The organism is Streptomyces sp. BV286 (assembly GCF_019090165.1).
GTDB lineage: Bacteria > Actinomycetota > Actinomycetes > Streptomycetales > Streptomycetaceae > Streptomyces.
In genome coordinates, this window is the sequence record NZ_JAHRIB010000177.1 from 173,015 (window position 1) to 230,685 (window position 57,671).

47 protein-coding genes and 1 pseudogene (1 of these 48 cut by a window edge) are annotated in these 57,671 nt (G+C 71.5%); 31 read left to right on the forward strand and 17 right to left on the reverse strand.

Annotated elements, in window-relative coordinates:
* Positions 1 to 576, reverse strand: partial view of a mechanosensitive ion channel family protein gene (locus KUF83_RS33620; RefSeq protein WP_217458794.1) — the 5' portion only. Its footprint begins 498 nt before the window's first position; 576 of the gene's 1,074 nt are visible here — the first part of the coding sequence; it begins with the start codon at positions 574 to 576; its stop codon lies off the left edge, out of view.
* Between the two features lie 578 nt (positions 577 to 1,154).
* Positions 1,155 to 2,117, reverse strand: coding sequence for a lysylphosphatidylglycerol synthase transmembrane domain-containing protein (locus KUF83_RS33625; RefSeq protein ID WP_308403249.1), 963 nt, complete (start codon positions 2,115 to 2,117; stop codon positions 1,155 to 1,157).
* 189 nt (positions 2,118 to 2,306) lie between these two features.
* Between KUF83_RS33625 and KUF83_RS33630 the strand changes: the two genes are divergently transcribed.
* The 3 genes from KUF83_RS33630 (at position 2,307) to KUF83_RS33640 (ending at position 5,114) form a co-directional block, all read left to right on the forward strand.
* Positions 2,307 to 4,241: an ABC transporter ATP-binding protein gene (locus KUF83_RS33630; RefSeq protein WP_254644732.1), complete on the forward strand. Its 1,935-nt coding sequence runs from the start codon at positions 2,307 to 2,309 to the stop codon at positions 4,239 to 4,241.
* Positions 4,242 to 4,328: 87 nt separating this feature from the next.
* Positions 4,329 to 4,748, forward strand: a complete 420-nt coding sequence (panD, locus tag KUF83_RS33635) for an aspartate 1-decarboxylase (protein ID WP_217458795.1) — start codon at positions 4,329 to 4,331, stop codon at positions 4,746 to 4,748.
* A 21-nt stretch (positions 4,749 to 4,769) separates the two neighbouring features.
* On the forward strand, positions 4,770 to 5,114 hold the full coding sequence (locus KUF83_RS33640; protein WP_217458796.1) for a GNAT family N-acetyltransferase: 345 nt from the start codon (positions 4,770 to 4,772) through the stop codon (positions 5,112 to 5,114).
* Between the two features lie 525 nt (positions 5,115 to 5,639).
* Here the strand turns inward: KUF83_RS33640 and gndA are convergent.
* A complete protein-coding gene (gene gndA / locus KUF83_RS33645; protein ID WP_217458797.1) occupies positions 5,640 to 7,079 on the reverse strand; it encodes an NADP-dependent phosphogluconate dehydrogenase in 1,440 nt (479 codons plus the stop codon).
* 319 nt (positions 7,080 to 7,398) lie between these two features.
* On the opposite strand from gndA, the gene KUF83_RS33650 reads away from it, so the two are divergent.
* Entirely contained in the window at positions 7,399 to 8,589 is a 1,191-nt protein-coding gene (locus KUF83_RS33650; protein WP_217458798.1) for a transglycosylase family protein, read from the forward strand.
* Here KUF83_RS33650 and KUF83_RS33655 read toward each other — a convergent pair.
* Positions 8,579 to 9,943: a DMT family transporter gene (locus KUF83_RS33655; protein ID WP_217458799.1), complete on the reverse strand. Its 1,365-nt coding sequence runs from the start codon at positions 9,941 to 9,943 to the stop codon at positions 8,579 to 8,581. The genes KUF83_RS33650 and KUF83_RS33655 overlap by 11 nt on opposite strands.
* A gap of 240 nt (positions 9,944 to 10,183) precedes the next feature.
* Between KUF83_RS33655 and KUF83_RS33660 the strand changes: the two genes are divergently transcribed.
* The 6 genes from KUF83_RS33660 to KUF83_RS33685 all read left to right on the forward strand — a co-directional run bounded on the left by KUF83_RS33660 (position 10,184) and on the right by KUF83_RS33685 (position 19,140).
* Complete coding sequence (locus KUF83_RS33660; RefSeq protein WP_308403250.1) at positions 10,184 to 10,924, forward strand: (2Fe-2S)-binding protein; 741 nt, start codon at positions 10,184 to 10,186, stop codon at positions 10,922 to 10,924.
* 37 nt (positions 10,925 to 10,961) lie between these two features.
* Positions 10,962 to 12,113, forward strand: a complete 1,152-nt coding sequence (gene glgA, locus KUF83_RS33665) for a glycogen synthase (RefSeq protein ID WP_217458801.1) — start codon at positions 10,962 to 10,964, stop codon at positions 12,111 to 12,113.
* An 81-nt stretch (positions 12,114 to 12,194) separates the two neighbouring features.
* Complete coding sequence (glgC, locus tag KUF83_RS33670; RefSeq protein ID WP_217458802.1) at positions 12,195 to 13,415, forward strand: glucose-1-phosphate adenylyltransferase; 1,221 nt, start codon at positions 12,195 to 12,197, stop codon at positions 13,413 to 13,415.
* A 136-nt stretch (positions 13,416 to 13,551) separates the two neighbouring features.
* The gene (locus KUF83_RS33675) at positions 13,552 to 15,921 is read left to right on the forward strand and encodes a GH92 family glycosyl hydrolase (protein ID WP_217458859.1); all 2,370 of its coding nucleotides are present in this window, start codon (positions 13,552 to 13,554) and stop codon (positions 15,919 to 15,921) included.
* Positions 15,922 to 16,123: 202 nt separating this feature from the next.
* A complete protein-coding gene (locus KUF83_RS33680; RefSeq protein ID WP_217458803.1) occupies positions 16,124 to 17,485 on the forward strand; it encodes a wax ester/triacylglycerol synthase family O-acyltransferase in 1,362 nt (453 codons plus the stop codon).
* A 158-nt stretch (positions 17,486 to 17,643) separates the two neighbouring features.
* On the forward strand, positions 17,644 to 19,140 hold the full coding sequence (locus KUF83_RS33685; protein ID WP_217458804.1) for an SDR family NAD(P)-dependent oxidoreductase: 1,497 nt from the start codon (positions 17,644 to 17,646) through the stop codon (positions 19,138 to 19,140).
* 117 nt (positions 19,141 to 19,257) lie between these two features.
* Here the strand turns inward: KUF83_RS33685 and KUF83_RS33690 are convergent, their stop codons facing one another.
* From KUF83_RS33690 to KUF83_RS33705, 4 genes are all read right to left on the reverse strand, one after another.
* Positions 19,258 to 20,013, reverse strand: coding sequence for an SDR family oxidoreductase (locus KUF83_RS33690; RefSeq protein WP_217458805.1), 756 nt, complete (start codon positions 20,011 to 20,013; stop codon positions 19,258 to 19,260).
* Positions 20,014 to 20,122: 109 nt separating this feature from the next.
* On the reverse strand, positions 20,123 to 20,593 hold the full coding sequence (locus KUF83_RS33695; protein WP_217458806.1) for a hypothetical protein: 471 nt from the start codon (positions 20,591 to 20,593) through the stop codon (positions 20,123 to 20,125).
* A 146-nt stretch (positions 20,594 to 20,739) separates the two neighbouring features.
* Positions 20,740 to 21,369: an MBL fold metallo-hydrolase gene (locus KUF83_RS33700; protein WP_217458807.1), complete on the reverse strand. Its 630-nt coding sequence runs from the start codon at positions 21,367 to 21,369 to the stop codon at positions 20,740 to 20,742.
* Positions 21,369 to 22,457 carry an S-(hydroxymethyl)mycothiol dehydrogenase gene (locus tag KUF83_RS33705; protein WP_217458808.1) on the reverse strand — a complete coding sequence of 363 codons (1,089 nt, stop codon included), beginning with the start codon at positions 22,455 to 22,457 and terminating at the stop codon, positions 21,369 to 21,371. Before KUF83_RS33705 ends, KUF83_RS33700 begins: the two co-directional genes overlap by 1 nt.
* A gap of 393 nt (positions 22,458 to 22,850) precedes the next feature.
* Between KUF83_RS33705 and KUF83_RS33710 the strand changes: the two genes are divergently transcribed.
* Positions 22,851 to 23,018, forward strand: a complete 168-nt coding sequence (locus KUF83_RS33710) for a hypothetical protein (protein WP_217458809.1) — start codon at positions 22,851 to 22,853, stop codon at positions 23,016 to 23,018.
* A gap of 63 nt (positions 23,019 to 23,081) precedes the next feature.
* Complete coding sequence (locus KUF83_RS33715) at positions 23,082 to 23,564, forward strand: GNAT family N-acetyltransferase (protein WP_217458810.1); 483 nt, start codon at positions 23,082 to 23,084, stop codon at positions 23,562 to 23,564.
* Positions 23,565 to 23,654: 90 nt separating this feature from the next.
* Here the strand turns inward: KUF83_RS33715 and KUF83_RS33720 are convergent, their stop codons facing one another.
* On the reverse strand, positions 23,655 to 25,007 hold the full coding sequence (locus KUF83_RS33720) for an amidase (protein ID WP_217458811.1): 1,353 nt from the start codon (positions 25,005 to 25,007) through the stop codon (positions 23,655 to 23,657).
* 238 nt (positions 25,008 to 25,245) lie between these two features.
* On the opposite strand from KUF83_RS33720, the gene KUF83_RS33725 reads away from it, so the two are divergent.
* Together KUF83_RS33725 and KUF83_RS33730 are read left to right on the forward strand one after the other, a co-directional pair.
* Positions 25,246 to 27,132, forward strand: a complete 1,887-nt coding sequence (locus tag KUF83_RS33725) for a family 20 glycosylhydrolase (RefSeq protein ID WP_217458812.1) — start codon at positions 25,246 to 25,248, stop codon at positions 27,130 to 27,132.
* A 39-nt stretch (positions 27,133 to 27,171) separates the two neighbouring features.
* On the forward strand, positions 27,172 to 28,740 hold the full coding sequence (locus KUF83_RS33730) for an alpha-L-fucosidase (RefSeq protein WP_217458813.1): 1,569 nt from the start codon (positions 27,172 to 27,174) through the stop codon (positions 28,738 to 28,740).
* 130 nt (positions 28,741 to 28,870) lie between these two features.
* Here KUF83_RS33730 and KUF83_RS33735 read toward each other — a convergent pair whose 3' ends face one another.
* Entirely contained in the window at positions 28,871 to 29,914 is a 1,044-nt protein-coding gene (locus tag KUF83_RS33735; protein WP_217458814.1) for a LacI family DNA-binding transcriptional regulator, read from the reverse strand.
* Between the two features lie 245 nt (positions 29,915 to 30,159).
* Between KUF83_RS33735 and KUF83_RS33740 the strand changes: the two genes are divergently transcribed.
* The 6 genes from KUF83_RS33740 (at position 30,160) to KUF83_RS33765 (ending at position 39,739) form a co-directional block, all read left to right on the forward strand.
* Positions 30,160 to 31,443, forward strand: coding sequence for an ABC transporter substrate-binding protein (locus KUF83_RS33740; RefSeq protein ID WP_217458860.1), 1,284 nt, complete (start codon positions 30,160 to 30,162; stop codon positions 31,441 to 31,443).
* A gap of 5 nt (positions 31,444 to 31,448) precedes the next feature.
* A complete protein-coding gene (locus KUF83_RS33745) occupies positions 31,449 to 32,375 on the forward strand; it encodes a carbohydrate ABC transporter permease (RefSeq protein ID WP_217458815.1) in 927 nt (308 codons plus the stop codon).
* Entirely contained in the window at positions 32,372 to 33,280 is a 909-nt protein-coding gene (locus KUF83_RS33750) for a carbohydrate ABC transporter permease (RefSeq protein WP_217458816.1), read from the forward strand. The genes KUF83_RS33745 and KUF83_RS33750 overlap by 4 nt, the downstream gene beginning before the upstream one ends.
* A gap of 76 nt (positions 33,281 to 33,356) precedes the next feature.
* A complete protein-coding gene (locus tag KUF83_RS33755; protein WP_217458817.1) occupies positions 33,357 to 34,586 on the forward strand; it encodes a glycosyl hydrolase in 1,230 nt (409 codons plus the stop codon).
* 35 nt (positions 34,587 to 34,621) lie between these two features.
* Entirely contained in the window at positions 34,622 to 36,640 is a 2,019-nt protein-coding gene (locus KUF83_RS33760; protein WP_217458818.1) for an endo-beta-N-acetylglucosaminidase, read from the forward strand.
* Between the two features lie 81 nt (positions 36,641 to 36,721).
* The gene (locus tag KUF83_RS33765; protein ID WP_217458819.1) at positions 36,722 to 39,739 is read left to right on the forward strand and encodes a glycoside hydrolase family 38 C-terminal domain-containing protein; all 3,018 of its coding nucleotides are present in this window, start codon (positions 36,722 to 36,724) and stop codon (positions 39,737 to 39,739) included.
* Positions 39,740 to 39,874: 135 nt separating this feature from the next.
* Here the strand turns inward: KUF83_RS33765 and KUF83_RS33770 are convergent, their stop codons facing one another.
* On the reverse strand, positions 39,875 to 40,597 hold the full coding sequence (locus KUF83_RS33770; RefSeq protein WP_217458820.1) for a FadR/GntR family transcriptional regulator: 723 nt from the start codon (positions 40,595 to 40,597) through the stop codon (positions 39,875 to 39,877).
* A gap of 166 nt (positions 40,598 to 40,763) precedes the next feature.
* On the opposite strand from KUF83_RS33770, the gene KUF83_RS33775 reads away from it, so the two are divergent.
* The 8 genes from KUF83_RS33775 (at position 40,764) to KUF83_RS33810 (ending at position 48,729) form a co-directional block, all read left to right on the forward strand.
* The gene (locus KUF83_RS33775) at positions 40,764 to 41,849 is read left to right on the forward strand and encodes a sugar ABC transporter substrate-binding protein (RefSeq protein WP_217458821.1); all 1,086 of its coding nucleotides are present in this window, start codon (positions 40,764 to 40,766) and stop codon (positions 41,847 to 41,849) included.
* Complete coding sequence (locus KUF83_RS33780; protein WP_217458822.1) at positions 41,846 to 43,348, forward strand: sugar ABC transporter ATP-binding protein; 1,503 nt, start codon at positions 41,846 to 41,848, stop codon at positions 43,346 to 43,348. The genes KUF83_RS33775 and KUF83_RS33780 overlap by 4 nt, the downstream gene beginning before the upstream one ends.
* The gene (locus tag KUF83_RS33785; RefSeq protein ID WP_217458823.1) at positions 43,341 to 44,378 is read left to right on the forward strand and encodes an ABC transporter permease; all 1,038 of its coding nucleotides are present in this window, start codon (positions 43,341 to 43,343) and stop codon (positions 44,376 to 44,378) included. Before KUF83_RS33780 ends, KUF83_RS33785 begins: the two co-directional genes overlap by 8 nt.
* A gap of 83 nt (positions 44,379 to 44,461) precedes the next feature.
* Positions 44,462 to 45,802: an L-fuconate dehydratase gene (locus KUF83_RS33790; RefSeq protein WP_217458824.1), complete on the forward strand. Its 1,341-nt coding sequence runs from the start codon at positions 44,462 to 44,464 to the stop codon at positions 45,800 to 45,802.
* Positions 45,799 to 46,554 (forward strand): SDR family NAD(P)-dependent oxidoreductase, encoded by a 756-nt coding sequence (locus KUF83_RS33795; protein WP_217458825.1) that lies wholly within the window; start codon positions 45,799 to 45,801, stop codon positions 46,552 to 46,554. Before KUF83_RS33790 ends, KUF83_RS33795 begins: the two co-directional genes overlap by 4 nt.
* An 8-nt stretch (positions 46,555 to 46,562) precedes the next feature.
* Complete coding sequence (locus tag KUF83_RS33800) at positions 46,563 to 47,567, forward strand: aldo/keto reductase (protein ID WP_217458861.1); 1,005 nt, start codon at positions 46,563 to 46,565, stop codon at positions 47,565 to 47,567.
* Positions 47,564 to 47,878, forward strand: coding sequence for an L-rhamnose mutarotase (locus KUF83_RS33805; RefSeq protein ID WP_217458826.1), 315 nt, complete (start codon positions 47,564 to 47,566; stop codon positions 47,876 to 47,878). Before KUF83_RS33800 ends, KUF83_RS33805 begins: the two co-directional genes overlap by 4 nt.
* Positions 47,875 to 48,729 carry an amidohydrolase family protein gene (locus KUF83_RS33810; RefSeq protein ID WP_308403252.1) on the forward strand — a complete coding sequence of 285 codons (855 nt, stop codon included), beginning with the start codon at positions 47,875 to 47,877 and terminating at the stop codon, positions 48,727 to 48,729. The genes KUF83_RS33805 and KUF83_RS33810 overlap by 4 nt, the downstream gene beginning before the upstream one ends.
* On the opposite strand, the gene KUF83_RS33815 is transcribed toward KUF83_RS33810, so the two are convergent.
* Positions 48,717 to 50,138 carry a lipase maturation factor family protein gene (locus tag KUF83_RS33815; protein WP_217458827.1) on the reverse strand — a complete coding sequence of 474 codons (1,422 nt, stop codon included), beginning with the start codon at positions 50,136 to 50,138 and terminating at the stop codon, positions 48,717 to 48,719. The genes KUF83_RS33810 and KUF83_RS33815 overlap by 13 nt on opposite strands.
* Positions 50,139 to 50,457: 319 nt before the next feature.
* Between KUF83_RS33815 and KUF83_RS33820 the strand changes: the two genes are divergently transcribed.
* A complete protein-coding gene (locus KUF83_RS33820; RefSeq protein ID WP_217458828.1) occupies positions 50,458 to 52,536 on the forward strand; it encodes a SpoIIE family protein phosphatase in 2,079 nt (692 codons plus the stop codon).
* Positions 52,537 to 52,642: 106 nt separating this feature from the next.
* Positions 52,643 to 53,506 (forward strand): Fpg/Nei family DNA glycosylase, encoded by an 864-nt coding sequence (locus KUF83_RS33825; RefSeq protein WP_217458829.1) that lies wholly within the window; start codon positions 52,643 to 52,645, stop codon positions 53,504 to 53,506.
* Positions 53,507 to 53,566: 60 nt separating this feature from the next.
* On the opposite strand, the gene KUF83_RS33830 is transcribed toward KUF83_RS33825, so the two are convergent.
* From KUF83_RS33830 to KUF83_RS33840, 4 genes and pseudogenes are all read right to left on the reverse strand, one after another.
* A complete protein-coding gene (locus tag KUF83_RS33830) occupies positions 53,567 to 54,031 on the reverse strand; it encodes a hypothetical protein (RefSeq protein ID WP_308403254.1) in 465 nt (154 codons plus the stop codon).
* Between the two features lie 90 nt (positions 54,032 to 54,121).
* Positions 54,122 to 54,220 (reverse strand): annotated as a pseudogene (locus KUF83_RS42885) (zf-HC2 domain-containing protein); the annotation flags it as partial.
* Between the two features lie 199 nt (positions 54,221 to 54,419).
* A complete protein-coding gene (locus KUF83_RS33835) occupies positions 54,420 to 54,935 on the reverse strand; it encodes a hypothetical protein (RefSeq protein WP_217458831.1) in 516 nt (171 codons plus the stop codon).
* 135 nt (positions 54,936 to 55,070) lie between these two features.
* Entirely contained in the window at positions 55,071 to 55,616 is a 546-nt protein-coding gene (locus tag KUF83_RS33840; protein WP_217458832.1) for a sigma-70 family RNA polymerase sigma factor, read from the reverse strand.
* A 315-nt stretch (positions 55,617 to 55,931) separates the two neighbouring features.
* Here KUF83_RS33840 and KUF83_RS33845 point away from each other — a divergent pair, with 315 nt between their 5' ends.
* The gene (locus KUF83_RS33845; protein WP_254644733.1) at positions 55,932 to 57,083 is read left to right on the forward strand and encodes a CapA family protein; all 1,152 of its coding nucleotides are present in this window, start codon (positions 55,932 to 55,934) and stop codon (positions 57,081 to 57,083) included.
* 59 nt (positions 57,084 to 57,142) lie between these two features.
* On the opposite strand, the gene KUF83_RS33850 is transcribed toward KUF83_RS33845, so the two are convergent.
* A complete protein-coding gene (locus tag KUF83_RS33850) occupies positions 57,143 to 57,604 on the reverse strand; it encodes a universal stress protein (RefSeq protein ID WP_217458834.1) in 462 nt (153 codons plus the stop codon).
* Positions 57,605 to 57,671: the final 67 nt, after the last annotated feature.

The window sequence follows — 57,671 nt, forward strand, 5'->3', positions numbered from 1 at the left end:
GCGGATGTAGTCGCCGGGCTGGATCGTCTTGGAGGCGAGGATGTGGATGCCCGCGAAGAGGTTCGCGAGGGTGTCCTGGAGGGCCAGCGCGACCGCGAGACCGCCGACACCCAGCGCGGTCAGCAGCGGGGCGATGGAGATACCCAGGGTCTGCAGGACGACCAGGCACCCGATGGCCAGGACGAGGACCCGGGTGATGTTGACGAAGATCGTGGCCGATCCGGCGACCCCCGAGCGCGACTGGGTCACGGCCCGCACGAGGCCGGTGATCACGCGCGCGGCGGTGATGGTGGCGGCGAGCATGATCAGGACCGTCAGGATCTGGTTGACGGTGTGGTTGACCTTGCCGGTCAGCGGCAGCGCCGCCGCGGCGGCGGCCACCCCGCCCGTGATCGCCGCGACCGGGACGAGCGCGCGGAGCGCGTCGACGAGGACGTCGTCGCCGGTCCACCGGGTCCGGGTCGCGTGCTTGCCCAGCCAGCGCAGGAGGAGGCGGAGCAGGACGGTCGCCGCGAGCCCGACGGCCAGCCAGACACCCGCCACGATCCAGTCGTGCACAGTGAGGTCTCGGTTCACCGACTGACTCCCGTCGTGCCGGGAAGGGGGCGTGCGCCCGGTATGTGATGTGTCGTCACCTTGTGGCCACCTGCTGCTCGATTTCCGGGATGTGCGACCCCGCCGGAGCCGACGACTGTCGACCGGCGGGATCCGCTCATCTTGCTACATACGTACGGGTGCTCTGTCGCGGAGCCGCTCGGGTCAGGCCATCTCCCACGCACACCGCCGCCAACTCGGCGTGTCTCCCGGCCTGTTGGCGCCTCCGTCGGCCGGTGTGGGCGCCGACCCCGCCTCGCGTCCGGCCCGGCTCGGCGCCGGAACGGACCTTCCGGACCGTGCGTCAAGTTGGCCGGGATACATCGGCACACGCTCCTCAGGAGTCACAGGACCCTCAACGGCCCCAGGTGCCCCGACGAGAACATGCGCCGCCCCTGCGGACGCCTGGGTCAGCCCCCGCGGACACGTGGGGCAGTACGCCCCGCCCGTGCCGCGGTTCATCCCGCACGGCGGCACGCCGGTCGGGACCTGCCGTGCGCGACCCCGAACCGGCGTGCCGCCGTGCTGACGAAAGGAGCGGCCGGGTCGGCCCGAAGGGCTCAGATGATCTTCATCCGGACGAGGGCGCCCAGCGTCAGCGCCCCCGGAAGCAGCGGCAGCCAGACCGTGATGACGCGGAAGGCGAGGACCACCGCCGTCGCCACCGCGGCCGGACCGCCCGCCGCGACCAGCGCCACGATCAGCGCGGCCTCCACCGAGCCGATCCCGCCCGGCGTCGGCACCAGCGCGACGGCCACCGTGGCCGCCAGATAGGCGAGCGCCATGTGCAGCGGCGGCACCGGGAGCCCCAACGCCTGGCCCACCGCGACGAATCCGGCCGCCTGGCACACGGGGAAGGAGAACGAACCGCCCCACAGGGCGAGCGCGCGCACGGGGCGCCTGTGCACCGACCGGGCCTCGCCCAGCGCGGTCCGCAGGAAGGTGACCACGACGGCGCGCACCCGCCCGACGAGCAGCAGGACCGTCACGGCGACGCACACCACCGCACCCAGGACGAGCAGGAGCGGGCCCACCGCGCCGTCCGGGAGGAGCTCGCCGATCCGCAACGCGTCGGGGAAGGCGACCAGCAGGCCCAGCAGCAACCCGACACGCGCGATGGACTCCGCCAGCATGTAGAGCGCCAGCGCGGCCGACGAACGGGCCAGTGGAACCCCGCACACCGCCATGAACCGCAGATTGACCGCGCTCGCGCCCAGCCCCGTCGGCAGGAGGTGATTGGCCGCGCCCGCCGCGAACTGGGTCGCCACCAGCCGCCGCTTGGGCAGCCGCTGGACGAGCGCGCCCTGCCTGGTGACGGCGGCCGCCACCCACGTCAGGCATGTCGCGGCGACCGCGGCCAGCAGCCAGGGCCACTTCGCCGAGGCGAGATGACCGAAGCCCTCCGCCAGCACGGCCCGGTGCTGCACCGCGACCACGGCCACGAGAGCGAGCGGAAGCAGACACAGGATCTGCCGGACCGGGAGGCGTCTGGGGAGGCTCTGGGGGAGCCGTTCGACCGTCACACCGCCAGAGGCTTTCCACGCCGCACCAACATGAGGTTGCGGACACGGGGACGGTGGCTGACCGGCTGCGCACGGCATCGGGTCGTCCGGCTCGGCGGGAGCCGGAGCGCCGCTGAGGGGGGTCGGTTCGGTGAGTGTCATCGGATTCCCCTTGACCTCAAGGTTGATCGAGGTTCTACGGTCGGTCCCATGAGTATGGAGACGACAGCCTGGACGCAGTTGTACAGCGTCATGAACGCCCAGCGGGAGCGCCGGCCCTTCGCCCGCGAAACCCTCCGCCGTATCGCCGGATTCGCCCGCCCGCACCGGCGCCGGATCGTGCAGTTCGTGGTGCTCGGTGTGGCGACCGCGCTGCTCGCCGTGGCGACGCCGGTCCTGGCCGGACGCGTGGTGGACGCGATCGTGGCCGGCGGCGACGAGGGGACGGTCGTCCGGCTCGCCCTGCTCATCGCGGTGATCGCCGTCGCCGAGGCGGCGCTCGGCCTGGTGAGCCGCTGGTTCTCCGCGACGCTGGGCGAGGGACTGATCGTCGATCTGCGCACCGCCGTGTTCGACCACGTGCAGCGCATGCCGGTCGCGTTCTTCACACGCACTCGTACGGGCGCGCTCGTCAGCCGACTCAACAACGACGTGATCGGCGCCCAGCGCGCGTTCAGCAACACCCTGTCCGGAGTGGTGGGCAACGTCGTGACCCTGCTGCTCACGCTCGCCGTGATGCTCACCCTGTCCTGGCAGATCACCCTGCTCGCGCTCGTCCTGCTCCCCGTCTTCGTGGTGCCCGCCCGCCGGGTGGGCAGCCGGATGGCGAAGCTCCAGCGCGAGGCCGCCGATCTCAACGCCGCGATGGGCACGCGGATGACCGAACGCTTCTCCGCGCCCGGCGCCACCCTGATCAAACTGTTCGGGCGGCCCGGTGAGGAGTCCGACGAGTTCGCGGCCAGGGCCCGCCGCGTACGGGACATCGGGGTGCGTACGGCGATGGCGCAGACCGCGTTCATCACGGCCCTGACCCTGGTGTCCGCCCTCGCGCTCGCCCTGGTCTACGGCCTCGGCGGCTGGTACGCGCTGCGCGGCAGCCTGGAGCCGGGCGCCATCGTCTCGCTGGCCCTGCTCCTGACCCGTCTGTACGCGCCCCTCACCTCCCTGGCGGGCGCCCGCGTCGAGGTCATGAGCGCCCTGGTCAGCTTCGAGCGGGTCTTCGAGGTCCTCGACCTCAAGCCGCTCATCGAGGAGAAACCGAACGCCCGCACGGTCCCCGAGGGCCCCGCCTCCGTCGAGTTCACCGACGTCCGCTTCGCCTACCCGTCCGCCGACAAGGTCTCCCTGGCCTCCCTGGAGGAGGTCGCCGCCCTCGACACCCGCGGCGGCACCGAGGTCCTGCACGGCATCTCCTTCCGCGCCGAACCGGGCCAGACCGTCGCCCTCGTCGGCTCGTCCGGCGCCGGCAAGTCGACCGTCGCCTCCCTGCTGCCACGCCTGTACGACACCGACGAGGGTTCCGTACGCATCGGCGGCGTCGACGTCCGAGACCTGAGCGCCGAGTCGCTGCGGGCGACCCTCGGCATGGTCACCCAGGACGGCCACCTCTTCCACGACTCCGTCCGCGACAACCTGCTGCTCGCCCGCCCCGACGCCGACGAGGACGAACTGTGGGACGTGCTGCGCCGGGCCCGCCTCGAAAGCCTCGTGCGCTCCCTGCCCGACGGTCTCGACACGGTGGTCGGCGAGCGCGGCTACCGGCTCTCCGGCGGCGAACGCCAGCGCATGACCATCGCGCGGCTGCTGCTGGCCCGCCAGCGCGTGGTCGTCCTCGACGAGGCCACCGCCCACCTGGACAACACCTCGGAGGCCGCCGTCCAGGAGGCGCTCGTCGAGGCCCTGGAAGGACGCACCGCGATCGTCATCGCACACCGGCTGTCGACGGTACGGGCCGCCGACCTGATCCTCGTGGTCGAGGCGGGCCTGATCGTGGAACGCGGCACGCACGACGAACTGCTGGCGGCGGACGGCCGGTACGCGCAGCTGTACCGGACGCAGTTCGCGAAGCCCGCACACCACGACCCGCACCTCGCGGACCCGGACGGCGTGACCGAGATCGCTGTGGCCGAAGGGGTGGTGGCATAGGCAGCGCGCCCGCCGCCGCCGTACTCTGGCGGCGTCGGCGCGTACCCGCCCGGGACGCGACCCTCTTCCCCTCGGGAGCAACGCCTCATGCTGCGCACCATGTTCAAGTCGAAGATCCACCGTGCCACCGTGACCCAGGCCGACCTGCACTACGTCGGCTCCGTGACCATCGACGCCGACCTCCTCGACGCCGCCGACCTGCTGCCCGGCGAGCTGGTCCACATCGTCGACATCACGAACGGCGCCCGCCTGGAGACGTACGTCATCGAGGGCGAGCGCGGGTCCGGCGTCGTCGGCATCAACGGTGCGGCGGCCCACCTCGTGCACCCCGGCGATCTGGTGATCATCATCAGTTACGCTCAGGTCTCCGACGCCGAGGCCCGTGCGCTGCGGCCGCGGGTCGTGCACGTGGACGGCGACAACCGGATCGTGACGCTCGGCACGGACCCGTCCGAGCCGGTACCGGGATCGGACCAGGCGCGCAGCCCGCAGGCCGTCCCGGCCTGACCCTCACCACGAGGAGAGTCCATGAGCGAGACCACGATCCGCGACGACCGGGCGGGCGGCCGCCTGGAGGCGTACTCGGGTGACGAAGTGGCGGGCCGCATCGAGTACTTCGTCCTCGAAAGCCCCCGTCGTGCCCTCGTCCCGGTCCACACCGTCGTGGAGCCCGCCCACGAGGGCAAGGGCATCGCGGGCTCCCTGGCCCGCGAGCTGTACGCGATCTCGGCCCGCGAGGGCGTACCGGTCGCTCCGCTCTGCCCGTACGTCGTGAAGTGGGCCGAGCGGCATCCGCAGGAGGCACCGGTGGCCGACCCCGCCCTGCTGGACGCGGCGAAGGAATGGCTCGCGGCCCGTCCGGAACTCTTCTGACCGGGCCGCCGGCGGGGCCCGTGCCCGGATGCACGGGCGCGGGGGGCCGGTCGACCGGGTCCCCACGCCCCTGACGAGGCAGAGCCACCTAGCCCCTCGTCCGTCCCGCGAGGGAGTGAGTGGGCGCCGCGAGCCCGGGTAGTCGGGGGAGAAGTCCAGAGCCGACGTTCCCTCTGGCTGGAGGACAAGATGACGCATCCGTTTCCCGACCCGGTGAGGCCGGACCCCACGCCCGGCCCGGGCCCGGACCGCCCGCAGCCCTTCCCGGACCCGATGCCGGGCCCGGATCCGACCCCCGGTCCGTCCCCGAGCCCGGTGCCACAGCCCCCGGCGCCCCCGCGCCCGGCTCCGGGCCCGGAGCCGACACCACCACCGGAGCCGCAGCCGGGCCCTCTCGGCTAGGAGGCGACGAAGACGGGCGGGCGGCTCGGTGAAGACATGTCCTCACCGAGCCGCCCGCCCGTCTTCAGGGTGTGGGGACCGGGCTTGCCGGTCCCTCGCCCACCCGCGGCCCGCGAGGGACCCTCAGCCGGACACCTCGGACCGGTCCCCGCCCCACAGGGTGTGGAACGAGCCCTCCCGGTCGGTGCGCCGGTACGTGTGCGCGCCGAAGAAGTCCCGCTGCCCCTGCGTGAGCGCCGCCGGCAACCGCTCGGCACGCAGCGCGTCGTAGTACGCCAGCGCCGCCGCGAACCCGGGCGTCGGAACCCCCTGCTGCACCGCGGAGACCAGCACCGCGCGCCAGTCGTCCTGCGCGGCCCCGATCTCCTGCGCGAACGTGTCGTCGGAGAGCAGGCTCGGCAGGTCGGCCCGCGCGTCGTAGGCGGCGCGGATACGGTCCAGGAAGGCCGCCCGGATAATGCAGCCGCCGCGCCAGAGGGCGGAGACGGCACCGAGGTCGATGTCCCAGTCGTACTCCGCGCCGCCCGCCGCGATCTCGTGGAAGCCCTGCGTGTACGACACGATCTTCGACGCGTACAGCGCCTGCTCGACACGGTCGGCGAACGCCGCCGCCTCCGACTCGCTCAGCGGGGTCGCCTTCGGGCCGGCCAGCCCGCGAGAGGCCTCGCGCAGTGCCGCGTGGCCGGAGAGGGAGCGGGCGAAGACGGCCTCGGCGATGCCCGACACCGGTACGCCCAGGTCGAGGGCGATCTGCACGGTCCAGCGACCGGTGCCCTTCTGCTCGGCCTGGTCCACCACCACGTCCACGAACGGCTTGCCCGTCGCCGCGTCCACGTGCGACAGGACCTCGGCGGTGATCTCGATCAGGTAGGAGTCGAGACGGCCCGTGTTCCAGGTGCGGAAGATGTCGGCGATCTGCGCGGGGGAGTACCCGGCGACATCGCGCAGCAGCTGGTACGCCTCACCGATCAGCTGCATGTCGGCGTACTCGATGCCGTTGTGGACCATCTTCACGAAGTGCCCGGCACCGTCCGGACCCACGTGCGACACACAGGGGGTGCCGTCCTCGGCCTTCGCGGAGATCTTCTCCAGCATCGGACCGAGCGAGTCGTACGACTCGACCGGGCCGCCCGGCATGATGCTCGGGCCGAGCAGCGCGCCCTCCTCGCCGCCCGAGACGCCCATGCCCACGAAGTGGATGCCCTGCTCGCGCAGGTCGCGCTCCCGGCGCCGGGTGTCCGCGAAGTGCGCGTTGCCCCCGTCGATGATCATGTCGCCGGGCTCCAGGAGCGGGGCGAACTCCTGGATCACCGCGTCGGTCGGCTCGCCGGCCTTCACCATGATCACGAGGCGGCGCGGCCGCTCGAGCGCGGCCACGAACTCCTTGGCGGTCTCCGCCGCGACGAAGGTGCCCTCGCTGCCGAACTCCTCCACCAGCGCGTGCGTACGCGCGGCCGTCCGGTTGTGCAGGGCGACCGTGTATCCGTTCCGCGCGAAGTTACGGGCGAGATTGCGCCCCATCACCGCGAGTCCCGTGACGCCGATCTGCGCTGAGTTGCTCATACGGTTTGGCTCCTAAGATCCTGAATCGGTGGTGCCGGTCCTGCCCGTCAGTACTGACCCACCGACCATCCTGACTTGCCGGTTCTCCGACCTCACATCCTGCCTTGCCGACCGTGTGTACGCAGCGGAGGGCGCCCCTGCCTCAGTGCCCCGGCGAACTTCGCCGCCGCGCCCCGGACGGCCATCGACGCAGGCGGCCGCCAACGAGGGTGTGTTCCCGGTCACTTGGCGGGACCAGGGCGGCTGATTGTGGCCTTGTCATGGCCTGTTAGCAGCGCATACTTTTGCCGCTCCTGACGCTTGTCGAGGGGGCACCTTCATGGCCGTACGCGGTCGGCACCGCCGGTATCAGCCCAAGAGGCTCAATCGCGCCTCACTCACGGTCACGGTGGGCGGTGCCGGGATGGCCATGCCGCTCATCGGCACCGGCGTCGCGGACGCGGCCGACGTGGACACCTGGAACAAGGTCGCCGCCTGCGAGTCCACGAACGACTGGGACATCAACACGGGCAACGGCTACTACGGCGGGCTCCAGTTCAGCCAGTCCACCTGGGAGGCCTACGGCGGCCGGGCCTACGCGGCGCGCGCCGACCTCGCCACCAAGGACCAGCAGATCGCCGTCGCCGAGAAGGTCCTCAAGGGCCAGGGCCCCGGCGCCTGGCCCTCCTGCTCGGTGCGGGCGGGGCTCACCCGCGGCGGCGACACCCCCGACATCAACCCGTCGGGCACCTCCACCGGGACGCCCAAGCGCTCGGTCCGCGACGTGCAGCCGCAGACCACGCCCCAGTCCCGGGCCGGCACCGCCGAGATGTACACCGTCGTCCGGGGCGACACGCTCTCCGGAATCGCCGGTGCCCGCCAGGTCCCGGGCGGCTGGCGGCAGTTGTACGACACCAACCGCGAGGCGGTCGGCGCCGACCCCGACCTGATCGTTCCCGGCCAGCGGCTCAGCCTCCGCACGAAGGCGGAGCCGGGCACCGCGTCCCCCGCCGACACGTCCGACAGGGCGGACAAGGCGGACCGGAAGCCGGAGAGCAGGAAGCCCGAGAAGAAACCGGAGAAGAAGACTGCGGAGAAGTCGCAGAAGAGGACCCAGTCGACCACGCAGGCCCTCACCGCCCCGGTAAGCGCCGGCATCGGCACGCCGTACCACGCGGCGGGTTCCTCCTGGTCGAAGGGCTACCACACGGGGGTCGACTTCCCGGTGCCGACCGGCACGTCCGTCATGTCGGTCGGGGCGGGCAGCGTGGTGACCGCGGGCTGGGGCGGTTCCTTCGGCTACCAGGTGGTGGTCCGGCACGGCGACGGCCGCTACAGCCAGTACGCCCACCTGTCAGCGATATCCGTGAAGGCAGGGCAGAGCGTCGGCGGCGGCCAGCGCATCGGCCGCTCGGGCTCCACGGGCAACAGCTCGGGCCCGCATCTGCACTTCGAGGTGCGGACGGGGCCCGGTTTCGGCAGCGATGTCGACCCGATCGCCTATCTGCGTGCGGGTGGCGTCAGGATTTGACGCAGGAGCGGATCACCATCGGGGCCGGCATCAACGGCAGGTACGGAAGTCCGCCGTAGTACGGGCCGCCGGGCCACGCCGACTCGTCCAGGCCGCCCGGCACGTCGTCGGGCGGCGGAGGACCGTTCGATCCGGGCGGCGACACCAGGGCCCCGTTCCGCCCGGAGGCGAGCACGGCGGCAGGGGTGAGCGCCCCGTCCGGTACGTCGGCGCGCGTGAGCGTGCTCTCCGGTGCGCCGCTGCGGGCGAGCGTCGTCTCCCGCGCTCCGGCGGGAGCGCGGTTCTCCTCCCGCACGGCGGCCGCCGTGAACGTTTCTGCCCAGGCGCCCGGCGCCGTGTACGCCTTCTCCCGGACCCCGATGGAGATCCGTCGCTCCGCGGAGACGGGCCGGCCGGGAAGCACGCCGGCCTTCTCGAAGAGGCCCGGCACGGCCTCCGCGGGCGTACCCGCGACCGTGAGCGCCACTCCGGTCGCCACTCCGGTCTCCGTCGGAACGGGCATCGGCACCGGACGCGTACGCTCCGAGCCGCTGATGCGCTCCGTGGTGAGCAGGATCAGGCCACCGGCCGCGACGACTCCACAGCCCAGCGCGAGCACCGTACCCGTGGAGCCGTGGCGGAACGTCTCGCCGAACATCGTGATGCCGACCGCGGCGGCCACGATGGGGTTGACCACGGTCAGCGTGGCCAGCGGCGCCGCCAGACCGGCACCCCGGTAGGAAGCCTGCGAGAGCAGCATTCCGGCGGTCGCGAGGACACCGATCACGGCGAGACTCGGCAGGTCGGCGAGCGTGACACCGCCCGTCCAGTCCACCGCGACGGTCTTCGTGAACACAGACGACATACCGAAGGCGACACCCGCCGCGATCGCCAGCAGCACGCTGCGCACGGCCGGGTGCCGGTGCACCGCGCGGGCCGCCGTCATCAGCGCCACCACCGCGCCGCCCGTGACCAGGGCCACCACGACACGCTGCGTGCTGCTCAGGGACTGCGAGTCGGCCGTGCCCACCAGTGCCAGCAGCCCGGCCAGACCGACCGTCGCCATGATCGCGCCCCGCCAGGCGGTCGCGCCCGCCCTGCGGCGGACGAAGAGGGCCGCCATCGGCAGCGCGAACACGATGGTCAGCGCGCCGAGCGGCTGGACCAGGCTGAGCGGCCCGTAGGCCAGCGCCACGACGTGCAGCAGCCCGCCGAGGGCGTTGAGACCCACCGCGGCCCACCAGGCGAGCTGGTGCATGGGAGCGTAGGTACGGTCCGGCGTGGTCGCCGCGACGCGTTCCTGCACGATGGCGCCACCGGCGTAGGCGACGGCGGAGACGAGAGAGAGCACCACGGACAGCACGAGTGCGCTCATGTGTCGCTCCTCAGCGTGTGGCGGACCCGCTCCGGCGAGCGAAGCGTCCGGTGCGGCGATCGGTCGGCTTCCATGGTCAATACGATCCCTTGTGAAAGGTCCCGTGTCGTCGTCCCAAAGCAGTCATTGGGTCCTACTGCCGATGGAGTACGTCAGGGCCCCTGTCCTCCCCAGGTGGGGTGACACCGACTACAACCCGCCTCGTGGCGCCGTTATGCCCCCTTGGTGTACTTGGTCTTTGTGAACCTCGATTCGGACCTCAATCGGCTCGCCGCCCTCGAAGGTTTCTTCGCCCTGCGCACGGGATCACGCCCCGAGGGCCCGCCGCTGCCCACGCTCGCCGACGCCTACGCGGCACGAGGCGTCACCGCCGGGCCGGATCCGCTCACCTTCCGTGTCGGCAAGGTCGTGAGGCTGCTGGGCGCGCCCGAGACGCGCATCGGGGTCTCGGTGACACAGCAGGGACTCGCCGCCCGGCTGTGGTCGGTGGCCCTGGGCGCGGCAGCGCTCTACGGGCAGGTGCCGGACCTCGACCCGCGCCTGCTGCACTGGGACGCGGACGGCAGCGCACCCGACGACCTGTGGCTGGCGCAGGTGCGCGCGCTGCCCGGCGACGCGGCGACGGTCCGCCGCCTCGTGCACCACGGCCACCTGGAGCCCCTCGCGGCGGCGCTGCGGGCCCGGCACCCGGTCGCCGCGGGGCTGCTGTGGGGCAACGCGGCCTCGGCGCTCGCGGCCGCCGCACGCCAGCTCGACACGTGGGCCCGCACCCACGGCCGCACGGACGTGGGAGAGCGCGCCCGCGCACTCGCCGCCGAACTCCTCGACCACCCCGACCTGCGGGACACCGGAACCCTGACCGGCACGGCGTTCCGCCGGCGCAGTTGCTGCCTCTACTACCGGGTCCCCGGCGGCGGAGTCTGCGGCGACTGCTGCTTCACACGGGCGCCGCGCTCTTCCCCCACCGCCACATCTGGGTGACCATGTGGGCATCAGCCGCTGAGACAGGGGGTTCCGGGTGCGAGTGGGACTACTGACCCGGGAGTACCCGCCGGACGTGTACGGCGGAGCGGGGGTCCACGTCGAGTTCCTCGCCCGGGAGTTGAGACCCCTCACCGACCTGGACGTGCACTGCTGGGGCGAGGGCGCCACGGGCGGGGTGGTCCGGCACCGGCCGTGGCCCGTGCTCGACGGGGCCAACGACGCGTTGCGCACCTTCTCCGTGGACCTCTCCATGGCCGCGGCCCTGGAAGGCCGCGAACTCGTCCACTCGCACACCTGGTACGCGAACCTCGCAGGCCACTTCGCGAAGCTGCTGCACGGCATTCCGCACGTCATGACCGCCCACTCCCTGGAGCCGCTGCGCCCCTGGAAGGCCGAGCAGCTGGGTGGTGGTTACGCGCTGTCCAGCTGGGCCGAGCGCACCGCGATCGAGGCGGCCGACGGAGTGATCGCCGTCTCCGGGGCCATGCGCGAGGACATCCTCGGCTGCTATCCGGCCCTGGACCCGGCGAAGGTGCACATCGTGCACAACGGCATCGACACCGACCTCTACCGGCCCGACCACGGCACGGACGTCCTGGACCGGCTCGGCCTCGACACCTCCCGTCCGTACGTGCTGTTCGTGGGCCGCATCACCCGGCAGAAGGGCGTGCCCCACCTGCTGCGCGCGGTGCGCGACATCGATCCCGCCGCGCAGGTCGTGCTCTGCGCGGGCGCACCGGACACCCCGGAGATCGACCAGGAGTTCCGTGTCCTGTTCGAGGAGCTCAGCCGCGTCCGCGAGGGAGTGCACTGGATTCCGCAGATGCTGCCCCGCCCCGAGGTGATCCAACTCCTCACCCACGCCGCGGTCTTCGTGTGCCCCTCGGTGTACGAGCCCCTCGGCATCGTCAACCTGGAGGCGATGGCGTGCGGAACGCCCGTCGTGGCCTCGGCCGTGGGCGGTATCCCCGAGGTGGTGGACGACGGCCGAACGGGGGTACTCGTGCCCGTGGACGACGACTTCGAGGCAGGGCTCGCGCGAGCGCTGGACTCGGTCCTCGGCGATCCGGCGGCCGCGCGGGACATGGGCGAGGCCGGGCGGGTGCGCGCGGTGGACGAGTTCGGCTGGGACGCGGTCGCCCGGCGGACGGTCCGGCTCTACGAGGAGATCCTCAAGCAGGGGTAGAGCGAGGGGAGTTCCCCGAACAGGCGTAGTACGTCCTGCTCGGGGGCAGGCATGGGTCACTTAAGGGTGAGGGGAGCGGCCATGCGTCGTGGTGGGCCTTCGGTGCTCGGGATCGTGCTGGCGGGCGGAGAGGGCAAGCGCCTGATGCCCCTCACCGCGGACCGGGCCAAACCAGCGGTCACGTTCGGCGGCACGTACCGCCTCGTCGACTTCGTCCTGTCCAATCTCGTCAACGCGGACATCCTGCGCATCTGCGTACTGACGCAGTACAAGTCGCACTCGCTCGACCGGCACGTCACCACGACCTGGCGGATGTCCAGCCTGCTCGGCAACTACGTGACGCCGGTCCCGGCCCAGCAGCGGCTCGGCCCGCGCTGGTACCTGGGCAGCGCCGACGCGATCCTGCAGTCCCTGAACCTCGTGTACGACGAGCAGCCCGAGTACGTCGCGGTGTTCGGCGCCGACCACGTCTACCGCATGGACCCGCGGCAGATGCTCGCCCAGCACATCGACAGCGGCGCGGGGGTGACCGTGGCCGGCATCCGTGTGCCGCGGGCCGAGTCGTCGTCCTTCGGCGTGATCACGCCGGGCACGGACGGGCAGACGGTGGAGCGCTTCCTGGAGAAGCCCGCGGACCCGCCCGGCCTGCACGACGACCCCGAGTGCGTCTTCGCCTCGATGGGCAACTACATCTTCACCACCAAGGCCCTGATAGAGGCCCTCCAGCGGGACGCCGAGGACGCGAACTCGGTGCACGACATGGGCGGGTCGATCCTGCCCCAGCTCACCGACCGGGGCGAGGCCCGGCTCTACGACTTCAGCGACAACCACGTGCCCGGCGAGACGACCCGCGACCAGGGCTACTGGCGTGACGTGGGCACCCTCGACGCCTACTACGACGCCCATATGGACCTGATCGCCGAGCGGCCCGCCTTCAACCTCTTCAACCGCAGCTGGCCCATCTACACGAGCTCCGGCCAGCTGTCGCCCGCCCGGTTCAACGCGGGCGGCATGGCCAGCGAGTCGATCATCAGCGCGGGCTGTCTGATCCGGGGCCAGGTCACCCGCTCGGTTCTCTCCCCGGGCGTCGTCGTCGACCCGGGAGCCGTCGTCCAGGGGTCCATCCTCCACGACAACGTGCACATAGGCCGGGGCGCGGTGGTGCGCGGCGCGGTCCTCGACAAGAACGTGCAGGTGCCGCCGGGCGCGACCATCGGCGTCAATCCGGAGCGGGACCAGGAGCTCTACACGGTGTCCAAGGACGGTGTGATCGCCCTCGGCAAGGGCCAGCACGTGTCGTAGCGGCCGGGGCGCGTTGGGCTGCCGGGGTGGCAGCGGCGCGGCCCACCCGTGGATGTCCGGCGTGTCGGGCGAACCGAGCGGTCTCATGGCGCATGACCGCCAGGCGATCCAGCCCGACACGATGGAGGACATCCGTATGAGATGGACCGGACGCCCGTGCCTGCGTACGGCGACGGCGGTGACCGTCGCCGCCCTGCTCGGGCTGGGCGGCGCGCTCGGCGCTCCCGCCGTTCTGGCATCCGAGCCGGGCGGGGACCGGCTCACCGATCTGGTCAACCCGTTCATCGGCTCCGAGCGGGAGGGCAACACCTTCCCGGGCGCCGCCGTGCCGTTCGGCATGGTGCAGTTCTCCCCGGACACGGGCCACAACACCGGCTACGACTACTCCGACGACCGCGTCCGGGGCTTCTCCCTCGTCCATCTCTCCGGCGTCGGCTGCCGCCTCGGCGGCGACCTGCCCGTCCTGCCCACGACGGGCGAGGTCACGCTGACCGACCACGCGAAGTACGCCGCCCGGTTCGACCACGCCACCGAGAAGGCGAGCCCCGGCTACTACCGGGTCGGCCTGCGGAGCGGCACCGGCGGCGACGCGTCCGTCATCGACGCGGAGCTGACCGCGACCGGCCGCACCGGTGTGCAGCGCTACACCTTCCCGGCCACCGACAAGGCGAACGTCCTGCTGAACGCGGGGCAGGCGCTGCACCGGACGGTCTCCACGAAGGTGGAGATCCTGGACGACCGCACCGTACGCACCGCGATCACCGGTAGCGGCTTCTGCCAGGCCACCAGGCCGTACACCGTCTACACGCTCACCCGTTTCGACCGGCCGTTCACGACGTCCGGCACCTGGCGGGGCGACACCGTCACCGCGGGCTCCACCCGCTCGGCGGGCCCGGGGCGCGGTGGCGCCTACGTCCGCTTCGACACCACGAAGGACCGCACGGTCGAGGCGACCACCGCCCTGTCGTACGTCGACGCGCGCGGCGCCGCCGTCAACCTCCGGTCCGAGGGCGGCCGTTCCTTCGACGGCGTCCGGGACGGGGCCCGGCGGGCGTGGGAGGACCGGCTCGACGACGTACGGGTACAGGGCGGCGACCCCACGCTCCGCCGCACCTTCTACTCCTCGCTCTACCGTTCCTTCCTCGCCCCCAACCTCGGCAACGACGCCGACGGCCGCTACACGGGATGGGACCGCAAGGTCCACCGCGCGAAGGGCTTCACCTACTACCAGAACTGGTCGCTCTGGGACACCTACCGCACCCAGGCGCAGCTCCTCGCCCTCCTCGCGCCGCGCGAGTCGCGTGACATGGCCCTTTCCGTCCTCACGGTCGGGGAGGAGGGCGGCTGGCTGCCCAAGTGGGGCTACGGGACGGTCGAGACGAACATCATGACCGGCGACCCGGTCACCCCGTTCCTCACCAACGCGTACCAGCAGGGACTGCTGGAGGGGCACGAGGAGCGGGCCTACCGCGCGCTCAGGAGGAACGCCGACGGCGTGCCGCCCGCCGACTCGCCCGCGGTGGGACGCGAGGCGAACGCGGAGTACGTCGCCGGCGGCTTCGTCCCCACGATCAAGGGACGCCCGCACGCCAAGCCCGGCGACTCCGACTACGACCACGGGGCGTCGGCGACGCTGGAGTACGCCCTGTCCGACGCGATGCTCGCCCAGATGGCGAGGGACCTCGGCCATGAGGCCGACGCCGCGCGGTACGCCGCCCGCGCGCAGAACTACCGCCGGGTCTTCGACCCCTCGACCGGCTTCTTCCGGGCGCGGGACGCCTCGGGCGCCTTCACCGGTGTGGCCGACCCGGCCAGGAGCACGGGATTCCACGAGGGCACGTCCTGGCAGTACCAGTGGCTCGTTCCGCAGGACCTGCCCGGGATGATCGGCCTGATCGGCGGCCGGAAGGCGGCGAACGACCGGCTCGACGCGTTCTTCGCGTACGAGCGGCTCCTGAAGGACCCCGGGCGCACCGCCCGCGAGGTATGGGTCAACGGGCCGTACGCCTACTACAACGCGGCCACCTACAACCCGCAGAACGAACCCGACCTCATCGCCCCGTACACGTATCTCTCGACCGGGCAGCCGTGGAAGACCACCGACGTGGTGCACGCCGCGCTGACGCTCTTCACCGACACGCCCACGGGCATGACGGGCAACGACGACCTGGGGACCATGTCGGCCTGGCACGTCCTGTCGTCGATCGGGATCTTCCCGGTGCAGCCCGGATCCGACACCTGGGGCCTGTCCACGCCCGTCTTCGAACGGACCGACCTCGTGCTCGACCGCCGCTTCCACCCGCTGGGCAGGCTGACCGTGACGGCTCCCGGCACCTCGGACACCGCCCGCTATATCCGGTCGGTGCGCGGCGACGGCGCCGCCCTCGACCGGACGTACCTGACGACCGGTGCGCTTCGGGGCATCCGGGAGCTGGCCTTCACGGTGGGTGCGGAGCCGTCCGGCTGGGGCACGGCCGCGGACGCGGCGCCACCGGCCCTGAAGTGAGCTGACGGGGGACGGGCGACACCCGCTCCGGCGTGATGTCGCCCACTCCGAAAAGCCTCGTAGGCCACACGAGTCCCGCTCCTCCCACAAGGAGCGGGACTTAATCTGTTGTTAACTGTGGGTAACTAGATCGTACTTGACCGTAATCGCCTGCCCGGGATTGACTGCTGACTCACCCGCCGCCGACGCGAGAGCCAAATCCTTGACCTCTGACCTTCTCGCACCTCTCGACCTGGCGTTCTGGAACATCGAGTCCCCCGAGCACCCCATGCACCTCGGGGCACTCGGGATCTTCACGGCCACCTCGCCCGCCGCCGCCCGGCACGCGGCCGATCTGCTCGCGGCCCGCGCGGCCGGTGTACCGGGCCTGCGCATGCGGATCCGCGACATCTGGCGGCCGCTGGACCTCCGCCGGTCACCGGCCTTCGGCCTGCTCGGGCCGCTCGCCTTCGGCGGCGCCGCCCGGGAGGCGGCCCCGGACTTCGAGCCGCTCGACCACGTCCGTCTGCACGCCCCCGCCGCGGACTTCCACGCCGCCGCCGGCGCGATCATGCAGCGGCCCCTGGAGCGGGACAGGCCCCCGTGGGAGGCACACGTCGTGCCCGGCACGGAGGGAACCTCCTTCGCCGTGCTCTTCAAGTTCCACCACGCCCTTGCGGACGGACTGCGGGCCCTGACGCTCGCGGCCGCGATCCTCGACCCCGTGGAGATGCCGGCACCCCGTCCGCGTCCCGAGGAACCCGCCCGGGGCCTGCTCCCCGACCTGACGAAGCTCCCGGAGCTCGTCCGCGGCACACTCTCCGACGTCGGCCGGGCGCTCGACATCGGCACGTCCGTCGCCCGCGCCACCCTGGGCGTACGGTCCTCCCCGGCCCTGGTCTCGGAGCCCACCGGCACCCGCAGCGTCGCGGGCGTCGCCGTGGAACTCGACGAGATCCACATGATCCGCAAGAGCGTGGGCGGCACCGTCAACGACGTCCTCATCGCCGTCGTCGCGGGCGCCCTGCGCCGCTGGCTGGACGAGCGCGGCGACGGCAGCGAAGGGGTGGCACCCCGGGCCCTGATCCCCGTCTCGCGACGCCGCCCGCGCACCGCCCACCCGCAGGGCAACCGGCTCTCCGGATACCTGATACGGCTTCCCGTCGACGATCCGGACCCGCTGGCACGCCTCACCGCCGTGCGCACGGCCATGAACCGCAACAAGGACGCGGGACCCAATCGGGGCGCGGGCGCCGTCGCCCTGCTCGCCGACCACGTCCCGGCGCTCGGCCACCGGCTCGGCGGGCCCGTCGTGGGCCAGGCGGCCAGGCTGCTCTTCGACATCCTGGTCACCAGCGTGCCGCTGCCCGGCATCGGCATGAAGCTCGGCGGCTGCCCGCTGACCGAGGTGTACCCGCTCGCCCCGCTGGCCCGGGGCCAGGCCCTCGCGGTTGCGGTGTCGACGTTCCGCGGACGGGTCCACTACGGGCTCGTCGCCGACGCGAAGGCCGTCCCGGACCTCGACCTGCTGGCCGGGGCGCTGACCGCCGAGGTGGCGGAACTGGGCGCCGCCTGCGTGTCCTGAACCCTTCCCCGCGGGCCCGGCGGACCGCCCCGCCGGGCCCGCGGGAGACCGGTGATCATCGCGGGTTTGGTGCCTTTGCCCCGCACTCCGTAAAATTCCGCCTTCGAAAGCGAGCGCGGTTCGAGCGCGGCGCACAGACCCGAGGAACGGCAACGGCGATGACGGTGACACAGGACAGCCAGGCGGCCCCCGCCGTGGACACGGCAGAGGCTCCGGACGGCTCGTACGGTCCCGGTATCGACCCCGAGCGGCTGGCCGTGTGCCTCGGTGTGCTCGACGAACTCGAGAAGATCGACGTCGACCACCCCGACGCCGTGGCCGTCCGCCGCGCCACCGCGGGCATCTACCGCTCGGTCAAGCAGCGCCGTCGCCAGGAGCGCAGGGCCGCAAAGACCGCCCACGACAAGGCGGTCACCGAGGCCACGGCCACCGGCTCCGCCCAGCGCATCGACGACGAGACCGAGGGCGTCCTGCCGTCGTCGGTGACCGAGGCCGGCGAGATCGCGGGGATACTCCAGCGCCCCCGCTCCTGCTACACCTGCAAGACCCGCTACGTCGAGGTCGACTTCTTCTACCACCAGCTCTGCCAGAAGTGCGCCGCCGAGAACCGGGCCCGCCGTGACGCCCGCACCGACCTCACCGGCAAGCGCGCCCTGCTCACCGGCGGCCGCGCCAAGATCGGCATGTACATCGCCCTCAGGCTGCTGCGGGACGGCGCGCACACCACCATCACCACGCGCTTCCCGAACGACGCCATCCGCCGCTTCAAGGCCATGCCCGACAGCGACGAGTGGATCGGCCGGCTGAAGATCGTCGGCATCGACCTGCGCGACCCGGCCCAGGTCGTCGCGCTCGCCGACTCGGTCGCCGCCGAGGGCCCGCTCGACATCCTGATCAACAACGCCGCGCAGACCGTACGCCGCTCCCCGGGCGCCTACAGCGAGCTGCTCGCCGCCGAATCCGGTCCGCTGCCCACCGGTGAGCTGCCGCCCGCCGAGGTCATCGGCACCTTCGGCTCCGGCGCCGTCTCCGCGCTGCCGGTCGCGGGCAGCGGCGCGCTGACCGCACAGGACGTCACCGGTCTCGCGCTCGTGTCCGGTTCCGCCTCCCTGGAGCGGATCGCCGCCGGCACCGCCATCGACGCGGGCGGCCTCGTGCCCGACCTGCACGACACCAACAGCTGGATCCAGGCCGTCGAGGAGGTCACGCCCATCGAGCTCCTGGAGGTCCAGCTCTGCAACTCCACCGCGCCGTTCATCCTCATCAGCAGGCTGCGCGGGGCGATGGCCGCCGCCGACGCCGACCGCAGGTACATCGTGAACGTCTCCGCCATGGAGGGCGTCTTCAACCGCGGCTACAAGGGCGCGGGCCACCCGCACACCAACATGGCCAAGGCCGCGCTCAACATGCTCACGCGCACCAGCGCCCAGGAGATGTTCGAGAAGGACCGCATCCTGATGACCGCCGTCGACACCGGCTGGATCACCGACGAGCGGCCCCACCCGGACAAGATGCGGCTGGCCGACGCGGGCTTCCACGCGCCGCTCGACCTCATCGACGGGGCGGCCCGCGTGTACGACCCGATCGTGCGCGGTCAGCAGGGCGAGGACCTGTACGGGGTGTTCCTGAAGGACTACGCGCCCGGCAAGTGGTAGCCGCCGCGCGGGGCCGGGCGTACTGACGTCGCACGAAAGGTGCGGGCCGGTGAGGGCTGGGCGCTCAGCCCCCGCGCCCCTTGCGAGCGTGGGCCGGTGTCCAGTCGCGCGTGCCGTTCAGGGGCGGTGCGCCGCGCGCACCCTGGTGCCGCCGTCCACCAGCAGGTCCGTCCCCGTGACCCACTCCGCCGCGTCCGAGGCCAGCCAGACGACGGCCCGGGCGATGTCCGCGGGTTCACCGATGCGGCCCATCGGGAGCCCGGCCGCGATGTCGTCCTCGGCCGGCTCCCAGACGAAGCGCGCCATCTCGGTGCGTACGAGGCCGGGGGAGACGGAGTTGACCCGCACCCCGGGGGCGAGCTCGCCCGCGAGCTGCTGGGTGAGATGGATGAGGGCCGCCTTGCTCGTGCCGTAGGCGCCCAGGTTCGGCCCGACGTGCGCCGCGCCCTCGGTGCAGATGTTGACGACCGAGCCGCCGTGCTCACCCATCCAGGCCCGCCACGCGTGCTGCACCAGCCGCAGCGGCGCCTCCACGTTGATCGCGAACGCCTTCCCCCACCCGTCCGGGTCGGCGTCCATGAGGGGGCCGTAGGGCTGGTTGGTCGCCGCGTTGTTCACCAGCACGTCGATCCGGCCGTACTCGTCCATCGCCAGCGCGGTCAGCTCCCGCAGATGCGCCGGATCGGCGACGGTGCCGGCGAGGCCCACGCCGCCGAGCCGGGCGGCGGCGCCGTGCACTCCGTCTGCGTCCCGCCCCGTGACGCAGACCCGCGCCCCCGCCGCCACGAGCCCCTCGGCGACGGCCAGCCCGATCCCTCGCGAGGCCCCGGTGACGATGGCGACCCTGCCCTCCAGCGCGTGCGGCGACATCATCCGCGTACCGTCTCATGACGGACCGTCAGCCGACAGGCCCCGTCCGGCAGGGCTTTGCCGCTGCCAGGAGTGACGCCGCCAGGCGTGCCGCTGTCCGGCAGGAGAGCGGTCAGTCGACGGCGCCCAGCCGCGCGTGCCGGGCCGACACGAGCTCCAGCACCGTGCGCCAGTCCTCCAGCACCCCCGCGTCCAGACCCGCGGTCCGGGCTGCTTCGTCGGCCTGCCGCAGTATCAGCACGTCCTCCAGGTCCGGCTCGTCCAGCACGGCGTGACGCACCCCGGCATCCCCGTGGAGACGTACGAGAAGGGCGACGCGCTCGCCGAGCAACGGCCGGACCGCGTCGGCCGCGTGGTCGGCGTGGACCGCGACGCCACCCGGCCGCAGCAACTGCCCGACGACGTGCACCAGACCCGCCACCTGGAGTTCCTTGTCGGCGGGGCGGCCCCGGCGCAGCAGCGCGGCGGTTTGCAGGGCGTGCTCGTGCAGATCCACCGGGGCGCCTCCGAGGCAGGCGGTGCCCCGGGTCCCTCGGCAGGCGTGCAGCAGATCCATCAGTTCCTCGACACTGCGCAGCTCCATGCGCCAGTCCTCCCTGCGGGCGAGAAAGGCCGTTGTCTCGCGCCAGCAGACCATGGCCGGCTTTCGGCCGGGCCAACGGGAACTGAACTGCGCACCGTGCGAAGGTCCCGCCCCGGGGCCGTGGCTCCCGGGGCGGACAGCCCCTCTCAGTGCCCCCGGTCGATCCACTCCTGGAGGTGCGGGGCCTCGGCGCCGACCGTCGTCGAGTCGCCGTGCCCGGTCCGCACCACCGTCTCGGCGGGCAGGTCGAGCAGCCGGGTCCGGATCGACTCGACGATCGTCGGGAAGTGGGAGAACGACCGGCCCGTCGCGCCCGGTCCGCCCTGGAAGAGGGTGTCGCCGGTGAAGACGGCACCCAGCTCCGGGGCGTACAGACACACGGCGCCCGGCGCGTGGCCGGGGGTGTGCAGGACGGTCAGCTCCACGCCCGCCACGGAGAGCCGCTCGCCGTCGGACAGTTCGCCGTCCGGCAGCCGGTCCGGGTGCGTCTGCTTCCAGAGCGGCAGGTCGTCCGGGTGCAGCAGGACCGGTGCGCCGGTGCGCGCCGCCAGCGCCGGGGCCGCGTCGATGTGGTCGTTGTGCGCGTGCGTGCACACGATGGCGCGCAGGGTGCGGTCGCCCAGGGCCTCGGCGATGGCGTCGGCGTCGTGCGCCGCGTCGATGACGACGGCCTCGGTGTCGTCGCCCACGATCCACACGTTGTTGTCGACGTCCCAGGTGCCGCCGTCCAGGCTGAAGGTGCCCGAGGTGACCAGGTGCTCGATGCGGGCGGCCATCAGAGCTCCACCACCGAGCGCAGCACGTCGCCCTCGTGCATGCGGTCGAAGGCCTGCTCCACCGCGTCGAGTGCGATGGTCTCCGTCACGAACGCCGACAGGTCCAGGCGGCCCTGCTGGTGGAGGTCGACCAGCATGGGGAAGTCGCGCGAGGGCAGGCAGTCGCCGTACCACGAGGACTTGAGGCTGCCGCCGCGGCCGAAGACGTCCAGCAGGGGCAGTTCGAGCTTCATCTCCGGTGTGGGGACACCGACCAGGACCACCGTGCCCGCGAGGTCACGGGCGTAGAACGCCTGCTTGTACGTCTCGGGCCGGCCGACCGCCTCGATGACGACGTCGGCTCCGAAGCCGCCGGTCAGCTCGCGGATCGCCTCGACGGGGTCCGTCTCCTTGGAGTTGACCGTGTGGGTGGCGCCCATCGTGCGGGCCTTCTCGAGCTTGCGGTCGTCGATGTCGACAGCAATGATCCTCGCGGCCCCGGCGAGGTTCGCACCGGCGATCGCGGCGTCGCCCACGCCCCCGCAGCCGATGACGGCCACCGAGTCGCCGCGGCCCACCCCGCCGGTGTTGATGGCCGCCCCGATGCCGGCCATCACGCCGCAGCCGAGGAGGCCCGCGACCGCCGGGGACACGGACGGGTCGACCTTGGTGCACTGGCCGGCCGCGACCAGGGTCTTCTCGGCGAAGGCGCCGATGCCCAGGGCGGGGGAGAGCTCGGTGCCGTCCTCCAGGGTCATCTTCTGCTTGGCGTTGTGCGTGTCGAAGCAGTACCAGGGGCGCCCGCGCAGACAGGCCCGGCACTGGCCGCACACCGCTCGCCAGTTGAGGATCACGAAGTCGCCGGGGGCCACGTCGGTGACGCCCTCGCCGACCGCCTCGACGACGCCCGCCGCCTCGTGGCCGAGCAGGAAGGGGTAGTCGTCGCTGATGCCGCCCTGCTTGTAGTGCAGGTCGGTGTGGCAGACACCGCAGGCCTGCACCTTCACCACGGCCTCGCCGGGACCCGGGTCCGGAATGAGAATCGTCCGGATCTGCACCGGTTCGTTCTTCCCGGGGGCGATGACACCGCGTACCTGCTGGGCGGCCATGTCGGGCTCCTTCGCATGGACAGTGGGGCGTTGATCATGTTGGCACAGGGCCGGACGGGTGGATCCGCGCCTGTGGACAACCGAGTGAAACACGGTGTGCGGAGCGCCCGGTGAAGGCCCGGCGACTTCAGATGGTTACACCTTGTTTTCAGCCCCATCGAGCGGCGGCCCGCTCATTTGGTTACCCTGTACGGGACGGACAGCTCATTTGGGTTCCACCCACACCCACGGTCCGTCCCGGGACAAGCCAGTCACCACGGCCTGCTCTCATGTGAGTTGACCGGCGCCACCGCGTCCGAACTGCCTTTACTCAAACCCGAGCGGGCGTGGAGCGGCCGGTAGCAGAGTGGTCCTGCACGCCCCGAGGGTGACCCGACACATAAGGAGTGCGCGGTGACACCGGAGAAGACGAATCTCGATCAGGGCACCAAGGACCGTACGGACGCAGGTCGGGCCGAGAAGCTCGGCAGTCTCGAGGTGTGGGCCAGGTCCGCCCCCATCCGCCTGGCGGGCTACGAGGACGACCTCGCCGAACCCCACATCCTGCCCAGCGTGGACTGACCGCCCAGGACCACGGAGGGCCCCTGGATCGCTGATCGGCATGGACGTGCCAGACTCGCGTCCATGCTGATCAGGGAAGCCGTGGACACCGACTGGCCGCACATCTGGCCGTTCTGGCACCGCATCGTCTCCGGTGCCGACACCTACGCCTGGGACCCGGACACCTCCGAGGAGGACGCCCGCGTCCTGTGGATGGCGCCGGGCAAGCGGGTGTACGTCGCCGAGGACACCACGGGACGCGTCCTCGGCTCCGCCTACGTCACCCCCAACTACGCGGGCCCCGCGGCCGCGGTCGCCAACGCCGGATTCATGGTCGACCCCGACCACTCGGGACGGGGCGTCGGCCGGGCGCTGGCCGAACACGTCCTGAGGACGGCCAAGGCCGACGGCTACCGGGCGATGGTCTTCAACGCCGTCGTGGAGACCAACCCCGCCGTGAAGCTGTGGACATCACTGGGCTTCACGATCGTGGGCACGATCCCCGACGCGTACGACCACCCCACCGAGGGCAGGGTGGGCCTGCACGTCATGCACCGCGCGCTCTGACCGGTCGGGCCCCGGGGAAACGCAGCCTCTTCTTGAGGTGTGAGGGACCGTGGCCGGCCCCGACGGACCGCGGACAAGCTGCCGGGACCTCTACCGCGCGGCACCGATCGGCGCCGTCCGCGTCCAGGGCCGCAGCTCCTCCAACTGCCCCGCCAGTTCCAGCAGCACCGCCTCGGAACCGGGCCGTCCCACCAGCTGAACGGCGCACGGCGCCCCGGACGGCAGCACCCCGAACGGCACCGACATCGCCGGCCATCCCGTCAGATTCCACGGCGGCGTCAACGGCGAGTAGTTCGTGTTGGCCAGCACGTTCCGCAGCCACCCCCGCTTGTGCCACTCCGCGGCGGCCGGCCCCCGCCGGGCCAGCGCGGGAGTGAGCAGTACGTCGTGCGCGGCGAAGAAGGGGGTGAGCCTCTCCCGCAGTTGCTGCCGGCGCACACCGGTGCGTACCGAGTCCACGAACCGCCGTCCCATGCTCGCGTGGACCCGGGTCCGCCGGGCGAGCCGCCGCGGATCGAGTCCCTCCGCGTCCACCGCCGTCCCCGCCGTCCAGTGGGCGAGCGAGGTCGTCCCCAGCCACACCGGATACGGCGGATCCGCCCGCCGGACCCGATGTCCCGCCGTCGCCAGCAACTCGCCCGCCGCACGGGCCGCGTCGGCGTAGGGCCGGCTGACGGTAACCCCCACCAGCGGGCTCCGCACGGAGAGGGCGACCGTCCGGGTGACGGGCTCCCCGGGCCCGGCGGTCTCCGTCGCGGACAGGACCGAGAACATCAGCCGCGCGTCCTCGACCGTCGTCGCCAGCGGCCCGTTCTCGGACATCCCGAACCAGTCACCGTGGCCGATCCCCGCCGGGACGACGCCGTGTCCGGGCTTCAGCCCGACCAGGCCACAGTTGGCGGCGGGTATGCGCAGTGAGCCCATGCCGTCGTTGCCGAGCGCGATGGGCACCATGCCTGCGGCGACCGCGGCCGCGCTGCCGCCGGAGGAGCCGCCGGCCGTGCGCGTCGTGTCCCACGGATTGCGTGCCGTGCCGTGCACGCCCTCCGTGGTGCCGAAGACGCACAGCTCGGGGACGTTCGTCAGGCCGATCACGACGGCGCCCGCCGCACGGAGTCTGGCCACCGTGACGTGGTCCTCGTCCGCGGGGGTGTCCGGGCTCGCCGCGCTGCCGTTACGGGTGGACTCGCCGCGTACGCCCAGGTTGTCCTTCACGGCCACCGGCACGCCCGCGAGAGGCAGTTCGGCCAGGTCCGCGCGCTCCGCCACCTCGTCCGCCTCGGTGAGGGCGGCCGCCTTGCGCAGGTGGCGGAAGGCTCCCACGCGGGCGTCGAGCAGCTCGATCCGGGCGAGGTGCTCGGCCACCACCTCGCGGGGGGTGACCCGCTTCTCGCGTACTGCGGCAGCGATCTCTGCGGCGGTCCGGCCGGCCCAGCTGGTCACGGCGACTCCTCGGGGGACGTGGGCGTACTGGTGAGTTCGAGGAGCACTGTGCCCCGGCACGGACCGTCCAGTCGAGAGCCGCCGTGCTTGGACATTCGCTGCGCTCCTCTTGGACTTTCGATGCCGGGACTGGCCGGCCGCACCCACGGAGTGGCAGGTCATCCGACCACTGGCTCAACTTGGCCGACTTCGCACCCCATTGACAGCCCTCGAAGCCGGCCCAATCATCACACCTCCGATGAATGGGAGGGTGCCCGTGAGTACGGAAGCCAAGCGTGCGTATCCAGGACGGTCCCGGCTGGTCGGTGTCGTGACGGCGCTCCTGCTGCTCGCGGCACCGGTCCCCGTGGCAGGGGCGGCCGAGGCGGCGGACGCCACGCCCCCGGTCACCGTCCCTGCCCTGTCCGACTGGACGCCGGGATCCGGCCAGTACGTCTACGGACGCGGCACCCGTCTCGTCGCGGACGGCACGGCGGAGCGCCGCGTCGCGGCCACCCTCGCGGGCGATCTGCGGGCGGCGGGACACGGCACCGTCCCCGTCGTGAGCAGGGGAGCGCGCAAGGGCGACATCGTTGTCGATGTCACGCCCGCCAGGACCGAGCTGGGGAAGGAGGGGTACGAACTCCGCGCGGGCGAGCGCCTGTCGGTGTCGGGCGCGACCGAGACCGGCGCCTTCTACGGCACCCGGACCGTCCTTCAGCTCCTCGCGCAGGGAGACCGGCTGCCCGCGGGACACACCGTCGACGTGCCCCGCTACGAGGAGCGGGGAGTCGGCGTCTGCGCCTGCTACGTCCACATCACCCCGGCCTGGCTGGAGAACCTCGTACGCGACATGGCGTACCACAAGCTCAACCAGCTGCTGCTCGAACTGAAGGTGAAGAGCGACGCGCACCCCGAGGCCAACACCTGGGGCTACTACACCAAGGACGAGATACGCCGTCTCGTCGCCCTCGGCGAGAAGTACCACGTCACGATCATCCCGGAGATCAACTCCCCGGGGCACATGGACCCGTGGATCGAGAACCGCCCGGATCTCCAGCTCACCGACTCCGACGGCGACAAGCAGCCGTCCCGGCTCGACATCACGCGCCCCGAGGCCTTCGCCTACTACACGAGCCTGATGGACGAGTACGCGGAGGTGTTCAAGGCCGACTCGTGGCACATGGGCGCCGACGAGTACATGCTCGGCTCGGACTTCGCCAAGTACCCGCAGGTCCTGGAGTACGCCCGGGCGAAGTACGGCGCGGACGCCACCCCGCAGGACGCGTTCATCGACTTCGTCAACCGTGTCCACGCCTACGCGGCGGCCAGGGGCAAGGAGCTGCGCATCTGGAACGACGGTCTCACCGGCGCCAACACCGTGCCCGTCACGGCCGGGACGACGGTCGAGCACTGGCTGAACGTGGCGACGAAGCCAAGTCAACTCCTGGCCCAGGGCTACCCGTTGATGAACGCGGCCTACGCCCTCTATCTCGTCCGCGGCGGCTTCCACTCGGACACCGAGAGCCTGTACGACCAGAGTTGGGACCCACGCAGCTTCGAGGGCGAGAAGCTCGCCTCCCGCGAGGGCATCACCGGCGCGAAGATCAGCCTGTGGCCCGACAACGGCCGCGGCGAGACCGAGAACGAGGTGGCGCAGGACACCGACCCGGCACTGCGCCACATCGCGCAGGCCACCTGGGGCAGCCCTCGTCCGGACGCCACCTACGCCCGGTTCACCGCTCGCGCGGCGGCCGTGGGCCACGCCCCCGGATGGCGCGACCTCACCCGCGTGCCGGTCGCGGACGGGACGTACACCTTCCGCGCGGGGGCCACGGCCTTCACGGCCGAGACCCGGCGAACCCCGGACGGCTACGTGACCCTGAAGACCGCGGACGGCTGCCTCGAAGTGCGGGGCGGGAAGCTCACGCTCAACGTGCCGCTCCAGCCCGGGACCGAGGTGACCCGGCAGGCCTGTGACGCCGCGAACACCCTGCAGCGCTGGCAGTTGGCGCCCGTGGCGGGCGGCTACCGGCTCGTCAACGCGATCACGCAGATGGCCGTGCACGTGAGCGACGACGGCCGGCTCGCGCAGTACCCGCCGGACCAGCGGCGTCCCGCCGCATGGCACCTGGCCGCCGGATGACCCGCCCAGCTGACCCCCAGACCTGAGGAGCCCACCCGCATGGCAGTCTCCAGACGTCTCTTCGTCACGGCAGCCGCCACTCTCGTCGCGTCCAGCGGTACGTCCCTGGCGCTCGCGTCCTCCGCCCCCGCCGCTGCCCCCGTCGGCTCCGCCGCTGCCGACGAGCCGTGGTACCGGATTCCCGTCAGCCCCGACGACACCCCGGAGGAACTGGTCCGCAAGGCGTCCCGGGTCCGGCCCACGGAACGGCAGATCGCCTGGCAGGCACTCGAACGCACCGCTTTCCTGCACTTCGGCGTGAACACCTTCACCGGCCTCGAATGGGGGACCGGCGACGAGGATCCCGACGTCTTCCAGCCGGCCGGCCTCGACACCGACCAGTGGGCCCGCGCCCTGCGCGACGGCGGATTCAAGCTCGCCATCCTCACCGTCAAGCACCACGACGGGTTCGTGCTCTATCCCTCCCGCTACTCCGACCACACGGTGGCGTCGAGCAGTTGGCGCGGCGGGCAGGGCGACGTCCTGCGCTCGTTCGCCGACTCGATGCGCCGCCACGGCATCAAGGTCGGGGTCTACGTCTCACCGGCCGACGAGAACCAGTACCTGCACGGCGTGTACGCCAACGGCAGCGCCCGCTCCGAGCACGCGATCCCGACACCGGTGGCCGGCGACGACCGTACGGGTGGCCCCGCGTTCAGGCTGCCGGCCACCGACTACGGCGCCCACATGCTCAACCAGCTCTACGAGGTGCTCACCGAGTACGGGCCGGTCGACGAGGTGTGGTTCGACGGTGCGCAGGGCCGTATCCCGCCGGACAAGGTCGAGAAGTACGACTGGGACAGCTGGTACACGCTGATCCGGAGCCTCGCGCCGGACGCCACGGTCGCCGTGTCCGGGCCCGACGTGCGCTGGGTCGGCAACGAGGGCGGGCTGGCCCGTGAGAAAGAGTGGAGCGTCGTACCCGTACAGGACAAGGACAACGGGCGCACGGACTTCGCGCTCTCCTACGACGCGCCCGACATGGGCGGCCGGAATGCCCTGGTCGCCGCGCAGCCCGTGGCCGACCACCTGCAGTGGTGGCCGGCCGAGGTGGACGTGTCCATCCGGGACGGCTGGTTCTACCACGCCGACCAACAGCCCAAGTCCGTACAGCAGTTGACGGACATCTACTTCGGGTCGGTGGGCCGCAACGCGGTACTGCTGCTGAACGTCCCGCCGGACCAGGAGGGGCGTCTGCCGGCCGCGGACGTCACCCGCCTGCGGGAGTTCCGCGAACGGATCGACCGGGAGCTGCCCGAGGACCTGGCGCGCGGAGCCCGGGTGAAGGCTTCACCGGGCACGGTCACGGTCGACCTGGGCCGGGCCCGCGAGGTCGACCGGATCCGCCTCGCCGAGGACATCCGGCACGGCCAGCAGGTGGAGGGCTTCGTCGTCGAGGCCGATCTCGCCGGCACCTGGACGCGGGTGGCCGAGGCCGGCACGATCGGCGCCTGCCGCATCCTGCTGCTGGCGGCTCCCGTACGGGCCCGACGGTGGCGAGTGAGGGTGACGCGCTCGCGCCGAACGGCTCACCTCGCCCGGTTCGAGCTGTACCGCTCGCGAACCTGACAGCGCCCCGTGAGGGGCGCGGGAAACTGCGCGACCAGCCACGACGGACCCGCAGACGCAACACGGCCCCGCTCCCCAACCGACAGGGGGTGGCCGTCGCACGGCGACGTCCACCCCCACTCCCTCCCGTTCAAGCCCCGCAGGGCCCCGTGCTCTCCCGTTCGATCAGCCGAGGCACCGGCACCCGTACGGTCCGCGCCGGGCCGCCGTCCAGCAGTGAGGTCAGTTCCTGCGCCGCGGTCCGGCCGAACTCCACCGTGTCGCGGGACAGCGCCGACAGCCACGGCTTGACCATGCGGCACAGCGCCGAGTCCTCCCAGGCGACGACCGACACGTCGCCCGGCACCGAGAAGCCCAGTTCCGTCGCGGCGGCTACACCGGCGACAGCCATCACGTCGTTGTCGTAGACCAGCGCGGTCGGCGGCGAAGCGCCCTCCAGGACACGGCGCGTGACCGCGGCACCCTCGGCGTCCGAGTAGTCCGTCGTCACCGAGCGCACCTGCGAGAGCCCGCGCCGCTCGGCCTCGGCGCGCAGCGTACGGATCCGCCGCTCGGTGTGCGCGAGGCCGGGCAGCCCCGCGATGTGCACGATCCGGCGGTGGCCCAGCGCGTGCAGGCGCCCCACGACGGACTCCATGGCTGCCGCGTCGTCGGCCCAGACCGTGGACAGTCCGGGATGCCGGGCGTCCGGTGCCCCGCCGATGACCACCGCGGGCAGCCCCAGCTCGTCGAGCAGGCCGGGGCGCGGGTCGTCCGTGCGGGGGTCGACGGCCAGCACTCCGTCCACCCGGTGCTCCGCCCACCAGCGCCGGTACACGGCGCACTCGTCGTCGACGTCCTCGACCACCTGGAAGAGCAGACCGAGATGACGCTCCGCCAGGACCTCCTGGATGCCCGAGATGAGCTGCAGGAAGAACGAGTCCACGCCGAGGGTGTCCGCGGGCCGGGCCACGACGAGACCGACCGTCGCGGCGCCCTCGCCGGACAGCTGGCGTGCCGCGGTGCTGGGCCGCCAGCCCAGCTGCTCGGCGACCCGGCGCACCCGGTCCCGGGTGATCTCGGAGACCCCGGGCCGGTCGTTGAGCGCGAACGAGACGGCGCTCTCGGAGACCCCGGCGCGCCGCGCGATGTCCTTCATCGTCGGCCGTCGCGCGGGAGACCGCTTGGCTGGCAACCCTGCCCCCATTCCCCGTGAAGCCCTGCTCAATGGAGCTCAACACTAATGCGCTTGAGTTGGACCACTCTAAAGCGCATTAGTGATCGACCGCAAGAGGCGAGTAGTGGGCTTCTGACCTGGTGTTATGTCGAGCTAATGAATTTAGCGCGGCGGAATCCATTGACTTCCCCACCGGTATGGATGCAAGGTCTGCCCGTCACCTCCGACCCACACCGTCGCAAAGGAGCCCGGTCACCGTGCGCATGCCTCGCAGAGCACTCGCCGCCGCTGTCGTCGCCCTGGTCCTGCCGCTCAGTGCCTGCGGTTCCGGGGGTGACGACAGCGGTTCCACGGACGCCTCCGGCAAGGTCGAGGGCGACATCACCTTCCAGACCTGGAACCTGAGGGCCAACTTCAAGCCGTACTTCGAGGGCCTGGTCGCCGACTTCGAGAAGAAGTACCCCGGCACCCATGTGAAGTGGGTCGACCAGCCCGCCGAGGGCTACGCCGACAAGATCAGCGCGGACGCGGCCGGCGGCACCCTGCCCGACGTCGTGAACGTCTCACCGGACCTCGTCGCCCCGCTCGCCAAGGCAGGTCTCGCCCTGGACCTCGACAAGGCCGCCGCCAAGTACAAGAAGGAGTACCTGCCGGGGGCGTGGGCCAGCCACGAGATACCGGGCACGCAGGGCACCTACGCCTTCCCCTGGTACCTGAACACCGGCCCGCTCTTCTACAACAAGTCCCTGTTCGAGGAGGCCGGCCTGGACGCTTCGAAGCCTCCGAAGACCTACGGCGAACTCTTCGACGACGCCCTGGAACTGGCGGACAAGAGCGACGGCAAGGTCGCCACCCTCGCCAATGTGCCCACCATCGAGGACTTCGGCCGCTACGGCGTGGAGCTGATGAACAAGGAGGGCACGGCCTTCGCCTTCAACGACGCCAAGGGAGTCGAACTCCTCACCAAGTACAAGGAGTTGTACGACGCCAAGGCCCTCGACCCGCAGGCGCTGACCGCCACTCCCGAGTCGTCCGGCAAGAAGTTCCTGACCGGCGCCGTCGCCATGAACCCCGGCAGCGCCCTGGACCTCGGCAACTTCAAGAAGCAGGCCCCGAACCTCTACAAGAACATCGGCATCACCGACCAGATCACCAGCACGGGCAAGGTCAACATGTACGTCATGGGCGTGATGGTGAACGCCCGGACCAAGCAGACGCCCGCCGCGGTCGCCTTCGCGCACTTCGTCACGGACGCCCAGAACCAGATGTCGTTCGCCAAGAAGGTCGCGATCTTCCCGAGCACCGCCGGCTCGCTCGACGACCCGTACTTCACCGAGGAGGACGGTACGGACGAGACCCGCGTCCGGGTCGCCGCCGCCAAGTCCCTGAAGAACGCGGTCAACTACACGCCGGTGCTGTTCAGCGAGCAGATGAAGACCGAGCTGCGCAACTCCGTCGCCAAGGCGCTGCAGGGCAAGGTGAGCCCGAAGGAAGCGCTCGACAACGCTGTCAAGGCGTGCGACCGGCTGCTCCAGCAGCAGGGCTGACCGGCATGGCGAGCTCCTCCAGTACCGCCCCGGCCCGCGCCCGTGCCACCGGCAGCGCGCGGGTGCGGCGCCAACTGCCCACCAGTCCCTGGCTGTTCGCCGCTCCGGGCCTGCTGGTCGTGGGCATCTTCATCCTGTACCCCTTCGTCTCGACGCTGGTCAACGCCTTCACCGACCGCCGGACGCTGGTCCCCGGCGAGTTCGTGGGCCTGGCCAACTTCCGGGAGCTGCTGCACGACGAGATGTTCTGGATCGGCCTGCGCAACAGCACGCTGTACGTCCTCGGGGTGGTCCCCGCGCTCGTCCTGCTGCCCCTGCTGCTCGCCCTCCTGGTCCAGAAGAACATCCCCGGCATCGCCTTCTTCCGGTCGGCGTTCTACACCCCGGTCGTCGCCTCCATCGTCGTGGTGGGCCTCATCTGGGTGTGGCTGCTGGACGAACGCGGCCTGGTGAACTCGCTGCTGGAGGCGATCGGCGTCGGCAGGGTCGGCTTCCTGAGCGACCAGTGGCTGCTCCTGCTGAGCGCCATGACGGTCACGGTCTGGAAGGGCCTCGGCTACTACATGATCATCTATCTGGCCGCGCTCGCCAACGTGCCGCGTGAGCTGCACGAGGCCGCGTCGGTGGACGGGGCGGGCGCGGTCCGCCGCTTCCTCACCGTCACCGTGCCCGCCGTCCGCTCCACGATGGTGCTGGTCGGCGCACTGTCCTCGGTCGCCGCCTTCAAGGTGTTCTCCGAGGTGTACCTGATGGCGGGACCGGACGGCGGCCCCGCGGGCGAGGACACCACGCTCGTGATGCTCGTCCAGCGCACCGGCACGGGGCTGACCGGCCGGGTCGGCTACGCCTCCGCCATCTCCGTCGTCGTCTTCGTCGTCACCGTCGCGCTGATGCTGCTCGTGCTGCGTGCCGACCGGAAGGAGGACGCGTGAGCGTCGCCGAGAAGGTCAGCGAGGCGCCCGCCGCCGTGGCGGAGTCCCACCCGCCGCGTGTCACCGACGAGCACGGGCGCCGCGTGAGGGTGTGGGAACTCGCGCTGCGTTACCTGCTGTTGCTCGCCGTCCTGGCACTGACGGTCGGGCCGTTCCTGTGGCAGCTCTCCACCTCGCTGAAGGGACCCACCGAGGACATCTTCAGCTCGCCGCCCAGGTTCCTGCCCGGCGACCCGACCCTGCACAACTACGAACGGGTCGCCGAGACCATCCCCGTCTGGGACTACGCCCTCAACTCGCTGAAGGTCGCCACCGCCAACGTCGTGACGAACTGCGTCGGTTCGGCGCTCGCGGGCTACGCGCTGGCCCGGCTGCGCTACCGCGGCCGCAAGGTGACGACCTTCGTGTTCATCCTCGCGATGCTCGTGCCCGTGGAGGGCATCATCATCGCCCAGTTCACGACGATGCGAGAGCTCGGCCTGAACAACACCCTCATCGGGGTCGTCCTGCCCGGCTGCATCGGCGCGATGAACGTCCTGCTGATGCGCAACGCGTTCCTCAACCTCCCCTACGAGATCGAGGAGGCGGCGTTCGTCGACGGGGCGAACACCTGGCAGCGGTTCCTGCGGATCGCCCTGCCGTCGGTGAAGGGCACCCTCGCCGTCGTCGCGATCTTCGCCTTCATGGGCGCCTGGGACGACTTCCTGTGGCCGCTCATCGTGCTCAGCGATCCGGACAAGTTCACCCTGACCATCGGTCTCAACTACCTGCACGGCACCTTCGCCAACGACGAACGGCTCGTCGCCGCGGGCACGATCATCGCGGTGGCGCCGCTGATCGCCCTCTTCGCCTGCCTCCAGCGGTACTTCTTCCGCGGCGTCGGCGAAGGCGCGGTCAAGGGCTGAGCCCGCCGGCGCCCCGGGCCACCCGCCCGCACGAGCCCCACGCCCCCACGTACGCACCCCAGAACCAGGACTCCGCATGCCTTCTGCCGTGCGCTTCGGCGTCAACTACACCCCGAGCGAGGGATGGTTCCACCACTGGCTCGACTTCGACCTCGACTCCGTGCGTGCCGACCTCGACTCCATCGCCGCACTCGGCCTGGACCACGTCCGCGTCTTCCCGATCTGGCCCTACTTCCAGCCGAACCGCTCGCTGATCCGCCCGCGCGCCGTGGAACAGCTCGTGGCCCTCGCCGACGCGGCCGCCGAACGCGGCCTCGACGTCAACGTCGACGGTCTGCAGGGCCACCTGTCGAGCTTCGACTTCCTGCCCGCGTGGACCCAGACCTGGCACCGGCGGAACATCTTCACCGACCCCGAGGTCGTCGAGGGACAGGCCGAGTACCTGCGGACCCTCGCCGCCGCCCTCGCCGACCGGCCCAACTTCATCGGCATGACCGTGGGCAACGAGGTCAACCAGTTCTCGGCGGGCCCCCACCCGGACCCCGACCGGGCGGACCCCCTCCTCGTCGACGCCTGGCTGGAGCGGATGCTCACGGCGTGCGAGAAGGGCGCGCCCGGCAGACTGCACCTGCACGCGGAGTACGACGCGGCCTGGTACCAGGACGACATGCCGTTCACCCCCGCCCAGGCAGCCCGGCGCGGCGCCGTCACCGCCGTGCACTCGTGGGTCTTCAACGGCACGGCCCAGCGGCACGGACGCACCGGTGTGGCGACCGAACACCACGCCGCCTACCTGATCGAACTCAGCAAGGCCTGGGCCGACGACCCCTCGCGCCCGGTCTGGCTCCAGGAGGTCGGCGCCCCGGCTCCACTGGTCCCCGCCGAACACGCCGCCGCCTTCACCGCGGCGACCGTCGCGAACGCCCTCGACTGCACCGACCTGTGGGGCATCACCTGGTGGTGCTCCCACGACGTGTCCCGCGACCTCGCGGACTTCCCCGAACTCGAATACGGACTCGGCCTGTTGACCAACGCGCGCCGGCCCAAGGACAGCGCGCGGGAACTGGCCCGGGCGGCCCGCGAGCACACGTACGCCCCGAAGCCCCGCACCACGGCCCTCGTCGTACCCGACGACCCCGCCACCCGCTCGGTCTGCGCGCCGGGAGGCCCGGTCTTCGAGGCGTTCTTCCGCCTCACCGCCGACGGCGCCCGCCCGGCCACCGTGCTCGCCTCCCGCGCCGGTGACGAGGGGCACCTCGCCGCCCGGGGCATCACCGAAGTCGTCACTCCCGACCAGGTTCCGTAACGCCCACAAGAACTCCCACCAGGAGGCACGTGACCGTGAACCCCACCAGACGCACCGTCCTGCTGGCCGCCGGCACCGGGGCGACGGCCGCCCTGTTCCCGGCGTCCCCCGCCACCGCCGGGCCGAAGACCGCCGCGGCACTCCAGCCGTACGCCGGCTACTGGTACCCGGACTCGCTGCCCTCGGGTGCACCGGGCGCGGGCATCACCTGGCGCAGCCTGAAGGCGTGGCGCGCCGCCGACGACACCGACCTGGCGTTCAATGCCGCGTCCGTGCCGCTCGCCGCGCGGTTCACCCCGACGCCGGCGAACACGACGGCCCGCGCCGGCCAGGCCCGTATCCAGTCGCTGGTCTCCTTCGGCCCCACCGCGAGCAACCCCTCGCAGGGCTCGGCCACCGCCGACTTCTACGCGCTCACCCACTGGAGTTACGTCGACGAGCTGGTCTTCTGGGGCGGCTCCTCGGGCGAGGGCCTGATCCTCGCCCCGAACGCGCCGGTCGTGGACGCCGCCCACCGGCACGGCGTGCCCGTCCTCGGCAACGTGTTCCTGCCACCCGTCGCGTACGGCGGACAGCTGCAGTGGACCCGTGACCTGGTGCAGAAGGACGCGGCAGGGCACTACCCCCTGGCCGCCCAACTCGTCGCGGTCGCCGAGGCGTACGGCTTCGACGGCTGGTTCGTCAACGCCGAGACCGGCGGCGGGAACGCGGCGCTCGCGACCGACATGCTCGGCTTCCTCACCGAACTCAAGGCGCTCAGCAGGGCCAAGGGACAGCGGGTCACCTGGTACGACTCCATGACCGTGAACGGCTCGGTGAGCTGGCAGGGCGCCCTCAACAACCAGAACAAGGTGTTCTTCCAGGCCGCCGACTCGATGTTCGTGGACTTCCGCTGGTCGCCCGGCAGCCTGGCGTCCTCGGGCTCGACGGCGCAGCAACTGGGCCGCAGCCGGTACGAGTTGTGGGCCGGTGTCGACGTCGAGTCCAACGGCTGGAACTCCTCCGTCAACTGGAACGCCATGGTCCCGAGCGGCTCCGCGCACGTCGTGTCGCTCGGCTTCTACCGGCCCGAGTGGACCCGCAACCACCTGCCCGCCGGACGCACTCCCGGCGACTTCCACGCCGCCGACGACCGCTTCTGGACCGGGCGCTCGCTCGATCCGGCGAAACCCGACGCCACCGACACCTGGCGGGCCCCCGCCGTGTCCGTCGCCGACCGTTCCACGGTGACCTCCGTCCCGTTCGCGAGCGTCTTCAACACCGGGCACGGGCTGCGCTGGTACGAGGACGGCGAGGTCACCTCGACGACCCCGTGGAACCACCTCGGCCTCCAGGACCAGCTGCCGTCGCGGCGATGGGTCGTGCGCACGGCGGGCCGGCGCCCCGCCGTCACCTTCGACTTCGCGGACGCGTGGCGCGGCGGCAGCAGCGTCCTGGTCGACGGGACCCTCGACGCGCCCGCCACCCTGGACCTGTACGCGACCAGGCTCCCGGTCGGCGAGGACACGGTGGTGGAGCTGACCCACCGGGCCGACTCGGGGGACGTGACGGCCGAGCTGGCCGTGGCCACCGCCGAACCGGCGGGACCGGGGCAGCCGTACGCCTACACCTACTTCCCGGTCACCGTCGGCGACCGCTGGGGGACCTCGACGGTACGGCTGACCGGGCTGCCGGCGGGCGGCACGGTCCACTCCCTGGGCGTCCGGCTCACCGGCGCCGGCGGCGCCGTGAAGTGGCGGCTCGGCGCACTGGCCGTACGCGACCAGGCGGCGCAGAGCCCGGCCGCCCCCGTCGACGTGCGCATCACCGGCGCCTCGGGAGGCGACCTGCGCTTCGCGTGGCGTGCCGCATCCGGGGCAGGCGTACGCCACCACACCCTGCACCGGGTGCTGTCCGACGGCACACGGCGGTTCCTCGGCGGCACCGCCCAGCGGGCGTTCTTCGTCGCGGGCCTCGCGCCCGACGGCGACGAACAGGCGGCGCGGTTCGAACTCCGGGCCGTGGGGGAGCTTTACACCGCGTCCAAACCCGCGACCGTCACCCACACCTGGTGACCGCCGACCCGGGTGACCACCGAGAGCCGGTAGTCACCCACACCGAGTAACAACCCGCACAACGGAGTTACGGAGCACCCCATGCATGACGACCGCAGCCTGGTCGAAGCCCGCCTCAAGCGTGTTCTCGACGAGCGCATACGACCCGCCGTGTACCCCGAGTCCGTGCCGCTGGAAGTCGCGGTGTGGAACGCGCCCGGCGAGCCGGTGCCGGTCGCCGAAGGGCTGGCGGCCACACCGTCTCCGGTGGCGGTCGGCGACAGGTGGGGTGCTCCCTGGGGGACGAGCTGGTTCCGTGTCACGGGGACCGTGCCCGAGGAGTGGGCCGGCCGGACCGTCGAGGCGGTCCTCGACCTCGGCTTCGACGAGAACATGCCCGGCTTCCAGTGCGAGGGCCTCGTCTACCGGCCCGACGGGACGCCGGTGAAGGGGCTGAACCCGCGCAACCAGTGGGTGCGGATCGGCGCCCCCGTCACGGGCGGCGAAGAGGTCCGGCTGCACGTCGAGGCCGCGTCCAACCCCGTCATCCTCGACTACCACCCCTTCCTGCCCACGCAGTTGGGCGACAAGGAGACGGCGGGCAGCGAACCGCAGTACCGGCTGGCGCGCATGGACCTCGCCGTCCTCGACGAGACGGTGTGGCAGCTCGTCATCGACCTGGAGGTGCTCGGCGAGCTGATGGCCGAACTCCCGGTGGAGTCCGCCCGCAGGTGGGACATCCTGCGGGCGGTGGAGAAGGCGCTCGACGCCGTCGACCTGCAGGACGTGAACGGCACGGCCGCCGCGGCCCGTACCCGCCTCGAAGAGGTGCTGTCGGCTCCCGCCGTGCCGTCCGCCCACCGCATCAGCGCCGTCGGCCACGCGCACATCGACTCGGCGTGGCTGTGGCCGCTGCGCGAGACCGTACGCAAGGTCGCCAGGACCACCTCCAACATGACCGCCCTCCTGGAGGACGAGCCGGACTTCGTCTTCGCCATGTCCCAGGCCCAGCAGTGGGCCTGGGTGAAGGAGCACCGGCCCGAGGTGTGGACCCGGGTGAAGAAGGCCGTGGCCGACGGACGGTTCGTGCCGTCGGGAGGCATGTGGGTCGAGTCGGACACCAACATGCCCGGCTCGGAGGCGATGGCCCGTCAGTTCGTGCACGGGAAGCGGTTCTTCATCGACGAGTTCGGCGTCGACAACGACGAGGCCTGGCTGCCCGACACCTTCGGTTTCGCGGCCGGACTGCCGCAGATCATCAAGGCGGCGGGCTCCAAGTGGCTTCTGACGCAGAAGATCTCGTGGTCGCAGACCAACAAGTTCCCGCACCACACCTTCCAGTGGGAGGGCATCGACGGCACGCGGATCTTCACGCACTTCCCGCCGGTGGACACCTACAACTGCTCCATGAAGGGCAGTGAGATCGCCCACGCGGCGAACAACTTCAAGGACAAGGGGGTCGCGAGGCACTCGCTCGCGCCCACCGGCTGGGGTGACGGCGGTGGCGGGACCACCCGCGAGATGGTCGCCAAGGCGGCCCGGCTCCGGGACCTCGAAGGCTCGGCGACCGTCGTCTGGGAGACCCCGGAGAAGTTCTTCGAGAAGGCGGAGGCCGAGTACCCGAACGCCCCCGTCTGGGTCGGCGAGCTGTACCTGGAACTGCACCGCGCCACCCTCACCAGCCAGGCCAGGACCAAGCAGGGCAACCGCCGCAGCGAGCACCTCCTGCGCGAGGCGGAACTCTGGGCGGCCACCGCGGCTGTGCACGCCACATTCGCCTACCCGTACGAGGAGTTGGACCGCCTCTGGAAGACGGTGCTGCTCCACCAGTTCCACGACATCCTGCCCGGCTCGTCCATCGCGTGGGTACACCGTGAGGCCCGCAGGACGTACGAGACCGTCGCCGAGGAGCTGAACGGCATCATCGACGGGGCCCAGCGCGCGCTGGCCGGTGAGGGGACGACCGCCCTCGCCTTCAACTCGGCGCCGCACACCCGCGACGGAGTGCCCGCCGGCGGCGCACGGTCCCCGGCCGTCGGCGGCGAGTGCACGCTCGTGCCGCGCGCGGACGGCGGTTTCGTGCTCGACAACGGATGTCTGCGGATCGAGATCGACGCCCGTGGCCTCGTGGTCTCCGCCTTCGACCTCGCCGCCGACCGAGAGACCCTCGCGCCGGGCGAAGCCGCCAACCTGCTCCAGCTCCACCCCGACTTCCCGAACATGTGGGACGCCTGGGACGTCGACGAGTTCTACCGGAACACGGTCACCGACCTGGTCGACGCCGATCAGGTCGTCCCCGGTGACGACGGGGTCTCGGTCCGGGTCGTCCGGGCCTTCGGAGAGTCGAGGGTCACGCAGGTGCTGTCGCTCGCGCCGGGTGAGTGGCGCCTCGACATCGACACCGAGGTCGACTGGCACGAGACGGAGAAGTTCCTGAAGCTGGCCTTCCCGCTCGACGTGCACGCCGAGCGGTACGCGTCCGAGACGCAGTTCGGGCACTTCTTCCGGCCGACCCACACCAACACCTCGTGGGAGGCCGCCAAGTTCGAGGCCTGCAACCACCGGTTCGTCCACCTGGAGGAGCCCGGCTGGGGCGTCGCCGTCGTCAACGACTCGACGTACGGCCACGACGTGACGCGTGCCGTGCGCGACGACGGGGGCACGACCACCACGGTCCGTGTCTCGCTGCTGCGCGCCCCGCGCTTCCCCGACCCCGAGAGCGACCAGGGCGTCCACCGGTTCCGGCACGCGCTGGTGCCCGGCGCCGGGATCGGTGACGCGGTGCGGGAGGGCTGGCGTATCAACCTGCCCGAGCGGAAGGTCGTCGGCGGTGCCTCGGAGGTGGCGCCTCTGGTGGCGGTCGCCCAGGACGCGGTCGTGATCACCGCGGTGAAGCTGGCCGACGACGGCAGCGGCGACGTGATCGTCCGCTTCCACGAGTCGCGCGGCGGGCGCAGCCGCGCCACGCTCACGGCGGGCTTCGAGGTGGAGGCCGTCACGGTGACTGACCTCTTGGAACGCCCGCTCCCCGACGCGGTCGCCCCGGACCGTGACGGGAGCAGGCTGACTCTGAAACTCCGCCCGTTCGAGCTGGTGACACTGCGCCTGAAGAGGGCCTGAGGTTCCTTCGGGACTGCGGGTGCGCTGTGGTCGCTCGCGCAGTTCCCCGCGCCCGCTTTCAGGGGCGCGGGGAACTGCGCGACAAGCCCTCACCGGCCCGCAGGCGGGCGCATCACCTGGGACCCGGTTCCGGCCCTAAGGCTGGAGCTGGGTCCGAAGCCACTGCTCCACCTCACCCACATGCGCCGCCGCAGCGGCCCGAGCGGCCTCCGGATCGCGGGCGACGAGCGCACGATGGATCGCCGCATGCTCCCGGCGGGTCCGCTCGAACGCACCCTCCTCCTGGTAGCCGCGCCAGACCCGGGCACGGAACGTGCGCGAGGAGAGACCCTCCAGGATGGCCGCCATCGTGTCGTTGCCCGCGGCGGCGCCGATGGCGCGATGGAACGCCAGGTCGTGGGAGAGGATCTCCTCCGGGTCGTCCGTCGCGTTCATGGCCGCCAAGTGCTTCTCCACCTCGGCCAGTTGGTCGGCGGTGATCCGTGCGGCCGCGAGTGCCGTCGCCGTCGACTCCAGGATGCGCCGCACTTCGAGGAGCTCGACGAGCCGCGGGCCCCGGGAGAGGTCCGCGACCACCCCGAACGTCTCCAGCAGATCGCCGGCCTCCAGCTGGGTGACGTAGATCCCGGAGCCGTGCCGGGCCTCCAGCACACCCAGCACCGTGAGCGCCCGGATCGCCTCGCGCATGGAGCTGCGCGAGATGCCCAGCTGCGACGCCAGATCGCGCTCGGTCGGCAGTCGCGCGCCGGGCTCCAGACGACCCTCGCCGATCATCGCCTTGATCTGGTCTATGGCGCGCTGCGTCACGGTCCCCTTCTGCGGGGCCGTCGTCGCGGCCCGGGCCGGGCTCTCGTCCACGCCATGTCCTCCTGTCGCCGGGTGCGCCGCAGTCTAACCACTCAGGTGGTCGGACCACTACGCACCAAAACAGCGAAAAATTGCGAGCGAGGGGTGTTGTCAGGGCGAAGTGGTCTGATAAATATGCGTGGCACCAGCTCGATCACGCTCAATGAGGAGCCGATACATGGCCGGCAGAACTGTGCGGTACGGGAACGGGCGAAACACCTCGCGGGCGATACGTGCGGCGGCCGTGGCCGCCTGCGCCACGCTCGTACTCGCGGCATGCGGCAGCACCAAGGACAACGTCGCCTCCGAGGGCGGCAAGAAGGGCGACGGCACCGGCAAGGTCGGGGTGATCCTGCCCCTGCTGACCTCACCGTTCTGGCAGTCGTACAACGACTACGTGCCGAAGATGGCGAAGTCCGAGGACGTCGACGCCCTCAAGACGGTGAACTCCAACAGCGATCCCTCGCAGCAGATCACGGACATCAACAACCAGCTCAACCAGGGCGTGAAGGGCCTCGTCGTGGCGCCCCTGGACAGCGCCGCGATCTCCGCCGGGCTCGACCAGGCCGAGCGCAAGGGCGTGCCCGTGGTCGCCGTGGACGTCGCGCCCGAGAAGGGCAAGGTCGCGATGGTGGTCCGTGCCAACAACGTCGCCTACGGGGAGAAGGCCTGCGAGTACCTCGGCAAGGAGATCCCCTCCGGCAAGGTCGTGCAGATCATGGGCGACCTCGCCTCGGTCAACGGCCGCGACCGCTCCGAGGCCTTCCGCACCTGCGTCAAGGAGAAGTTCCCGAAGCTGAAGGTTCTGGAGATCCCCGCCAAGTGGGAGTCCGACACCGCGGCCTCCAAGCTGGACACGCTCCTCAACGCCAACCCGGACATCAAGGGCATCTACATGCAGGCCGGCGGCGTCTACCTCGCGCCCACCCTGCAGACGCTGAAGTCCAAGGGGCTGCTGAAGGAGGCCGGCGCGAAGGGCCACATCACGATCGTCTCGAACGACGGCATCCCGCAGGAGTTCGACGCCATCCGCAAGGGCCAGATCGACGCCACCGTCTCCCAGCCGGCCGACCTCTACGCCAAGTACGGCATGTACTACATCAAGGCGGCGATGGCGGGGAAGACGTTCAAGCCCGGTCCGACCGACCACGACTCGGAGATCGTCGAGCTGCCCAGCGGCAACCTGGAGGACCAGCTGCCCGCGCCGCTGGTGACCAAGGAGAACGTCGACGACCCCGAGCTGTGGGGCAACACGGTCAAATGAGCACTCCACTCGTTGAGGCCCGGGGGATCGCCAAGCGGTACGGCCCCACCGTCGCCCTCGCCGACGGCCGGCTGACGGTGAACGCGGGTGAGTCCCATGCCCTCGTCGGCCGCAACGGCGCGGGCAAGTCCACCCTCGTCACCGTCCTCACCGGCCTTCAGGCCCCCGACGAGGGCACGGTCCGCTTCGACGGCGAGCCCGCGCCCCCGCTCACCGACCGGGACGCCTGGCGGCGCAGGGTGGCCTGCGTCTACCAGAAGCCCACCGTCGTCCCCGAGCTGACGGTCGCCGAGAACCTCTTCATCAACCGCCAGCCGCAGGGCCGTGGCGGCTTCATCAGCTGGCGCCGGCTGAAGACCGAGGCCGCCGAGGTCCTCGACACCTGGGACGTCCACGTCGACCCGGACGCGCGGACCGCCGACCTCAAGGTCGAGGACCGCCAGATGGTGGAGATCGCGCGGGCGTTGAGCTTCGGCGCCCGGTTCATCGTCCTCGACGAACCGACCGCCCAGCTCGACAACCGGGAGATCGAGCGCCTCTTCACCCGGATGCGCGCGCTCCAGGAGAACGGGGTCACCTTCCTGTTCATCTCGCACCACCTCCAGGAGGTGTACGAGGTCTGCCAGACCGTGACGGTCCTGCGCGACGCCCGCTGGATCACCACGGCCCCGGTGGCCGAGCTGCCGCGGGCCGCCCTGGTCGAGGCCATGGCGGGGGAGTCCATCGCCGCCGTGGAGGAGAAGGCGGCCCGCGGGGAGGTGGACGCGGGCGCGCCCGTCGTCCTCGAAGCGCGCGCACTGACGTCGGACTCGTACGAGAGCGTCGACCTGACCGTCCGTGGCGGCGAGGTCGTCGGCCTCGCCGGATCCAGCGGCAGCGGCAAGATCGAGCTCGCCGAGTCCTTCACGGGACTGCACACGCCGACCGCGGGGAGCGCCCGGCTGGAAGGCAGGCCACTGCCGTTCGGTGATGTCACGGCCGCCCTGCGGGCCGGTGTCGGCTGTGTCCCGCGCGACCGGCACGGACAGGGCCTCGTCTTCGGCATGACCGTCGGCGACAACGCCACCCTGAGCGTCCTCGACCGCCTCGGCCGGTACGGATTCGTCTCCACCGACCGCAGAAGGGGCTTCGCCGGCGAGCTGATCGAGCGCCTCGACATCCACACCGAGGGGCCCGACCAGCCCGTGTCCGACCTCTCCGGCGGCAACGCGCAGAAGGTCGTCATGGCCCGGGCCCTCGCCTCGGACCCGCGGCTGCTGATCCTGATCAACCCGACCGCGGGCGTCGACGTGAAGTCCAAGGAGTCCCTGCTCTCGCGCATGGACTCGGCCCGCGACGACGGCACCGCCGTGCTCGTCGTCTCCGACGAGCTCGACGACCTGCGCCGCTGCGACCGCGTCCTCGTCCTGTTCCACGGCCGGGTCGTCGCCGAGCATCCGGCGGGCTGGCGCGACCACGAGCTGATCGCCTCCATCGAAGGAGTGGACCACCATGGCTGACACGAAGGCCGCGTCGGCCTCGGCCCCCACCTCCCTGCGCCCTCTGAAGAGCAAGGCCGACGCCAAGGCCGTCATGCTGCGCAGGGCACGCGAACTTGCCCTCGTACCAGCCCTGTTGTTGCTGCTCGTGCTCGGCGCGTTCGTCAACGACGCGTTCCTCACCGAACAGAACCTGATCTCCGTCCTCGGTGCCTCGGCGGCGCTCGCGATGGTGGTGCTGGCCGAGTCGCTGGTGCTCATCACCGGGAAGTTCGACCTGTCGCTGGAGTCGGTCGTCGGGATCGCGCCCGCCGTCGGCGCCCTGTTGTTGCTGCCCGCCGCCCAGTCCGGCTGGGGTACGGAACTGCCCGCGGGTGTCGCCCTGCTCGCGATCCTGGTGGTGGGCGCGATCATCGGCGGCTTCAACGGCATCCTCGTGGTGAAGTTCAAGCTCAACGCGTTCATCGTGACGCTCGCGATGCTGATCATCCTGCGTGGTCTGCTGGTCGGCGCGACCGAGGGCAAGACGCTCTTCGGAATGCCCGACGCCTTCTACACGCTCGCCACCACCACGTTCCTCACCGTGCCCATCTCGGTGTGGCTGGCGGCCGCGGCCTTCGGCGTCGCCGGATTCGTCCTCAAGTACCACCGCTGGGGACGGGCCCTGTACGCGATCGGCGGCAACCCCGACGCGGCCCGTGCGGCCGGCATCCGTGTCGAGCGCGTGATGCTCGGTGTCTTCGTCGTCGCCGGGACGCTCGCCGCGGTCGGCGGCCTGATGCAGACCGGCTATGTCGGCGCGATCAACGCCAACCAGGGCCAGAACATGATCTTCACCGTGTTCGCGGCCGCGGTCATCGGTGGCATAAGCCTCGACGGCGGCAAGGGCACGATGTTCGGCGCCCTCACGGGCGTCCTTCTTCTTGGGGTTGTCCAGAACCTGCTGACTCTTGCGCAGGTGCCGTCCTTCTGGATCCAAGCCATTTACGGGGGGATCATCCTGGTCGCGTTGATGATCGCTCGGGTGACCACCGGCCGGGCGCAGGACTGAGCGTGGTGTGCACCTGCGGGTGCGCTGTGGCTGGCCGCGCAGTTCCCCGCGCCCCTGAAGGGGCTCGATCGAAAGGTATTTCTGTGTCCTCATCTGCCGCCCGTATCACCGCGGTCGACACCTACGACATCCGCTTCCCCACCTCGCGGGAGCTCGACGGTTCCGACGCGATGAACCCGGACCCCGACTACTCGGCCGCGTACGTCGTCCTGCGCTCGGACGCGACCGACGGCCTGGAGGGGCACGGCTTCACCTTCACCATCGGGCGGGGCAACGACGTCCAGGTCGCCGCGATCGAGGCACTGCGGCCGCACGTCCTCGGGCGCACGGTGGACGAGCTGTGCGCGGACCCCGGATCGCTCGCCCGTGACCTGACGGGAGACAGCCAACTGCGCTGGCTCGGGCCCGAGAAGGGCGTGATGCACATGGCGATCGGCGCCGTCGTCAACGCCGTCTGGGACCTCGCGGCCAAGAACGCACGCAAACCCCTGTGGCAGCTGCTCGCCGACGCCACGCCCGAATGGCTCGTGGCCCAGGTGGACTTCCGGTACATCGCGGACGTCCTCACGCCCGAGGACGCGCTGCGGCTGCTGCGCCGGGGCAAAGAGGGCTCCGCGGAACGCTCCGCGCTGCTGAAGGAGCGCGGCTTCCCCGGCTACACCACCTCGCCCGGCTGGCTGGGCTACTCCGACGAGAAGCTCACCCGGCTCGCCCGTCAGGCGGTCGCCGACGGCTTCACCCAGATCAAGCTGAAGGTCGGCGCGGACCTCGCCGACGACGTACGCCGCTGCCGGGTGGCACGCTCCGTGGTGGGCCCCGGCATCCGCATCGCCATCGACGCCAACCAGCGCTGGAACGTCGACGAGGCCATCGAGTGGACCAAGGCACTCGCCGAGTTCGACCCGTACTGGATCGAGGAGCCCACCAGCCCCGACGACATCCTCGGCCACGCGACGATCCGTGAGGCCGTCGCCCCGGTCAAGGTCGCCACCGGCGAGCACGTACAGAACCGGATCGTCTTCAAGCAACTGCTCCAGGCCGGCGCCATCGACGTCCTGCAGATCGACGCGGCCCGGGTCGGCGGCGTCAACGAGAACCTCGCGATCCTGCTCCTCGCCGCCAAGTTCGGGGTCCCCGTCTGCCCGCACGCGGGCGGTGTCGGGCTGTGCGAACTCGTCCAGCACCTCTCCATGTTCGACTACGTGGCGCTGTCCGGCACGACCGAGAACCGCGTGATCGAATACGTGGACCATCTGCACGACCACTTCCTCGACCCGGTGGTGATCAGAGAGGGTCGCTACACGGCACCCGCCACACCGGGCTTCTCCGCCACCATGCGGGCGGAGTCCGTCGCGGAGTTCACGTTTCCCGGCGGCACGTTCTGGGCCGCCGACCTCGACCGGCAGAAGGAGCAGGCCGCATGAGCGACTTCGAGGGACTCAGGGCCCTGGTGACGGGCGGCGCCTCCGGCATCGGCCGGGCCACCGCGGAACTGCTCGCCTCCCGGGGGGCCCGGGTCGCCGTCCTCGACCTGGACCCCGCGGGCGTCGAGAAGCCGCTGCTCGGCTACCGGGCCGACGTCACCGACGACGAGTCCGTGCGCCGGGCCGTCGCCGCCGCGGCCGCGGACCTCGGCGGCCTCGACGTACTGGTCAACAACGCGGGCATCGGCGCCCAGGGCACCGTCGAGGACAACGACGACGAGGTCTGGCACCGCGTGCTGGACGTCAACGTCGTCGGCATGGTCCGGGCGGCCAGGGCGGCGCTGCCGCACCTGCGGAAGTCCTCGCACGCGTCCATCGTGAACACGTGCTCCATCGCGGCCACCGCCGGTCTCCCGCAGCGCGCCCTGTACTCCGCGTCCAAGGGCGCCGTCCTGTCGTTGACCCTCGCCATGGCCGCCGATCACGTCCGGGAGGGCATCCGCGTCAACTGCGTGAACCCCGGCACCGTCGACACGCCGTGGGTCGGCCGCCTCCTGGACGCCGCGACGGACCCGGGCGCCGAACGGGCCGCACTGGAGGCCCGCCAGCCCACGGGACGCCTCGTCTCCGCGCCCGAGGTCGCGGGCGCCATCGCCTACCTGGCGAGCCCGCTGTCGGGCGCGACCACCGGCACGGCCCTCGCGGTCGACGGCGGGATGCAGGGGCTGCGGCTGCGTCCGGCGGGCCGGTGAGCGGGCCGGTGCGCAGGCTCGGCCGCAGCGGCGTCGAGGTCACCGGCCTGGCCCTCGGCGCCGCCGGTATCGGCAACCTCTTCACCGAGGTCGGCGAGGAACAGGCGCGGGAGACCGTGCGGGCCGCCTGGGACGCGGGCATCCGGTACTTCGACACCGCGCCCCACTACGGCATCGGCCTGTCCGAACGACGACTGGGCGCGGCCCTGCGCGAACGCCCCCGGTCGGCGTACACGATCTCCACCAAGGCCGGCCGCCTGCTGGAACCGACCGACGGGGGCGGCGACGACCGCGCCAACGGTTTCGCGGTGCCCGCCACGCACCGCCGCGTGTGGGACTTCAGCGCGGACGGCGTACGCCGGAGCCTGGACGCCAGCCTGGCACGGCTCGGCCTCGACCGGGTCGACGTCGTCTACCTCCACGATCCGGACGACCACGCCGAGCAGGCCTTCCGCGAGGGCTATCCGGCCCTGGAGGAGCTCCGTTCGCAAGGCGTGGTGGGCGCGATCGGCGCGGGCATGAACCAGACCGGGATGCTCACCCGCTTCGTCCGCGACACGGACGTCGACGTGGTCCTCTGCGCCGGGCGCTACACCCTCCTCGACCAGCGGGCACTCACCGACCTGCTGCCCGCCGCCCTGGAGCGTGGCACGTCCGTCGTCATCGGCGGCGCCTTCAACTCCGGTCTGCTGGCCGACCCGAAGCCCGGAGCGACCTACGACTACGCGGCAGCGCCACCCGACGTGCTGGACCGGGCGCTGGCCCTCAAAGCGGCGGCCGACCGGCACGGCACCACACTGCGCGCCGCCGCCCTCGCGTTCTGCGCCGCCCATCCGGCGGTCGCGTCCGTCCTCGTCGGCGCCCGTTCGCCGCACGAAGTCCGGGACTGTGCCGAGCAGTTCACGGCTCCTGTGCCCGACGGCCTCTGGCAGGAACTGCGGGCTACGGGCCTGCTGCCGGGCGAGGCCCCGGTGCCGGTGCCGCAGGACAAGCCGACCGGGAAGCCGTCATGAGAGTCGCCCTGCACACCAAGGTCCGCGCCGACCGGATCGCCGCGTACGAGGCCGCCCACCGTGAGGTCCCGGCGGAACTCACGGACGCGATCCGCGCCGCCGGGGCCACGTCCTGGACGATCTGGCGCAGCGGCACCGACCTCTTCCACCTCCTGGAGTGCGAGGACTACACGCGGTTGCTCGCGGAGCTGGAGAAGCTGCCGGTCAACATCGCCTGGCAGGCCCGGATGGCGGACCTGCTGGACGTGGTGCACGACTACTCGGCCGAGGGCTCCGGAGCGGGACTGCCGGTCGTCTGGGAGCTGCCGTGACGGGGCGGACCGGAGTCGTCGACGCCCACCACCACGTCTGGGACCTCGCCGTGCGCGACCAGGACTGGATCTCCGGCCCCGAACTGGCGCCCCTGAGAAGGAACTTCACCATCGGCGACCTGGCCCCGGAGGCACACGCCGCCGGTGTCTCGCGAACCGTCCTCGTGCAGACGGTCACGGTGGCGGAGGAGACCCCGGACTTCCTTGCCCTCGCGGCGCAGAGCGAACTGATCGGCGGAGTCGTCGGCTGGACCGATCTCACCCGCCCCGACGTCGCCGACGAACTGGCCCGCCTTCGCGCACTGCCGGGCGGCCGTCACCTCAAGGGAATCCGCCACCAGGTCCAGGGCGAACCGGATCCCGAATGGCTGGTGCGCGAGGACGTACAGCGCGGCCTCGCGGCGGTCGCCGAGGCGGGCCTGGTCTACGACCTGGTCGTCCTTCCGCACCAACTCCCCGCCTGTACGCGGGCGGCGCAGCGCCGTCCGGAACTCACCTTCGTGCTGGACCACTTGGGCAAACCGTCCATCGCCGCCGGGCAGATGCAGCCCTGGGCCACCGACGTCCGCGCCCTCGCCGCCCTGCCGAACACCGTCTGCAAGCTCTCCGGAATGGTCACGGAGGCGGATCCGCGGGGCTGGACGACGGGCGACCTGACGCCCTACGCGGACACGGCGCTGGACGCCTTCGGGCCCGGACGCCTCATGTTCGGCTCCGACTGGCCGGTGTGCACGCTCGTCGCCTCGTACACCGAAGTAGCCGACACGGCGGCTCAGTTGACCGCGACGCTCGGCGAGAGCGAGCGTGAGGAGGTCTTCGCGGGCACCGCGACCCGCGTCTACGGACTCTGAGCCGCCCCGGCCAGTCCCGTCGGCGGCAGGAACTCCCGCACATACGTCCGCTCCCAGCACGCGCCCGTCTCCCGCAGCTCCCGCCAGGTCGTGTACCGGTAGCGGTAGAGGCGGGCCCGGACGTGGCGGGGAGGGGCGTCCGGTGGGAACGGGCAGTGGCGCAGGAGGCGCAGTGTGTCGCGGTCGTTCTCCAGCAGCCGTTCCACGAAACCGCCGAACCAGGGCTCGGCGTAGGCGGGGGACAGCGCGGCGAACCACATCATCCAGTCGAGCCGCAGGTGGTAGGGGGCGAACTGGCGGGGCCAGCGGCGGGGGTCGCCCGGCTTGCCCCTGAACCCGTACTCCCGCCACCCCGCGTCCTCGTGGGGCGTCCGGTCGGCCGTGCCCTCGACCACCACCTCGTACCGGGTCCGGCTGACGCTGCCGAACGCCCCGTAGGTGTTCACCAGGTGGAGCGGGTCGAAGGAGCGGTTCATGGACTGGTGGCGGGACAGCATGTTGCGGACCGGGCGGTGGCTGAGCCCCACGAGCAGCGCGGCGGCCGTCAGGACCACGACCTCGTACCAGAGCGGGGCGCCGGGCACGTCCGGGCCCCTGCCGGGCAGCTCCAGTGCCGACAGGGCCAGCACGATCGTGATCCAGTTCAGCCAGGCGAAGTTCCCGGACAGGACCAGCCACAACTGGGTGACGATCATCAGGCAGGCGGCTGCCGTCGCGATGGGCTGGGGGGCGAACAGCAGGAAGGGCACGACGAGTTGGGTGACATGGTTGGCGGCCACCTCGACCCGGTGGAAGGGTTTCGGGAGGTGGTGGAAGAACCAGCTCAGCGGACCCGGCATCGGCTGGGTCTCATGGTGGTGGTCGAGGCAGGTCAGCTTCCGCCAGCACGCGTCGCCGCGCATCTTGATCAGGCCGGCCCCGAACTCGACGCGGAACAGGAGCCAGCGCAGCAGGAAGAGGACCACCACGGGCGGGGCGATCTCGTCGTTGCCCAGGAACACCGCGAGGAAGCCGGTCTCCAGCAGCAGGGACTCCCAGCCGAAGCCGTACCAGGTCTGGCCGACATTGACGATCGACAGGTACATCACCCAGGGGACGAGCCACAGCAGCATGCCGCCCCACAAGGGGAGTCGGTTGTCCAGGCCCGCGATCAGCGCCACCGACACCGCGCAGCCCGTCCAGGCCCAGGCGGCGAAGAAGCGGTCTGAGCAGTGGAGATGGAACACACTCGGTGACCGCCGGAACGGCACCCGGGCGACGAACCGGGACACCGGGAGCATGCCGCGCTCGCCGATCAGCGCACGGAACTGCAGCGCCGCGCCGAGGAACGCGACGAGATAGAGCACGGCCAGCCCCCGCTGGAAGACCAGCCGGCCGGTCCAGTACTCGGAGGCGGTGAACCACTCCACGTCGCGCTCTCCCCATCTTCTCGCGGTGACGTTGGGTGACCCGGCTTGCGGGACGGTCGAAGTCGAAGCGGACAATAGTGAACATATTGCCCTGCCCGGAACGGCAGGTCGGCGTGCGCCTACCCACCGGAACCCTCGCCACGGCCGGCACCCTCTGAAGCCGCCGGTCACCCTCCACGAGAGCCCGGCCCGCCGGGGCCGCCCCTGGCCCGGCCACCGGCCCGGTGGGGCCGGGGAGACGGCAGGCCCACGGTTCCGCGCGGCCGACCGGGGCGCCCTACGAGTCGAGGATTCGGGTAAACCCTGACAAGGTGGGCTCATGGTTGATCGGGGTGCGAGCGCCCTGTCACTCCCGGACGACTGGCCCGCCCACCCGGATCCGATCCTGGCGCTCAATCGCATGGGCAGTTTCGACTGGGACCTGGACACCGGCGTCATGCAGATGGACGCGGTCGCCCACGAGATCTTCGACGTCCTCCCCGAGGAGTACGCGGGCCGCCCCGAGAACCTGGCCCCGCGGGTGCCTCCGGACGAGGCCCACCGCCTCGACACGCATGTCTCCACGTCCCTCAAGAACGGCAGCGAGAACTACGGCGCGTACTTCCGCATCCGCCGCCGGGACGGCACCCTGCGCTGGACCCACACCCAGGGCTACATCCGGCGCGACGAGACCGGCAGGCCGCGCCGCATCATCGGCATCGTCCGCGACGCCACCCAGGAGCTGAGCGAGGCCCAGGACCGCCGCGAGCAGGCGGCCCTGGACGACGAGGCCCGCCTGCGGCAGACGAACGTCGTGCAGATCACCACGGCGGCCCTCGCGCACGCCCGGACGGTCCAGGACGTCATCGACGTCCTGAAGAACAACCAGGGCGTCACCCACCTGGGCGCGACCAGCCTGGTCATGGGCCTGGTCGAGGCCGGCCGCATCCGGCTGGTCGCCGAGGGCCCGGAGGACAGCTTCGTGCCCGGCACCCTGGTCACCCGCATCGACGAGCAGTACCCGATGAGCGAGGTCGTGCGCACCCTCACCCCGCGTTTCATCGAGTCGCCGGAGGAGTTCGCCGAGTCCTACCCGCTGCTGTGGCCGAACATCACCGGCCTGGGCATCACCTCGGCGGCGTACCTGCCGCTCATCGCGCAGGCCCGGCCCATCGGGGCCATGGGGCTGCTCTACAACGACCGGCGCGGCTTCTCGGCCCAGGACCGCAACGTCCTCGTCGCGCTCGGCAGCAGCATCGCGCAGAGCCTCCAGCGCGCCATGTTCTACGAGCAGGAGAAGGACCTCGCCCAGGGGCTCCAGCAGGCGATGCTGCCGCGTTCGATCCCGAGCATCCCGGGCGCCGACGTCGCCGTGCGCTACCGCTCCGGCTCCCTCGGCCGTGAGATCGGAGGCGACTGGTACGACGTGATCCCGCTGCCCGGCGGCCGTGTGGGTGCCGTCATCGGTGACGTCCAGGGACACGACACGCACGCGGCCGCCGTCATGGGCCAGCTGCGCATCGTCCTGCGCGCCTACGCGGCGGAGGGCCACACCCCCGCCACCGTCATGGCCCGCGCCTCCGTGTTCCTCCACGAACTCGACACCGAGCGCTTCGCGACCTGTCTGTACGCGGAGGCCGACCTGTCCACCGGCGTCATGCAGGTCGTCCGGGCGGGCCACATCGACGCACTGGTCCGTGACACGGACCGCGCCTGCCGCAGGCTTTCCGTCGACGGAGGGCTGCCGCTCGGTCTGTCCGCCGAGTTCGGACGGCTCGAGTACCCGGTCAACACCATCGAGCTCGGCCCCGGCCAGACCCTGCTCCTGTGCACCGACGGTCTCGTCGAACAGCCGGGGATCGACCTCGACGACGGCATGCGGACCCTCCGCGCGCTCATCGCCACGGGACCCGACGACGTCCGCGATCTCGCCGACCGGCTCATCGACGTCGCGGAGGAGCGCGGCGGCGAGGACGACGTGGCGCTGCTCCTCCTGCGCCGTCACACCGCGGACGCGCAGCGCTCCGGCGGGCGGCTCCAGCAGCATGTCGGGCCCGGGGACCCCGAGGCGCTCCGTGAGGCCCGGCACATGGTCCGGGCCGCCGTACGGGCCTGGGGCGCCCAGGAGCGAGCCGACGAGATCGAACTGATCGCCGACGAACTGATCACCAACGCCCTCATGCACACGGAGGGCTCCGCCGTGGTGACCCTGCGGGCCCTGACCGGCCCGGACCGCCGGCTCCGTGTCGAGGTCGAGGACGCCTCCAGCGCCCTGCCGCGACGCCGGGAGGCGGGGGAGGCCGGTGTCTCCGGGAGGGGCCTCCTGCTGGTGGACCGGCTCGCGGACGTGTGGGGCGTGGAGGCCCGGGGTGCCGGCAAGTGCGTGTGGTGCGAGTTCCTGGTGCCGGACCGGGAGTGAGGGGGCCGCGGCCCGCGCGTGGTGGACGTGCGGGGCGCTGTGCGCGTGGGGCGGGCGTGCGCTGCTCCCCGCGCCCCCTGAGGGGCTCCGGTGGCATTCTGGATCCATGCCGGAACTGCCCGAGGTCGAAGCGTTGCGGGGCTTCCTGGTCGATCACCTGGTCGGCCGCGAGATCGTTCGCGTGCTGCCCGTCGCGATCAGTGTGCTGAAGACGTACGACCCGCCGCTCGCCGCCCTGGAGGGCCGTGAGGTGACGGCCGTGCACCGGCACGGCAAGTTCCTGGACCTGGAGACGGCCGGCGGCCCCCACTTCGTCACGCACCTGGCACGGGCCGGCTGGCTCCACTGGAAGGACCGGCTCCCCGACGGGCCGCCCCGCCCCGGCAAGGGCCCGCTCGCGATGCGCGTCGCCCTGGAGACGGGGGAGGGCTTCGACCTCACCGAGGCCGGCACCCAGAAGCGGCTGGCGGTGTACGTCGTACGGGACCCGGGGGAGGTCCCCGGTGTGGCCCGCCTCGGACCGGACCCGCTGGCCGACGACTTCGACGAGGTCCGGTTCGCGAAGCTGCTGGCAAGCGAGCGCAGACAGCTCAAGGGCGCGCTGCGGGACCAGAGCCTGATCGCGGGGGTGGGGAACGCCTACAGCGACGAGATCCTGCACGCCGCGAGGATGTCGCCCTTCAAGCTCGCCTCCGCCCTGACCGAGCAGGAGACACGGCGACTGTACGAGGCGCTGCGCGGCACGCTCGGGGAGGCCGTCGAGCGCTCCCACGGGCTGGCCGCGGGCCGGCTGAAGGCCGAGAAGAAGAGCGGCCTGCGGGTCCACGGACGTACCGGCGAACCCTGCCCGGTCTGCGGGGACACCATCCGCGAGGTCTCCTTCAGTGACTCGTCGCTCCAGTACTGCGCCACCTGCCAGACCGGTGGCAAGCCCCTCGCGGACCGCAGGACGTCCAAGTTCCTGAAGTAGCCCCGGGCGCCGTGTCCGGCCGGCGGGGCCTTCGCGTACGGGCCGTCAGGCAGCCCCGGTTCAGGGAGCCTTGAGTGTCACCAGCACCTTCTTTCCCGTCCGTACCTCGTAGCGGACGATGTCGGTGGGATGCATCGCGGCCGCGCCCGGCATGGCCTCGGAGGCCGGCGGGGCGTTCTTGGGGACGGTCCAGCTCAGGATGACCTGCTCGGAACCGTCGTGACCGATGGCCACGAGCTCGCAGGCCTGGGAGGCGGAGGCGTTCTTGACCCGCAGGTCCACCTCGCTGCCCCAGGCCCGGTCGAGGGTGGTGACCTCGGCCCACACCCCGGATTCCGGGTCGGTCGCGGCGACCGTCCTGCTGTTCGCGGCCTCGTCCCCGGTGAAGACCGCGACCGCGGGCCCGCCGACGGCGAACACCACGGCTGCCGCCACCGCGAACAGCCAGCGCCTGCGCCCGCCTCTGCGGGCCGAGACGACATCGTCCAGGAGCCGGTCCAGCAGGGCCGGTCCCGCTTGCGTCATGGGGTGCACCGTGCGCGGTGTCGCCTGGGCGTAAGCCCGCAACGACCGTGTGGTGGCGGACAGTTCATGTACCTGAACCGCACACTGGGGACACTCCATGAGGTGGTCCTCGAAGCGGAAGGCATCCGCCTCGTCCAGCACGCCTAGCGCGTATGCGCCGACGTCGCGGTGGCGTTCCAGCGACCTCATACCAAATCCTCGTGCCGTGCCGATGGGGGTGTGTGCGCGGAGTAGCTACTTGCCCACAGGTACGCAGGAGACCGGCGAATCACTCAAGTCCTGTCCGGAACCAACCAGGAGATTCGGAGCGGTCGGGCCCGCGGATTGGTCGAGGTTCGAAAAAAAACTGGTCAGAGGAGCCGGCCGCGGGACTCCGCCCCCGGATCGGTCAGAAAAGATGGATCGCCAGGTGCCCGAGCGGCAGCCCGAGCTGCCAGGCCGGGGTCCAGACCTTCGGCCCGTCGTCCTCCCCGATGACGGGCCCGCCGCCCGGTACCGCGTCCAGGTCGGGCGCGAGCAGCTCGGTCTCCTCCAGCCAGCGCCAGGCCTCCGCCGCCAGATCCAGGTCCGGCGTGGGACCGCCCGACTCGACTGCCTCGGCCGCGAGCCCCGCCATGCGCTCGCCCACCCAGTCCTGCCACGGCTGGTCGTACGCCGTCAGCGACAGCCACGTCTCCAGCTGCGTCACCACCCGGATGCCGGAGAGTTCGCCGCTCGTGTCGGACAGGAAGATCGTGAGCGCCAGGGCGTCACGTCCCGCACGGAACTCGAAGGACGTGGGCGGCATCAGATCGCCGGTCCGCAGCAGTTCGTCGGCGATGTACTCGGCGTACAACCAGGCCATGGGGACGGTGAGTTCACCGCCGCCGGCGCCGTCCGTGCTCTCTTGACCTCTGTGCAGCATCCCTTCCTGCCCTCCTCCGGTGCGTGCGCGTCGCCCGACTCCGGGCCCCAGTCGGGAACACGGATGAGGACAGCTGATTGCTCAACCATGATCCTCAGCAAGGCGCTTTACGGAGGTTTGACTCGGCCTTCGGTTTCACCGCAGGTCGGCCGCGTATCCCGGAAGAACCCGGCGCAGGGCGCGCAGCGCGTAGTACGCGCGAGACTTCACGGTACCGGGCGGAATCCCCAGGGCCGCGGCGGCCTCCGCCACACTCGCCCCCCGGAAATACACCTGCACCAGGACTTCACGGTGCTCGGGAGTGAGTGTCTTCACAGCCTCCCGCACATCGAGGGTCGCCACGGAGCGTTCCGCGTGATCGGCCGCGACCCGCGCGCTCTCCAGCACGGCGTCCCCGACCTCGGCGGGCCGCGCCTGCCGGGCCCGCCGGGCGTCTATGGCCAGCCGTCGCCCCACGGTGAGCAGCCAGGGCCGTACGGAGTCGAAGTCGTCGGCCCGCAGGGCCTCGGGATGCTGCCAGGCGCGTACGAACGTCTCCTGCACCAGATCCTCGGCACGCTGGCGGTCTCCGTCGGAGAGCCTCAGCATCAGGGCGAAGAGCGGTGCGCCGTGCTCCCGCTGCAATTCGGCCAGCTCGTGCTCGGCGGTCGTCCTGCTGGTCATGGTGATGGCGGCCGTCATGGCCGTATGCCAGCGCAGGGCGTGCCGCCGGGACAGGGCCCCGACGCGGCTCGTCGGCAGACGGTCGAACCCGTCGACGAACGGTACGACGAACGGTCAACCGGGACGGAAGGCTCCGCCTCCGCATCCCCGTCCGGTCCGAACGGGCTCCTTCCTGGGCATCGAACGGACCAACCGCGGTGGCGCCTTCTTGACTCTCCTTTCCTTCTGTTTATGAATATGTATCAACTCATAAGTTGATATGACCGCATAGGCCCTGTGTGAGGCCGTACGGGAACGAGGTCGAGGATGTCGAGGACGCCACGTACCCGGCGGATGGCAGCAGCGTCAGTGGCGCTGTGCCTCGCGGGCCTCGCGAGCTGTCAGGGCGACGGCGGGGCGGGACGCGGCGGGAGCCCGGTCGGCGCCGGCGCGTCCGCGAACAGCTTCACGCTGGTCGCCTCCGGCGACGTCCTCCCGCACAGCTCGATCATCGACAAGGCGCACGCCGACGCGGGCGGCCGGGGCTACGACTTCCGCCCGATGCTGTCGGGCGTCAAACCCGTCGTGGCCCGCGCCGACCTGGCGATCTGCCACATGGAGACGGTGTACGGGGCGGACGGCGACTACACCGGATACCCCACCTTCAAGTCGCCGCCGCAGATCGCCGAGGGCCTCGCCGCGACCGGCTACGACGCCTGCTCCACCGCCTCCAACCACACGCTGGACGACGGCTCCGCCGGTGTCCACCGCACTCTCGACGCGCTCGACCGGGCCGGTGTGCGGCACGCGGGATCCGCCCGCAGCGCGGCGGAGGCGAGCGTGCCCACGATCATGCAGGCCGGCGCGGCGAAGGTGGCCCATCTCGCCTACACGTACGACACGAACGGCATCCCGCTGCCGCCCGGCGAACCCTGGACCGTCAACCTGATCGACCCCGACCGGATCGTCGCCGACGCCAGGGCGGCCCGGAAGGCGGGCGCCGACGTCGTGGTCGTCTCCCTGCACTGGGGCACCGAGTGGCAGGACGAGCCCGACCTCCGGCAGCGCGAACTGGGCGAGCGGCTCACCGGGTCCCGTACGGGCGGCCGTCCCGACCTCGACCTCGTCCTCGGCACCCACGCGCACGTCCCGCAGGCGTACGAGAAGGTGAACGGCACCTGGGTGATCTACGGCATGGGCGACCAGATCGCCGGGGCGATGGTCAACCACAGCGGCGCCCACGATCCGCGCGGCAACGAGAGCACCATCGGCCGCTTCACCTTCGCCCCGCCCGGAGAGCCCGGCGGCCGCTGGCGGGTCGAGAAGGCCGAGTTCGTCCCTCAGTGGTTCGACCTCCGGACGGGGCGCGTCGTCGACCTCAGCGCCGCGAACGGCCAGGACGCCGACGTGAAGGCGGTACGGGACCGCATCCGCCGCGTCGTCCTCAGCCGGGGCGCGGGCGAGGACGGCCTCGTCATGGCGAAGCCGCCCGCCACGGCGGAGTGACACCCGCACCCGGTGCCGGTGCCCTGTGCCCGGTTCTCGGTGCCGGGTGGCCGTGCGGTCTACGGCACCACCGTCACCGGCCAGCGCCCCGCCTTCACCAACCGGATCGCGACGGAACCGACGATCCGGTGCCCCGCCTGCTCCGACGCGCCCACCACGACCGCGTCGGCCTTCAGCTGGTCGGCCGCGGAGACGAGCCCGTTGTACGGGTCGCCGCGGAAGGTGTGGAACTCCCAGCGCACGTCGAATATGTCCTTGACCTGCTCGGTCGAGTGCCGGATCTCCCGGACCAGCTCCTCGGCGATCGCGTCGGTGGTCTCCGCGACCGGAACCCCGTAAGCGGCGCCGGCCGTCATGACCGGCTGGATGTAGACCAGCGCGAGCAGCGCCCGCTGGCGCCGGGCCAGACCGGCGGCGTAGGCGGCCGCACGCAGTGAGGAGTCGGAGCCGTCCACACCGACCACGATGACCTTGGGCCCGTCGGTGCCCCGTTCGAACTGGTGGGAGTGCTGTTCCGTCACGGCCCGAGGCTATCCGAACCACCGGACCGGGCCACCGCCCGGCCGCCACCCGACGGGGCTCCGGAAC

Excerpts from the sequence above, each read along its gene's own strand:
- KUF83_RS33630 (WP_254644732.1), top strand. The coding sequence starts at position 2,307 with ATGAGTATGGAGACGACAGCCTGGACGCAGTTGTACAGCGTCATGAAC.
- panD (WP_217458795.1), top strand. The coding sequence starts at position 4,329 with ATGCTGCGCACCATGTTCAAGTCGAAGATCCACCGTGCCACCGTGACC.
- KUF83_RS33640 (WP_217458796.1), top strand. The coding sequence starts at position 4,770 with ATGAGCGAGACCACGATCCGCGACGACCGGGCGGGCGGCCGCCTGGAG.
- gndA (WP_217458797.1), bottom strand. The coding sequence starts at position 7,079 with ATGAGCAACTCAGCGCAGATCGGCGTCACGGGACTCGCGGTGATGGGG.
- KUF83_RS33650 (WP_217458798.1), top strand. The coding sequence starts at position 7,399 with ATGGCCGTACGCGGTCGGCACCGCCGGTATCAGCCCAAGAGGCTCAAT.
- KUF83_RS33655 (WP_217458799.1), bottom strand. The coding sequence starts at position 9,943 with ATGAGCGCACTCGTGCTGTCCGTGGTGCTCTCTCTCGTCTCCGCCGTC.
- glgC (WP_217458802.1), top strand. The coding sequence starts at position 12,195 with ATGCGTCGTGGTGGGCCTTCGGTGCTCGGGATCGTGCTGGCGGGCGGA.
- KUF83_RS33675 (WP_217458859.1), top strand. The coding sequence starts at position 13,552 with ATGAGATGGACCGGACGCCCGTGCCTGCGTACGGCGACGGCGGTGACC.
- KUF83_RS33685 (WP_217458804.1), top strand. The coding sequence starts at position 17,644 with ATGACGGTGACACAGGACAGCCAGGCGGCCCCCGCCGTGGACACGGCA.
- KUF83_RS33690 (WP_217458805.1), bottom strand. The coding sequence starts at position 20,013 with ATGATGTCGCCGCACGCGCTGGAGGGCAGGGTCGCCATCGTCACCGGG.
- KUF83_RS33695 (WP_217458806.1), bottom strand. The coding sequence starts at position 20,593 with ATGGAGCTGCGCAGTGTCGAGGAACTGATGGATCTGCTGCACGCCTGC.
- KUF83_RS33700 (WP_217458807.1), bottom strand. The coding sequence starts at position 21,369 with ATGGCCGCCCGCATCGAGCACCTGGTCACCTCGGGCACCTTCAGCCTG.
- KUF83_RS33705 (WP_217458808.1), bottom strand. The coding sequence starts at position 22,457 with ATGGCCGCCCAGCAGGTACGCGGTGTCATCGCCCCCGGGAAGAACGAA.
- KUF83_RS33715 (WP_217458810.1), top strand. The coding sequence starts at position 23,082 with ATGCTGATCAGGGAAGCCGTGGACACCGACTGGCCGCACATCTGGCCG.
- KUF83_RS33725 (WP_217458812.1), top strand. The coding sequence starts at position 25,246 with ATGAATGGGAGGGTGCCCGTGAGTACGGAAGCCAAGCGTGCGTATCCA.
- KUF83_RS33730 (WP_217458813.1), top strand. The coding sequence starts at position 27,172 with ATGGCAGTCTCCAGACGTCTCTTCGTCACGGCAGCCGCCACTCTCGTC.
- KUF83_RS33740 (WP_217458860.1), top strand. The coding sequence starts at position 30,160 with ATGCCTCGCAGAGCACTCGCCGCCGCTGTCGTCGCCCTGGTCCTGCCG.
- KUF83_RS33745 (WP_217458815.1), top strand. The coding sequence starts at position 31,449 with ATGGCGAGCTCCTCCAGTACCGCCCCGGCCCGCGCCCGTGCCACCGGC.
- KUF83_RS33755 (WP_217458817.1), top strand. The coding sequence starts at position 33,357 with ATGCCTTCTGCCGTGCGCTTCGGCGTCAACTACACCCCGAGCGAGGGA.
- KUF83_RS33765 (WP_217458819.1), top strand. The coding sequence starts at position 36,722 with ATGCATGACGACCGCAGCCTGGTCGAAGCCCGCCTCAAGCGTGTTCTC.
- KUF83_RS33775 (WP_217458821.1), top strand. The coding sequence starts at position 40,764 with ATGGCCGGCAGAACTGTGCGGTACGGGAACGGGCGAAACACCTCGCGG.
- KUF83_RS33780 (WP_217458822.1), top strand. The coding sequence starts at position 41,846 with ATGAGCACTCCACTCGTTGAGGCCCGGGGGATCGCCAAGCGGTACGGC.
- KUF83_RS33785 (WP_217458823.1), top strand. The coding sequence starts at position 43,341 with ATGGCTGACACGAAGGCCGCGTCGGCCTCGGCCCCCACCTCCCTGCGC.
- KUF83_RS33795 (WP_217458825.1), top strand. The coding sequence starts at position 45,799 with ATGAGCGACTTCGAGGGACTCAGGGCCCTGGTGACGGGCGGCGCCTCC.
- KUF83_RS33805 (WP_217458826.1), top strand. The coding sequence starts at position 47,564 with ATGAGAGTCGCCCTGCACACCAAGGTCCGCGCCGACCGGATCGCCGCG.
- KUF83_RS33820 (WP_217458828.1), top strand. The coding sequence starts at position 50,458 with ATGGTTGATCGGGGTGCGAGCGCCCTGTCACTCCCGGACGACTGGCCC.
- KUF83_RS33825 (WP_217458829.1), top strand. The coding sequence starts at position 52,643 with ATGCCGGAACTGCCCGAGGTCGAAGCGTTGCGGGGCTTCCTGGTCGAT.
- KUF83_RS33830 (WP_308403254.1), bottom strand. The coding sequence starts at position 54,031 with ATGACGCAAGCGGGACCGGCCCTGCTGGACCGGCTCCTGGACGATGTC.
- KUF83_RS33835 (WP_217458831.1), bottom strand. The coding sequence starts at position 54,935 with ATGCTGCACAGAGGTCAAGAGAGCACGGACGGCGCCGGCGGCGGTGAA.
- KUF83_RS33840 (WP_217458832.1), bottom strand. The coding sequence starts at position 55,616 with ATGACGGCCGCCATCACCATGACCAGCAGGACGACCGCCGAGCACGAG.
- KUF83_RS33845 (WP_254644733.1), top strand. The coding sequence starts at position 55,932 with ATGGCAGCAGCGTCAGTGGCGCTGTGCCTCGCGGGCCTCGCGAGCTGT.